The following is a 55,844-nucleotide window of genomic DNA, read 5'->3' on the forward strand; positions in this document are numbered from 1 at the left end:
CGGCACGCTCACCTGGGCCGGCCGGCGGGACGCGCTCTGGCTGGCCTGTCTGCTCGGCGCGGCCCTCGTCGGCACGGCGCTGGCCCGTCTGGTCCACGCGCGGGCCGCCTACCGCCGGCTGACCACGGCGACGGGCCTGGACGTGCCGGAGCCCGGGACCGGACCCGGCCCCGGCGACGTCTGAGCCCACCGGCACGCGGGGGTCCGCGGAACCCCGGACACAGGGGGCAGGAGAGGGGACCGCGGACACACCGGCGGCCCGGAGAGGCACGGACCGCGGACGCACCGGCGGCTGGGAAGGGACAGGCCGCGGACACGTCGGCGGCCGGGAAGGGACGGACCCCGGACACACCGGCGGCCCCGGAGAGGCACGGGCCTCGGACACAGGCGGTCGGGAAGGGACAGGCCCCGGCCACCGGCTGCCGGGAAGGGACGGACCCCGGACACACCGGCGGCCCCCGGGAAGGGACAGGCCCCGGCCACCGGCTGCCGGGAAAGGACGGACCCCGGACACCGGCTGCCGGGAAGGGACGGACCGCGGACACCGGCCCGCCCCTCCCCACCGACGTCCGGTCAGGCCGTGTGCAGGGTCAGGCCGTAGCGGTTGAGGATCTCGTTGACCGGCTGGAACCAGGTCTCCCCGCCGCTGGAGCAGTTGCCCCAGCCGCCCGAGGTGACGCCCTGCGCCTGGTCACCGCTGATGAAGGAGCCGCCGGAGTCGCCGCCCTCGGCGCACACGCTGGTCTTGGTCAGCTGGTGCACCACCGAGCCGTCGCTGTAGTTGACCGTCTCGTTGTGGGCGAGCACGGTGCCGCAGTGCCAGTGCGTGGTCGACCCGGAGCGGCAGATCGAGGCACCGACGGGTGCCACGTTCGAGCCGCGCACGAGCTGGTCGGAGACGGTGCCCCAGCCGAGCACGACCGGCACCGTCCACCAGCCGCTGCCCACGCTGACCCACGCGTAGTCGTTGTCGGGGAAGGACGAGCCCTGGAAGGTGCCGATGTACGAGCGGTCCCAGCCGCTGACCCCGGCACCGGCCCGGCCGCAGTGCCCGGCGGTGACGAACCCGCCGTGCACCGAGAAGCCGATGGAGCAACGGACGTTGCCGGTGTAGTAGGGGTCACCGCCGACGGTGCCCGCCGCGAAGGTCTGCGGGGCCGACGGCACCGTCCGCACCGTGACCGGCGCGGTCTCGCGGGCCTGCTTCAGGAAGCTCTGGACATCGTTGTCAGCGCGCTCACCCGCGACCACGTCCACGACGACCTTGTTGGTGGCCCGGTCGGCGCGCCAGCTGCTCACTCCGGCCGGTGCGTCGAGACGGTCGACGCGTGCCTTGGCCGCGTCGAGCTGCTGTGCGCTGTGCTCCACGGTGCGGACCTGCGCGCCGGTGGCGCGGACCGCCCGCAGGGCCGAGGGTGCCGCGTCCGAGGTGACGGCCACCGTCAGCCGTCCGGCGTCCGCGTCGAACCACGAACCGCCGAAGGCCTTTCCGGCCGCCCGGCGTGCCGCCGGCTCGATGCCGGTCGCCTCGCGTTCGGCCGCGAGCCGGTCCTCGGCCTCGGCCCGGGTGAGGCCGAAGTCCCGCTGCATGGCGTCCAGCAGACCGGCGGAGGCCGGCTGCTCGGAGGAGGAGGGGGAGTGCGTGGGGGCGTCGGCCGCCGAGGCCGGCAGGGTGCCGACCGCGGTGAGGCTGCCGAGCACGAGGAGTCCGGCCAGGCCGAGGTGCCTGAGTCTGCTGCGTCTCACGGGAGTTGCCCTTCGTCGTTCCAGCAAGGTGGGGGTGGAACAGATGGCATGGAACAACCGCGGTTTGAGAGCGCTCTCATCGGGTCGCTTCGAGCTTAGCCAGCCCTTGTCATCAGGTCCATGCCAATGCACGGCCTTTCCGCACCGGCGGTTCGGCGCCACCGCGGTGCCGCCGGTCCGGCGCCACGGCGGCCCCTGCCCTCCGGTTGGCCGGGCGCCGACGGGGCACTCAGTGCTGCGTCCTCGCGATGACGGCCGCACGGCGGCCACTGGACGTGGGAGGTACGCGTGGCGGTTCGGCACAGGCTCATCCAGGCGACCCCGGACGCGGTCTGGGACGTCCTCGCGGACGGCGACCTCTACGTGGAATGGGTCGTGGGACCCTCCGAGGTCACCCCCAGGGCCGGACAGTGGCCGCAGGTCGGCGCCACGATCGCGTACGAGGTGCGGCTCGGGCCGCTGCGGCTCGACAACGAGTCGGTGGTCAGACGCTGCGTGCCGGGCTCGGAGCTGGAACTGGAGGCGAAGGCGGGCAGGCTCGGCACCGCCCGGATCGCCGTCGAGCTGCGCCCCTGGGGCGAGCAGTGCCTGGTGATCGTGGACGAACACCCCCTGCGCGGGCCGGGGGGTCTGCTGCACAACGTCGGCGTCGAGGCGCTGATCCAGGTGCGGCACCGGGCCATGCTCGCCAGGCTCGCGAAACTGTGCGAGTCCGCGGCCGGTGAGCGGTGCCGTCCCGACCCCACGGACGCGATGGGGTCCGTGGAGTACCGGCCGGGGACCGGCCGTGCCTGACGCCGTCGTGGTCGGGGCCGGACCCAACGGGCTGGTGGCGGCGAACCTGCTGGCCGACGCCGGCTGGAGCGTGACGGTCCTGGAGGAGCAGCCCGAGCCGGGCGGCGCGGTACGGCACGACGGCGAGGTCGCCCCCGGCTTCGTCAACGACCTGTTCAGCTCCTTCTACCCGCTCGCCGCCGCCTCCCCGGTCCTCGCCGGACTGCGGCTGGAGGAGCACGGTCTGCGCTGGGCGCACGCGCCCCACGTACTGGCCCACCCCCTGACCGACGGGACCTGCGCCGTCCTCGACCGCGACGTCGCGGCCACCGCCGCCTCCCTCGACGCCTTCGCCCCCGGGGACGGCGCCGCCTGGGAGCGGCTGCACGCCATGTGGGACCGCTACCGGGCCGACATCCTGGACGCCCTGTTCACCCCCTTCCCGCCGGTGCGCGCCACCGCCCGGCTGGCCCTGCGGCTGCGCGGGGCGGGCGGACTCAGGCTGGCCCGCACCCTGGTGCTGCCGGTGCGCCGCATGGGCGAGGAGGAGTTCCGCGGCGAGGGCGGCAGACTGCTCCTGGCCGGCAACGCCCTGCACGCCGACCTCGCCCCCGAGGCGGCGGGCAGCGGCGGCTTCGGCTGGCTGATGTCGATGCTCGGACAGACCTACGGCTTCCCCGTGCCGGTCGGCGGTTCCGGCGCCCTCACCGAGGCCCTGGTCCACCGGCTGCGCGCCCGGGGCGGCACGCTGCACTGCGGTCGGCGCGTCGAACGCGTCCTGGTCCGCGACCGGCGCGCCGTCGGCGTGCGCACCGCCGACGGGGAGGCGGTCACCGCCCACCGCGCCGTCCTCGCGGACGTCTCCGTGCCCGCCCTCTACGGCGGGCTCGTCGCCCCCGCGGACCTGCCGGACCAGGTCCTCACCGACCTGCGGCGCTTCCAGTGGGACTTCGCCACCTTCAAGGTGGACTGGGCGCTGGACGGGCCGGTGACCTGGCGGTGCGAGGCGGCTGCGCGGGCCGGCACCGTGCACCTGTCCGACGGCCTCGACGAACTGACCCGGTTCGCCGCCCAGATCGCCATGCGGCAGGTCCCCGACCGTCCCTTCTCGCTGTTCGGCCAGATGACCACCACGGACCCGACCCGCTCACCGCGCGGCACGGAGTCCGCCTGGGCCTACACCCACGTCCCCCACGACATCCGCGCCGACGCGGGCGAGGAGGGCATCACCGGCACCTGGGACACCGGGGAGCGGGAACTGATGGCCGACCGGGTCGAACGCCACGTGGAACGCTTCGCACCCGGCTTCCGGGCTCTGATACGGGCCCGCCGCGTGCTCGCCCCGCCGACGCTCCAGGCCCTGGACGCCAACCTGGAGGGCGGCGCCATCAACGGCGGCACCACCGCCATGCACCAGCAACTCGTCTTCAGGCCCGTGCCCGGCACCGGGCGGCCCGAGACCCCGGTGGCCGGTCTCTTCCTCGCCTCCGCGGGCGCCCACCCCGGGGGCGGCGTGCACGGAGCGCCCGGCGCCAACGCCGCGCGCGCCGCACTGCGCCAGCACCGGTTCGCGGGCCTCGCCCGGATCCAGCGGGCCCTGACCCGGCGGGACCGGGCGGGTGACCGGCACTGACCGCCGCGACCCTACGCCAAGCACCCCGCGACCCTACGCCAAGCACCCCGCGACCGTACGCCAAGCACCCGAGGAAAGGGCCGACCGGTGACAGACAGTCCCCTCCAGAACCGCACCGTCGTGGTGACCGGCGCCGCGCGCGGACTCGGTGCCGCCCTGGCCCGCGCCTGCGCACTCCGCGGCGCCCGGATCGCGCTGCTCGGTCTGGAGAAGCCCCGGCTGGACGCGCTCGCGGCGGACCTGCCGACCCCGGCGCTCGCCGTCGAGGCCGACGTCACCGACCCCGCCGCGCTGGCCGACGCGGCCGGTGAGACGCGCCGGCTCCTGGGGAAGCCGTCGGTCGTGGTGGCGAACGCCGGGGTCGCGCACGGCGGACCCTTCGCCACCTCGGACCCCGCCGAGTGGCGCCGCGTCGTCGACGTGAACCTGACCGGCAGCGCCCACACGGCCCGCGCCTTCCTGCCGGACCTGCTCGACACCGCGGGCTACCACCTCCAGATCGCCTCGCTGGCCTCGCTGGGAGCCGCGCCCATGATGAGCGCCTACTGCGCCTCCAAGGCGGGCGTGGAGGCCTTCGCCCACTCGCTGCGCGCCGAGGTGGCCCACCGCGGCGTCGCCGTGGGCATCGCCTACCTCAACTGGATCGACACCGACATGATCCGCGACGCCGACCGCCACCCGGTCCTGCGCGAACTGCGCGCCCACATGCCGCCCCCGGCCCGCCGCACCTACCCGGCGGACGACGTCGCCGCCCGGCTGGTCCGCGCGCTGGAGCGCCGCCGCAGCGCCGTGTACGTGCCGGGCTGGCTGCGCCTGGTGCAGCCGGGGCGCGCGGCACTGCCGCCCGTGGTGGCACGGCTGTCCCGCCGCGAACTGCCCCGCCTGGAGGCCGAGGACGCGCTGGAACCCACCGGCCCGCTCGGCGCGGGCGGCCGGGCCGGCCACGCGGCGGGAACGCGTACGTAACCACCGTGGCCGACGTGATGCCCGGTCAGCGCGTCCCGAACCGTCGCGCCAGGGCACGCAGCGGCGCGGAGCGGCCCCGGTCGGGCACCGTCCACAGCGTCTCGCCCCGCACACCCCACCGCTCCAGCAGGGCGTTGGCGGCGAGGAACCCGGAGGTCGCCGCGCGCTCCATCAGCGCCACGGGCAGGTCCGTACGGACCAGGTCACCGGCGACCACGACGGCCGGGTCGGGGGTGCGGACCGTGGGGCGGTCGCGGTAGCCGCCGACGGTGAACAGCGGGCAGTCCGCCCGCCACTCGTGCCGTGCGGCGACCACCCGGGCCCGCCGGGTCTCCGGATACACCTGGTGCAACGCGTCGACGAGCCGCTTCTCCTCGACCTCCCGGACCGCCGTCGGCGGCACGGCGTAGGCGTGGAGTTCGACGACACAGCCGCCGGTGCGCGCCGCCCAGCGGGCCGCCTCGCCCTCCCAGTGGGACAGCACGCTGACGTTGTCCAGCGGGCCGTAACCGCTCGTGCCGAGGAAACCGGGCCGGCCGGAGGCCACCGGGCGGTCCAGCCACAGCCGGGAGACCAGGAACGGCGGAGCGTCGCGCAGCCGCGCCACCCGTGCCCGCCAGGCGGAGTCGCCCAGGTGCGGTGAGCGGGCGACCACGCCCCGCAGCCCGCCGGCGTCCATGGCGAGCACCACGGCGTCGTACGTCCGGCCTCCGGCGGCCTCGACCACGAGCTGCCCGCCGGACGGACCGGGCCGGACGGCCTCGACGGACGTGCTCGTGCGCACCTCGGCCCCGTGCCGTGCCAGGTGTCCCGCGAGCGGGTCCCACAGCGCCCGCGGGAACGGCTCGCGCGGTACGTCGAACAGCAGCCCCTCGCTGGAGCCGAGGAAGTAGATGTGGAACATCAGCGCCATCTCCGCGGCCGACAGCTCGCGCGGATCCGCGAAGAAGCTGCGGGAGAACACCTCGAAGGCCAGATGGCGCGCGGCGGCCGGAAAGCGCAGGGAGTCGAGGAACTCGTGGGCGCTGACGTCGTCCAGGCGCTCGTGGACGCGGCGGGTACGGACGTCGAGGAGCGGCAGCGCGGCCGAGGGCCGCAGGGCCGTCAGGTCGCGCGGGCCGAAGCTGGGGCTCAGGGCGACGAAGGCGAGGGCGCTGAACGGGGGAGTGCGCGGAATCCGGCGGAAGCTGTCGCTCAGCCCGCCGCTGTGCCGCAGCGGGTAGTCCGGCAGGCCGGTCAGCATGCCGAGGCCCGGATCGCAACGGCGCAACAGACTCCGCAGGTTGTAGTACTGGCGGAAGAACGCGTGGAAGCCCCGGCTCATCGTGGCCTCAGTGCCGTCCGGCAGGGCGATCGTCCAGCCCCCGACCCGGCCGCCGAGCACGGGCTCGCGCTCGTGCAGCACCACGCGTACCCCGCGTTCCGCCAGGGCGGTCGCCGCCGCGAGGCCCGCGATGCCGCCGCCGACCACCGCCACCGACGGCGGATCGCCCGCGACCCGCTCCCGCCCCGGCCCGGGGCGCAGCACCCGCGCCCGCCGGTCCCTCCCGGGAAGCCCTCCCTCGCCCCCCTGCCCCGCCCCACCGCGCCGGATCACCGCGCACCGCCGCCGCGGGCGGGGCCACCTTGCGTCCCGCCGACACACGGGCCCCCGCCCTGCGGTCTCCCGCCGTGCCCCGTGGGGTCCGTCCGGCGGGCGGAGCGCCGGGCGGGGGCGTGGGCGTGGCGGCACCGGCCGGCGGCGGACGGCCGGCCGTGGCGGCCTGCCGCGAGGTCGGGCGCGCCGGCCCGCACGGTGTGGGGCGGCGAGGGCATCGAGGGCTCCCGGGTCGGTCGGCGCTCAGTGGACGGGCAGGTGACGGCGCCGCAGCCACGGCAGCTCGGCCGCCGTGCGCAGCATCGGCAGGACGGGCACGCGCAGCCCGACCGCGAGGTCCTCGTACAGCCGCGACCGGCCGTCCAGGAACCGCAGCAGCCGGTCGGCGGGTACCCGGTCGAACAGCCGGAAGAAGAGGTCGGGTCCGTCGACCCGGCCGGTGTCCAGGGCGCGCAGCAGCACCGCGTCCATCAGCCGGGCCCGTGCCGGGTGCGGGTCGGGAGGCACCGGACGGCGGCCCGCGCGCACCGCACGCGCGACGGCCTCGGACTGCCGCTGCACGGCGGCGAAGGTGTAGCCGGTGGACGCCCGGGTCGCGCCGCCCGCGACGCCGATCCTGAAGACCCGGTCGCAGCCCCCGGCCCGACGGCCGAAGACGGCGTCGGTCATCGGGATGACCCCCTGCTCGGCGGAGAGCACCTCCGTCGCGCCGGTGCGCAGGACACGCCCCGTGTAGTCCTCCAACGCGCGGTCGTACGCCTCGGTCGTCAGGGGCTCCGGGCCGAACTCGGTGTACTCGACCAGCGCGGTGTGCCGTCCGGTCGGCAGCACGTAGCCGAACGACAGACCCCGGGCCGGCTGCGCGGTGCGGAAGTCCATCAGATCGACCGCCTCCGGCTCGAAGACCGGCCGCTCGGTACGGACGAACCAGCCGCGGAAGTGCTGGAGCAGCCGGGTGCGGGCGGCCGGCAGCCGGTCCGGCGGACGGGAGTCGAAGACCCAGCGGGCGCGCAGGTCGACCGGCGCGCCCGCCGCGTCCGTGGCCGCCACCCGCACGGTGGCGTCCGGCAGACCGGTCACGGCGCCGACGACGGCCTCGACGCGCCGCAGCCCCGGACGGTCCTTCAGATCCCGCTCCACCAGCGCCTCGAAGTCGTCCGAGCGGATCATCTTGTAGCGGGTGGGCGCGATGTGCCGCCGGACGGCCCGCCCGTCCCGGCCGTGCACCCGCAGCCACTCCCACGACGCGGTCGCCGCCTGGTCGAAGCGGCCGGGCCCGGCCTCCCAGAAGCACCAGGTGCGACGTGGCGGCCGCAGCGGCCCCGGCGGCGGATCGACCAGGACGACGGAGGACACCGCCCGGGACGACGCCCGTGCCGGGAGCCGGTGCGCCAAGGAGAGACCGGCCGCCCCGGCACCGACGACCACGATGTCCGCGTCGAGCACGCCCGCCTCCTTCTCCTCGGTCCGCCCGCCGGTCCGATCCGGTGCGGCGGAGTATTCCGCCCGCCGCCGCCCGCGGCCGTACGGCGCGCTGGACGGCGTGACACGGGCGCCCGCCGGGGGCCGCGGCACCGCCGTACGGGTGTCCGCCGGACGGGTGACTGCCGGACGGGAACCGGTCCCTGCGGCGTCGTACCGGAAGCGAAGGGGGAAGGCATGACCCGATCCCACGAGAGGACCCGCGATGCGCCCCGGCACGGTCGACGACGACGGCACCCACCGGACGGGCCGGCCGCGCGCGGTCCGGAGTGTGCGATGACGAGGACGGTGCCCGGACGCACGGACCATGTCGTGGTCGTCGGGGCCGGGCTCGCCGGGCTGTCCGCCGCCCTGCACCTGCTGGGCGCGGGACGGCGGGTGACCGTCGTGGAACGCGAAGCGCTGCCCGGCGGCCGGGCCGGACGGCGTGAGCTCGGCGGCTACCACCTCGACACCGGCCCGACCGTGCTGACCATGCCGGACCTGGCCGACGAGGCCTTCGCGGCCGTCGGCGAGCGGCTGCGCGACCGCGTCGAACTGCTGCCCCTGCACCCCGCCTACCGCGCCTGCTTCGCCGACGGCACCGCTCTGGACGTCCACACGGACGCCGACGCCATGGAGGCGGAGGTCGAAGGGTTCGCCGGGGCCCGGGAGGCGGCCGGATACCGGCGGCTGCGGGACTGGCTGGGGCGGCTGTACGCCGTGCAGCTGCGCCGGTTCATCGACGCCAACTTCGACTCGCCGCTCGGCCTGCTCACCCCCGACCTGGCCCGGCTCGCCGCCCTCGGCGGTTTCGGCCGTCTGGACGCCCGGATCGGACGGTTCCTGACGGACGAACGGCTCAAACGGGTCTTCACCTTCCAGGCCCTGTACGCCGGTGTCGCACCGGCCCGCGCGCTGGCCGCCTACGCCGTCATCGCGTACATGGACACCGTGGCCGGCGTGTACTTCCCGCGCGGCGGCATGCACGCCCTGCCCCGGGCCATGGCAGAGGCCGCCGTGGACGCCGGGGCCGACCTGCGCCTGGGACGCGACGTCACCTGTCTGGAGCGGTCGGGCACCCGCGTCACCGCGGTCGTCACCGAGCACGAGCGCATCCCGTGCGACGCCGTCGTCCTCACCCCCGACCTGCCCGTCGCCCACCGGCTGCTGGGCCGCCGGCCGCGCCGCCCCCTCGCCCTGCGGCACGCGCCCTCCGCCGTCGTCCTGCACGCCGGCACCACCCGTACCTGGCCGCACCTCGCCCACCACACGCTCTCCTTCGGCGCCGCGTGGCGAGGGACCTTCGACGAACTCACCAGGAGCGGCACCCTCATGACCGACCCCTCCCTGCTGATCACCAGACCCACCGCCCACGACCCCGCCCTCGCCCCCGAGGGCCGCCACCTCCACTACGTCCTCGCGCCCTGCCCCAACACCGACATCGGCCCCGGCGCCCGCGCCTGGAACGACCTCGCCCCCCGCTACCGCGACCGCCTGCTCGCCACCCTGGAACGCCGGGGACTGACCGGCATCGCCGCCGCGGTCGAGCAGGAGTGCCTGGTGACACCCGCCGACTGGACCGCGCAGGGGCATGCCGCCGGCACCCCGTTCTCGGTGGCCCACACCTTCGCCCAGACCGGGCCCTTCCGGCCCCGCAACCTGGTGGGCGGCACCGACAACGCGGTCCTCGCGGGCTGCGGCACCACCCCGGGCGTCGGCGTGCCGACGGTAGTGCTCTCCGGGAAACTGGCCGCCGCCCGCATCACCGGAACGCGGGCCCGCCCCGCGGCGGCACGGAGCGCTCGCCGATGACGCGGCGCGAACTCGACGCCGCCGGCATCACCGACCCGCGGCTGCGCGCCGCCTACACCCGCTGCCGGCACCTCAACGCCCGCCACGGACGCACCTACTTCCTGGCCACCCGCCTCCTGCCCGCCGACCGCAGACCGGCCGTGCACGCCCTGTACGGGTTCGCGCGGTGGGCGGACGACATCGTCGACGACACCGGGGCCGGTGCCACGCCCGCCGAGCGCGCCGCCGCCCTCGCCCGCCTCGACGCGCTGCTGCGGCGGTCGCTCACCGGCCGTCGCCCGGCCGCCGAACCCGTGGTGCTCGCCCTGGCCGACACCGCCGACCGGTACGCCATCGAACCGGCGCACTTCACCGACTTCATGGCCTCCATGCGCGCCGACCTCACGGTCACCGACTACGCCACCTACGCCGACCTGCGCGCCTACATGCACGGTTCGGCCGCCGTCATCGGCCTCCAGATGCTGCCCGTCCTCGGCACCGTGACCGCCCGCGCCCTGGCCGCCCCGCACGCCGCCGCACTGGGCGTCGCCTTCCAGCTGACCAACTTCCTGCGGGACGTCGGCGAGGACCTGGACCGCGGCCGGATCTACCTCCCCGCCGACCTGCTGGCCGCGCACGGCGTCGACCGGGACCTGCTGCTCTGGAGCAGGCGCACCGGCCACCGCGACCCGCGCATCACGGCCGCGCTGCGGGCCGCCGAGGACCTCACCCGGACGGTCTACCGCGAGGCCGAACCCGGACTGGCCATGCTCGACCCCGTCGCGCGGCCCTGCATCCGCACCGCCTGCCTGCTCTACCGGAACATCCTCGACACCATCGCGGAGGGCGGGTACGCGGTCCTGCACCGCCGAGCGGTGGTGCCCCGCCGGCGCCGTGCGGCCGTCGCGGCCGACGGGCTCGTCCGTGTGCTCGCCGCCCGGCTCGGCGCACGACGCACGCCGGCGCCCGTGCCGTACGGCGGCGGCGCCCTCGACGTGAAGGAGCCCCGATGAGCCCGGACCCCCGCCCCCGCCGAGGACGCCTCCCGCTGCGGCTGCGGCGCCGCGCGGTCCCCTGGGAGCGGCAGCGGCCGACGTGGCGCGAGGCCCGCCCCGCCCTCGTCGCCGCAGCCCTCAAGCGTGCCGAGGCCCGTCCCTCGGGCAACTGGTACGTCCTCGGCGCGAGCACCGACGTACGTCCCACGCGCCCGCTGTCCGGCACCGTCGAGGGCGTCGAGGTCGTCGTCTGGCGGGACGCGCGGGGGCGTCTGGTGGGCGGCCCCGGCGTCTGCCCGCACCTCGGCGCCCCGCTGGCCGACAGCCCGGTGCGGTGCGGCACGCTGGTGTGCCACTGGCACGGACTCGCCCTGGACGGCGCCCCGTTCGCGGGCTGGGAACCGCTGCCGGTCCACGACGACGGCGTACTGGTGTGGGTGCGGCTGGACACCGTGGGGGAGGAGCCACCGACCCCGGCGCCCCTCGTGCCCGAGCGGCCGCCCCGGGAAAGGGCGCTGACGTCCGTGTGGCGCGGGGTGGGGACCTGCGAGCCCGAGGACGTGGTCGCCAACCGGCTCGACCCGTGGCACGGCGCCTGGTTCCACCCGTACTCCTTCGTGGACCTGACCGTCGCCGAGGCACCCGGCGAGGCCCCGGACGACGACGGGAGCGGCGACCGCTTCGTCGTGGACGTCTCCTTCCGGCTGACCGGGCGCCTGGTCGTCCCCGTACGGGCCGAGTTCACCGCGCCCGAACCCCGCACCGTCGTCATGCGCATCACCGACGGCGAGGGCACGGGGTCGGTCGTGGAGAGCCACGCCACGCCGCTCGGAGCGGACGGAAGCGGGCGGCCGCGCACCGCGGTCGTCGAGGCGGTGCTCGCCACCTCGGACCGGCCCGGCTTCCCCCTGGTCCGCCGCCTCGCGCCGGCCCTGCGCCCACTGATGCGGGCCGCCGCGGGCCGCCTGTGGCGCGACGACCTCGCCTACGCCGAACGCCGCGGACACCTGCGCGCCCGCGGCCTCTTCCCCGGCTGAACGGAGCGGCACCGGCATGCAGACCTTCCTCCCCCACCCCGGCTTCCGGGACTCGGCCCTGGCCCTGGACCGCCGCCGCCTCGGCAAACAGCGCGTGGAGGCGCTCCAGGTGCTGCGCGGACTCACCGTTCCCGGCTACGGCTGGCGCCGTCACCCGGCGGTGCGGATGTGGACCGGCTACGAGGAGGCACTGGTCCGCTACGGTCTCGACGTCTGCCGGGTCTGGCGCGAGCAGGGCCACCAGGACAGCTGCGCGGCCTCACTCGTCGCGGGGCTCGCCGAGTGCCGTCCGGGGGAACCGGTGCGGGACCAGCCGGAGCTGGCCGCCGCCGGGGAACTGCCGCCCTGGCTCGGCGACGAGGCCTTCCACCGCAGTCACCGCTCGGCCCTGGTGCGCAAGGAACCCGAGGTGTACGCCGAGCTGTTCCCGGGAGTCCCGGACGACCTGCCCTATGTGTGGCCGAGTTCGGACCGGGAGCGTGGGGAAGCGGGCGGCGACGCACCCTAGGGCGGTCGGGGTGGGGCGGGTCGGTCAGGTCTGCTGCTCGCCCGCGAGTTCCTTCATGTCGACCGTCCGGTCGGCCGACGGCTGTTCGTACAGCGTGAGCTTCTCGCCCCCGGAGGCGTCCTTGGTCAGCGCCAGGGCCTCCTGGCCGTTCACGCCCTGTTTGTCGCAGACCCCGGCCGTCGTGGCGTCGTTGGCAGGCATCTTCACCCACTTGTCCTGGAGCTTCGGCGTCATCTTCCGGGTCGCGTCGGTGTGCCGTACGTCCGCCCGGGTGTCGGCGGCGCCGATGGTGCCCTGGCAGTTCTTCTCCTGGTCGACCGAGACGTCGACGGTGACGCTGCTTCCGTCCTCCAGGCGGGTGTCGCCCTTCACATGCATGGACTTCGCCTGCCGGGTCCCCTCGAACGGCTCCCCATGTCTGTCCATTACCGTCAAATCCCTTGCTGTCCCGATGTGTTGGCATCGGGACTCTCCGACTACCCGCGATCGACGGGACATGCACGTGAGGGAGAATCCGTGACGGGCGTGTGAACGGTCCCAGGTGCGGATTGGTCCCCGACAGCGCACGTGAAGTGGACCCCGTGACGGGCCGCCGCGCTCTCTAGCGTCGTCGTCATGAACGCCACCACCACGCGCGGGTCCCTGCTCGCCGCGCTCGCATGCGTCCTCGTCGGAGGGTCCTTCACCGCCAACAGCCTGCTCGGCGACTATCCGTACGCGGGCGGCCAGTTCCTGCGCTACGGCCTGGCCTTCCTGCTGCTCGTCCCCTTGGCAGGGCCCGGCGCGGCGACCCGGCTGCGCGCCCTCGGCGCCGCCCGGTGGCTGCGCCTGGCGCTGCTGGCGGCCGTGGGCATGGTCGGCTTCAACCTGGCCGTACTCGCCGCGGAGCGCACGGCGGAGCCCGCGGTACCCGGCGTCTTCGTGGGCTGCGCGCCCGTGGTCGTCGCCGTCCTGGTCCCCCTCCTGGAGGGGCGCCGACCGCAACGGATCGTCCTGTACGGGGCGTTGTTCGTGGCCGTGGGCGCCTTCACGGTCCAGGGCTGGGGGCGCACCGACGGCGCGGGCATCGCCTTCTCCGTGTGCGCCCTGGTCGGCGAGGTCGGCTTCGCGGTGCTGGCGGTGCCCGTACTGCGGCCGCTGGGCCCGCGGCTGCTGTCCACCGTGGTGTGCGGCGTCGCGGCGGCCGAGTCGGCGCTGGCCGGTGTCCTGGCCGACGGGACCGGGTGGCTGCGCCGGCCCGACGCGGTGGAGGCGGGCGCGCTGCTGTGGCAGGCGGTGGTGGTCACCGTCGTCGGGTTCGTGTGCTGGTACATGGGCATGCAGCGGATCGGCGCCGAGCGCGCCACCCTGTTCTCCGGGCTGATCCCGGTCGCCGCCGCGTGCACGGCACCGCTCGTCGGCACCGGCTCCTACGGCGCCGCCCAGGCGGTGGGCAGCGCCCTGGTCTTCGCCGGGGTCGCCGTGGGGTCGGGCGCCGCGTTCTCCTTCGCGCGCGGACGACGGCCCGCGGCACAGCGTCAGACGGCGCCCGAGCGGTCCTTGGAGAAGCTGTAGAGGTCCTTCGAGGTCGTGATGAGTTCGCGCTGTTCCTGCCGGGAGCCGACCATGGGCTGCGAACCGCGCAGCGGCACCTGGGCGCTCTCGGGCAGGAACTTCACGGTCACCAGGCCGACGGCGCCCGCGACCATCAGGTAGTAGGCGGGCATCAGTTCGTCGCCGGTGATGCTGACCAGCGCCTCGGCGACCAGCGGTGTGGTGCCGCCGAAGGCCGCGACGGCGAAGTTGAAGCCGATGGCCATCGCGGCGTAGCGCACGGCGGTCGGGAACAGCGCGGGCAGGGTGGCGGCACTCGGCGCGGCGAAGCAGGCCAGCAGGGTGGACAGCAGCAGCACCCCGGCCACCGGCGCCCAGACGCCGTCCGCCTTCAGCAGCAGGAAGGCCGGGATCGCGAGGACGATCATCGCCGCGGCGCCGACGGCGTACAGCGGACGGCGGCCCACGTGGTCGCTGAGCCGTCCGAGGAAGGTGATCAGCAGCACGATCCACACCATGCCGATCAGCACCAGCACGTCCGCGAAGCCGCTGGAGCGGTCCAGGGTCTCCGTCTGGTACGTCGGCAGATAGCCGGTCACCATGTAGTTGGTGACGTTGTAGAGCAGTACCAGGCCCATGCACACCAGCAGCGGGCGCCAGTGCTCGCGCACGATGGTCTTGAACTCGCTGCCCGCCGACTCCTGTGCGAGGCCCTTCTCGTGCTCGTCGAGCTGCTGCTGGAAGGCGGGCGACTCCTCCAGCTTGAGCCGCATGTACAGGCCGATGACACCGAGCGGCCCGGCGATCAGGAACGGCAGCCGCCAGCCCCAGTGCAGCATCTGGGCGTCGGTCAGCGCCAGGTTCAGGACGGTGACCAGCGCCGAACCGAGGGCGTAGCCGACGAAGGTGCCGAAGTCGAGCCAGCTGGAGAGGAAGCCGCGCCGCCGGTCGGGTGAGTACTCGGCGACGAAGGTGGTGGCGCCGCCGTATTCGCCGCCCGTGGAGAAGCCCTGGACCATTCGGGCGAGCAGCAGCAGCATCGGGGCGGCGATGCCGATGGTGGCGTAGCTGGGGATGAGACCGATGGAGAAGGTGCCGAGAGCCATCAGGATCATGGTGGTGGCGAGCACCTTCTGGCGTCCGATGCGGTCCCCCAGCGGTCCGAAGACCAGACCGCCGAGCGGGCGCACGACGAAGGCCGCGGCGAAGGTGGCGAAGGAGGAGATGACCTGGGCGGCCGGGGAGGCGCCGGGGAAGAAGACCTTCCCGATGGTGGCGGCCAGATAGCTGTAGACGCCGAAGTCGAACCACTCCATGCAGTTGCCGAGCGCCGAGGCCCCGACCGCGCGCTTGAGCAGCGGTGCCTCGACGACCTGGACGTCGTCCTCGCGAAAGGCCCGCCTGGTACGGCGGAGCCGGCGGGTCAGCTCCTCGCGCACCTGCCGCGGCAGGTGCGCGATCGTGCTCGGCATCTTCGCCCCGTCCGGGGGACCGGACCCGCCGTCGGGCTTCGCCTCCACCACGCCGTCGCCTCTCCGTCGCACCGCCACGATTCGCCTGAGCGAATTCTGTGCAGGAACCCGGGGTCGGCGCATGCCGGGGGCAGGGCTCAGGGCTGTACGGGCATGCTCCAGCAGTTGGAGCCGGCCCGCTCGCCGGAGAGCCGGTCGGTGAGCCAGGCGATGGCGTTGCCCTGGTCGGCGAGCAACGGGGCGAAGTGGTTGAGCAGGCCGCTGCCCACGCCCGGGAGCAGTACGGGCACGTAGGTCACCTTCGCGCCCTTGCCGCACCAGTCGACGGCCAGTCGGCGGGCCTGGCCGTGGGGGACCAGGTCGTCGCTGACGCCCGTGGCCACGCGGACCGGACTGCCGGGCCGGGTCGAGCCGATGCGCTGCTCGGCGAGGAAGCTCTGCAGCGCGGGTTCGGCGCGGATGACGTCGCTGATGGACTGACCGGTCTTCGTCCAGTCCGTGCTGCTGTCGCCGCCGTAGCCGAAGAGCGCGTCGCCCACGCACATCGTCGACAGGTCCTTCAGCGCCTCCTGCCCCGCCTCGTTGATGTACCGGTCGGCGATGGGCCGCAGGGCGGGCTCGGTCTGCAGGAAGCCGTTGAGCGACCAGCCCAGGGCGCCCGCGAGGTCGCTGCCGTCTATCGCCTTCGTCACCTCGGTGAGGTCGGCGGGCGGGGCGCCGGCGTAGGTGCCCGCCAGTTGGACGTCCGGGGCGTAGGAGGGCTGGAGTTCGGCCGCCGCCGCCGTGGCGCCGCCGCCCTGGCTGTACCCGAACAGGCCCACCCGGGAGCCCGGGGTGACCGACGCCGAGTCGAGGGAGCGGGCGGCGCGTACGGCGTCCAGCACGGCGTGGGCCCCGTCGACGCGGTTGACGTAGGTGTGCAGCCGGTCGGTGGTGCCGAGGCCGACGTAGTCGGTGACGACGACGGCGACGCCGCGCAGCAGCAGCCGGTAGACCGACAGGTCCTCGTAACCGACGGAGACCGTCTGGCCGTTGAGCCGCAGCGGGTGCTCCAGGGCCATCGAGGCGGCGCACTGGTCGCCCTGCCCCATGGTGCCGGGCGCGACGGCGACCAGGGGGCGGGGCCCGTCGCCGCGCCACTTCGCGGCCGGTTCGATGTAGGCGCCGGTCACGGCGACGGCTTCGCCGTTCGCGTCGGTGGACTTGTACATCAGCCGGGTCGCCCGGCCGGGCAGCGGGCCGTCGATGCCCGGCAGGCTGAGCGCCAGGGGGAGCGGCTCGCTGCGGATCAGCGTGCCGTCGGCGCCGGGGAGTTCGGACGGCGGGGTGTAGAAGGCGGGGATCTCGACGCCGCGGGACGTCGTGGTCGTCGAGTCGCCGGCCGGGCCGCCGGCCGCCGCGGCCGGGACCGCCTGGGCACCGAGGGCGAGCGCGGCGCTGATCGCCGCGGCGAGCATGCGGGGACGTGGGGGCATGGCGAACCTCCTGGGGAAGGGCCGGATCCGGTCGTCCGCGGTCCCGTGGGGTCAGGGCCGTGGTCGCGCTGCTCCTGTGGGGTTACGGGACCGTAGCCGGACAGGGGTTACCAGGGGTAGCACCTGACTCATTACGGTTCAGTAACTTGACGCCACGTCTAACAAGAGCGGGGCCAGGCACCCAGGACGGCCGGCCGGAGCACCAGCGCCGCGATGTTCCAGGCGTCGTCCACGCCCCGGTGGTGCCGCCCCTCCAGGGGCAGCCCGGCGATCTCCAGGGCCTGCGCCATGCCGGGCCGCCGGCGCAGCCCGTACGCCTCGGTGAAGACCGCCTTGGCGTTGGTGTGCGCACGCTCGGCCGGGTGGCCGAAGGGGTAGGGCACGCCGTCGGCCGCGCACTGGCCAAGGAACTGCTTGCGGTCGTAGTCGCCCCAGCTCGCCCAGGGCCGCACACCCGCGCCGTGCTCGCGCACCAGCGTCTCGCAGGCCGCGGCGAAACCCGCTCCCCGGTCGACCTCGGCCTGGGTGAGGCCGGTCAGCTCCGTGCAGAAGGCACTGACGCGGGAGCGGACGGGCCGCACCAGGATCCGGTGCCGGGCCACCCGCTCCCGGGCGTCGAGGTCGACCACGGCGAGCCCGATCTCGATGATCTCGCTCACCTCGCCGGGCGGCGGCTGCCCGTCCCAGCAGGTGGCCTCGAGGTCGATGACGTTCAGCAGGCCCGCGTGGCCCCCGTCCGCGGCGCGCCGGTCCATGCCCGCACCGTACGCGGGCAACCGGCCCGGCGGCACCGGGATTTCCCCCCGCCGTGCCCGGCTGCCTAGCGACGGCTCCGTACCAGCAGGTACAGGAAGTACGGCGTCCCGATCACCGCTGTCATGAGCCCGGCGCCGAGCTGGGCCGGGGCGATGACCGTCCGGCCGAGGAGGTCGGCGGCGCAGACGAGCGTGGCGCCGAGGAGGATCGCGACCGGCACGACCCGCACGTGCCGACGGCCCACCAGGGCGCGGGCCGCGTGCGGCGCCACCAGCCCGACGAACCCGATGGTGCCCGCGCAGGCCACCGCGGTCGCGCTGAGGACGACGCTCAGCACCAGGAAGCCGAGGCGCCCGGGTGCCAGCCGCAGGCCGAGCAGCCGCGGCGTGTCCTCGTCCAGTGAGATCAGGTCCAGCTCGGTGCGCCGGGCGACCGCGACACCGATGCCGGCCAGCAGCGCCAGTGCGACCGGTACGACGTCCGGCATGGTCCGCCCGTAGGTCGAACCCGACAGCCAGGTCAGCGCCTTGTTGGCGTTGAACGGGTCGGTGAGCACGATCAGCAGGCTGATCAGCGCCGCCGTCCCGGAGGCCACGCCGATGCCGACGAGGACCAGCCGGTTCTGCCGGAAACCGCCCCGCGCGGCGAGCCCGAAGACGAGGACCGCGGTGACCGCGGACCCCGCGAACGCGGCTCCCGCCACGCCCCACGTCCCGGCGGCCGGCACGGTGGTCACCAGGATCACCGCACCCAGGGCGCCGCCGCCGGTCACGCCGAGGACGTTCGGTTCCGCGAGCGGGTTGCGGGTGACGGCCTGCACGAGCGTGCCGGCCAGCGCGAGCGCCGCGCCCGCGCCCAGCGCGGCGAGCACCCGCGGCACCCGCGTGTCCAGCACGAAGGAGACGGTCCGGCCGGCCCGGCCCTGGGCCCAGTTGACGACGTCGCCGAGCAGCAGCTTGCTGTCGCCCACCAGCACGGCGGCGATCACGAGCCCGACCAGGACCACGACCAGGACGGTGACCGTGGCCAGGAACACCGCCCGGCTCGGGATCCGCAGCCGGTCCGGTGCCCCGGCCCCGGCGGTGTCCCGTACGCGCAGCGCCATGGCGACCAGGAACACGGCACCGACCAGGCTGGTGACGACGCCCGTGGGCACGGACACCGAGCGGTCGTCCGCGATCAGCGCCCGCAGCAGCACGTCCGAACCGAGCACCAGGGCCGCGCCGGTGAGCGCCGCCGCGGGCATGGCCGTACGGGAGCGGCTGAAGCCGCGGAAGCGGCGGGCGAGCGGGCGCACCAGGGCGGGTGCGCACAGGCCGACGAAGCCGATCGGTCCGGCGAGCGTGACCGCGGCGGCGGAGAGCAGCGCCGCGAGCACGACGACCGTGAGACGGGTCGCCCGCACCGGGACGCCGAGACCGCGCGCCGCGTCGTCGCCGAGGGCCAGCGCGTCCACCCGGCGGGCCGTCAGCAGCAGGCCGGCCAGGCCGGCCAGGGCGATCGGCAGCATCTGCAGGACGCCGTCGAAGCCGTTCTGGGCGATGCTGCCCTGGTTCCACTCGTACAGGCCCTTCGTCTGCTCCGGGAAGAGCAGCAGGAGTGCCTGCGTCATGGAGTGCAGACCCAGCATCAGCGCGGTGCCGGCCAGCACGAGCCGGACGGTGCCCGTGCCGAGGCCGGACAGTCCGAGCACGACGGCCGCCGCCGCCAGGCCGCCCAGGAAGGCGATGCCGGACGAGGCGAGCATCGGCAGCGAGACGCCGGTGGCGCCGGCCAGCCCGAGCGCCAGATAGGAACCCGCGTTCACCGCGAGGGTGTCGGGCGAGGCGAGCACGTTGCGGCTGACCGCCTGGAGCACGGCGCCCGCCATGCCGAGCACGGCGCCGACCAGGAGCCCCGCGGTCATCCGGGGCAGCCGGGAGGCGACGACGACGGACGCGTCGTCGGGGTCCGCCCGGCCGGTCAGGGCCTTGAAGACCTCGGAGGATCCGACGGCGGCGGTGCCCTGGGTGATGTCGACGACGGCGAGGACGGCGACCAGCAGGACGATTCCGGCCGTCACCGCGGCCGCGCCCGACCGGGAGGTGAGGCCCTCCGGCGGACGGGCCGCCGTGGGCTCGGTGGCGGGTTCGGTCGTGGTGACGGCCATGGCCCCGCTACTTCGTCAGCGCGCCGACGACGGCGTCGATGTACGCCTCCATCGACCCGGGACCGCCGAACATCCAGATGCCGTCGTCGAGGCGGTGCACGTCCCCGGCCTTCACGAACGGCAGGGACTTCCACACCGGGTTCTCGGCCAGCTCACCGGTGAAGGGGGTGGCGCTCGGGTCGTCGTCGTTGCCGATGTAGGCGAACTGGGTGTCCTCGGGGAGCTTGGTCAGGCCCTCGACGTCGATGGTGCCGAGGCCGTAGGCTTCGTCGCCCTTCACCGTCCAGGCGTTCTTCAGACCGATGGCCTCGTTGACCTCGCCGAGGAGCGAGGTCGCCGTGTAGGGGCGGATCGAGACCTGGTTGGAGGCGACGTAGCCGTCCGCGAAGGCGATGTCCTTGCCGGCCATCCCGGCGTCGGCCAGGGCCTTCTTGCCCTCGGCGACCTTGGCCTCGAAGTCCTCGCGCAGCGACTTCGCCTTGTCCGTGGTGCCGGTGGCCTTGGCGATGAGGTCGACGTTCTCCAGCATCTGGTCGATCTGACCGGTGCCGTCGGCGGACGTCACCTCGATCACCGGCGCGACCTCGCGCAGCTGCTTCACGGCGGCCGGGGTGAGGTCCGTGGTGGCGACGATGAGGTCGGGGGCGAGGGAGGCGACGGTGTCCATGCTCGGCTCGCCGCGGGTGCCGATGTCCTTCGGCTCGTTCTTGAGCGGAACGGCGCTGTCCCAGGTCTTGTAGCCCTTGACGTCCGCGACGCCGACCGGGTCGACCCCGAGCGAGACGAGGCTCTCGACGACGTTCCACTCGGTGGCGACGACCTTGGTGGCCGGCCCGTCGAGCTTCACCTCGGTGCCCTTGCCGTCCTTGAGCGTGATCGCCTCGGAGGCCTTCTTCTCCGTCTTCTCCGTCTTGTCGGCGGCGGGTTCGGTGGTGCCGCAGGCGGCGAGGGTGAGCGCCGCGGCGGTGGTGGCGGCCGCGGTGAGCAGGAGGCGTCTCATGAGGTGGTGCCGAGCCTTTCGGGGGTTCGTGTGCGGGGGGTGCGTATGTGGTGGCGGCCGATCGGGCGGGTGCGCAGCCGGCCGGTCAGGGGGTCGGTGTCGACGTCGATCCGGATGCCGTAGACGGCGGTGAGCCGCTGTGGCGTCAGCACGTCCTCGGGCGGGCCGTCGGCGACGATCCGGCCCGCTTCGAGGAGCGTGATCCGGTCGGCGACGGCCGCCGCCTGGTCGAGGTCGTGCAGGACGACACCGACGGCGATGCCGTGGTCGTCCGCCAGGTCGCGGATCAGGTCCAGGAGTTCGACCTGGTAGCGCAGGTCGAGGTAGGTCGTGGGTTCGTCCAGGAGCAGTACGCCGGTCTCCTGGGCGAGACAGCTCGCGAGCCACACCCGCTGCAGCTGCCCGCCGGAGAGGTGGTCCGCGCCGCGGTCGGCCAGGCCGTCGACGCCGGTGAGCGCGAGCGCCCGCTCGACGGCGGCGGGGCCGTCCGGATCGGGCCGTCCCCAGCGGCCCCGGTACGGGTAGCGGCCGAACTCGACGACGTCCCGCACGGTCAGCCCGCCGGGCGTCGGACGGCCCTGCGTCAGCAGGGCGACGTACCGCGAGAACTCACGGGACGTCAGCGCCAGCCCGTCGATGGCGCCGTCCAGGCTGAGCGTGGCACTGCGGGCCCGCTGCAACCGGGCCACGGTCCGCAGCAGCGTCGACTTCCCGCTGCCGTTCGGGCCCACCAGGACGGTCACTTCGCCGGGCCTGAGCCTGACCCCCGCGTCGTGCACGACATCGACTCCGTCGTACGCGACGGTCACGCCCGTGGCCGACAGCTCGTGTCCGCGCAGGCGCGGGGTACCGGCTGCGTCTTCACCTGATCTCACGCAGTGAAGGTTAGCCTAACCTAAAAAGTGCTGGTAGAGACGGGGGTCACACGGGCTCCGCGGGTGCTGTCCCGTCCCTCGTTCCGTGGTCGGCGCGAAGGCTCAACTCGCTTGTGCGGAACCGGATTTCCACAGCCCCGCCCGGTTCAGGGACATCGGGCAGTGCAGGTAGATCTCGTCGATCTCCAGGAGCAGGGCGAGGTCCGGACGCCGTCCGTCGCGCGCCATCGCGTCGAAGAAGGGCGCGTCGGTGAGGATGCGGGCCCGGCCGTTGACCCGGAGCACCTCCTTGCCGCCGGGGACCAGATAGAGCAGGCCGGCGTGCGGATTGTCGAGGACGTTGTGGAAGCTGTCCCCGCGTCGGTTGCCCGCCCGTTCCGGCAGGGCCAGGGTGCGGGCGTCGAGGACGTGGGTGAAGCCGGGTGCGTCGCCGCGCGGCGAGACGTCGCAGTTGCCGCCCGCGTCGGAGGTCGCCAGGAGGCAGAAGGGGGAGCGGGCCAGGATGTGCCGGTCGTCGTCCGTGAGCCGGTCGTGCACCTTGTCGATGACGATGGGCCAGGGTTCGCCCAGCAGCTCACGCAGTTGCGCGCGCGAGCCGAGTTCGACCCAGCCCTCTTCGGCGGCGGTGGCGGCGGTGGCGGCGGTCGCGGTGGCGGCGTCCGGCCGGTCTCCGGTCGTGTCGATCGTGTGCGGCAAGGCCGGCTCCCAAGTGTGCTCGCGGAACTGCCGGAAGCGTTGCCTCCGGTGGTTGTTGCACACGCAACAATATCGGGGGCTGCCCTCAGAAGGCGTAGCGGATCCGCAGCCAGGGCGCGTGGGCGGCGACCAGTGCACGGAGCCGGGCCACCGCCCCGGCCTTGACGTCCGCCCGGTAGCGCACGTTGAGCGCGCCGTTCTCCGAGCGCTCGGCCTGCTGGACCTCCGGCCGCCACAGCGCTTCCTCGGCGCGGGGATGCCGGCCCAGGTTGACCTCGTACAGGCCCCGGTTGTGCTTCAGCATGATCACTTCGGGAAGTCTCCGGCCGCGCGGGTCCAGGGCGAGCAGGTCGGGATTGACGAACTTCGTCGCGAAGGAGACCTTGGCCGTCGGCCACTGCCGGAAGGCGTGCACCAGGTCCGCGGTGTTGTCGCAGAGCAGGGCGTCCACCGAGCAGTCGCCGTTCTCACCGATGCCGTAGACCCGGGCCTCGGCGTCGCACTGGTTCGGCTCGCCCTTCACGCGCACCCAGCGCTCGACGCTGCCCTCGTTGCCGTGCAGCCCCGGGAGCCCACCTCGACCACGCGGGCGTCCGGGAACCGGGCGAGGACCTGCCGGCCGCGGAGTCCCGCAAGAGCGGTCCGGCGGCGGGCGGCGGACCGGGCGTCAGGGCGTCCAGGCCGAACCGCGTGCCGAAGCCGTCGTCCGGCGCGGTGGACGGGTCGTGCATGAGGGCTCCGGGGCGGGGCGCGGGAGGGACCGGGCGGTTTCGCCGCGGTCCGGTCCTCCACTGTACGAAGCGCGCGGTGCCCCCCCCGCTGTGTCACGCGGCCCGTCGGGGGCATACGCGAGACACGGCGCCGCTCCGGTGCCGCCGATCCGAAGGGGTGTACACCGTGCTCGCCATCATCGCGGCGGTTCTGTTCCTCATCGCCTGGCTGATCAACGCGGCGGAGGTCTCGACCAACGACGTCTTCACCGCCACCAACGTCATGCTCATCGGCCTCGCCCTGCTGGCCCTGCACGTCGCCGGGATCGGCAGCGGCTGGGCGCCGCGCGGGCGCCGCCGCTGAGCCACCGCCGCGCGTCCCCGTCCCCGTCAGGGGATGCGCGCCACGCCCGCGTAGATACCGCTCTCCTCGGGCGCGGGCGGCTCCAGGCCCTCGCCGTACCACTCGGTGGCCGTGACCAGGCCGGGCGGCACCATCTCCAGGCCGTCGAAGAAGCGGGCGACCTCCGCCCGGGTACGGAAGCCGAGGCGGATGCCGCCCTTGGCGTACTGGGCGATCACCTGCTCCGCCAGCTCGGGGAAGAGGTCGAGCGCGGCGTGCGAGAGGACCAGGTGGCTGCCCGCGGGGAGGGTCTCGACCAGACCCCGGACGATCCCGTGGGCGTCCTGGTCGTCGGGGACGAAGTGCATCAGGGCGATCAGCGACAGTGCGATCGGCCGGTCGAAGTCCAGGATCCCGCGGGCGTGCCGCACGATCTCCTGGGGCTCGCGGACATCGGCCTGGATGTAGTCCGTGGCCCCCTCGGGACTGCTGACCAGCAGGGCCTCCGCGTGCCGCAGCACGATCGGGTCGTTGTCGGCGTAGACGATCCGGGCCGTCGGCACCGTCCGCTGGACGATCTGGTGCAGGTTCGGCTCGGTCGGGATGCCCGTGCCGATGTCCAGGAACTGGTCGATGCCCCGCGCGGCGAGGTGCGCCACCGCGCGGTTCATGAACGCGCGGTTCTGCCGCGCCGCGTCCCGCGCCTCGGGCGGCAGGGTCTCGCCCACCGCCTCGTCGACCGGGTAGTTGTCCTTGCCGCCCAGCAGCCAGTCGTAGACCCGCGCGGGGTGGGCCCGGCCGGTGTCGATGTGGGGAGGCTGGGTGTGGTCCGTGGTCATGGCAGGCTCCGTGCTCCGGGAGGGTGACGCTCCGCCGCAGTTCTGGATCATCGTACTGCGGCGGAGCCGTGCCATGGGCCGGACGGGCGGCGGAAGTTGCCGCTCACCCCGGTCACCCCGGTCACTCCGGTTCCCCGTCCCCACTCGGGCCCAGGGTGCGGGGCGGACGGTAGCTCCACTCGCGGTCGGCGTCGGTGATCTTGCGCAGCACCCGCGCCGGAGCCCCGGCCACGACCGTCATCGGCGGCACGTGTGCCGTCACCACACTGCCCGCGCCGACCACCGATCCCCGGCCGACGGTCACCCCCGGCATGATCAGCGCGCCCGCCCCGATCCACACGTCGTCCTCGATGCGCACCGGCGCCGAGAACTGGGTGCCGTCCCTGCGCAGGTCCGGGTGGACGGGGTGCCCGGTGGTGCTGACCGTCACGTGCGGGGCGAACATCACCCGGTCGCCGACGAAGACCTCGACGTCGTCGACGAGGGTGAGGCCGAAGTTGGCGTACACGTCGTCGCCCAGGTGCACCCGGCTGCCGTAGGCCACGTGCAGCGGCGGCTCGATCCACACCCCCGTGCCGAGCGAGGCGAGCATCTCCTCCAGGAGCGCCCGGCGGCCCTCCTCGTCCCGTGCGCCGGTCCGGTTGTAGGCGTCGGCCAGCTCCTTGCCGCGCAGCCGCTCCTCCGTCAGGGCCCGAAGCCCCGGGGCACCGTCCGAGTACAGCTCACGGGCCGCCATCCGGCGGCGGACCTCGCGCTTACGGGGGTCGGTGGTCATGCGGTCTCCTCGCGTCCGTACGGGGTGGGCCGGCGGCCCCGTCCGCAGCGCCGGTGGGCGTGCGGGCGGGACCGCCGGCAACCGGGGAAAGGGTCAGCCGGCGGACACGTCCGTCAGCGTCCAGCGCTGGTTGGCACCGGAGTTGGGCGGCCAGGTCGTGACGGCGGCACCGTCGTGGGTCGCCTGGCCGCCCACTTCGAGCAGCCGCCCGGTGGCCGCGTTTACCAGGGTCCAGGTGCCGTCGCCGGTGCTCGAGGCGAGCCACTCGGCGGCCCGGTCCCGCCTGCTCGTGTCGGGCTCGGCCACCGGGACGTCGTCGCGCACGGCGAGGCGCGTGCCGTCCTCGGGCCGGGTGAAGACGTAGCGGTCGCGGACGCCGCTGTCCTGGCGCACCGCGCTCAGCCGCCACTGCTCGGCGCTCGCGTCGGCGCCGGAGCCGAGGACCAGGTGCGTGCCGTCCGCGGCCACGGTGAGGGCCTTGCCGCTCTGCACGCCGGTCAGCGTGTAGGTGTGCCCCTTGCGCAGCCCGGCTGCGTCCTTCGCGACCCCCGAGACGCCCTGGACCGCGAACGAGGTGACGGACTGGGCGGGCACGGTGAAGGTGGCCGTGCGGTCGCTCACCCGGATCGGGGCCTGCCGCTCCAGCTTGCCGTCGGCGCTGGTCACGACCGGGGTGACGGTGGCCCGGCGGCTCACGTCGCGGAACTTGGACAGGTCGAGGGTGACCGTGCGGGCCTCGGCGGTGCGGTTGACGTGGACGACCGAGGCGCCCTTGCCGTCGCGGGTGACGGCGGCGGCGCTGGAGGTGTCGTCCGTCCGGATCAGCCGGTCGCCGGGCTTGATGAAGTGGGTGAAGTTGCGGGCGGTGTCGAACTTGGTGTTGGTCCGGATCGGGCAGGTCTCCAGGGTGTCCTGGGCCGTGCAGTCGAACGGGAGCTGGATGCTGCCCCAGTTGCCGCCCTTCGCGGACTCGCCGCCCGGCTTCATGTTGTCGTAGTCCTCGACGGGCTGCCAGAACACCCAGGCGCGGGGCTCCAGTTCCCGCAGGTCGTCGACGATCTGCTGGGCGAGGCCGAGGCCGGGCCGCATGTCCGCGAAGTCCTGGCCGTCGCCCCAGTCGCCGCCCACCTCGCTCATCCACAGCGGCTTGTCCGCGGCCTTGGCGAGGTCCCGCACGGTGGTGCGCTGCCCGGTGCCGTAGGTGTGGACGTTCAGCTGCCCGACGAGGGCGCGGTCGGCGTCGGAGTAGCCGCTCCAGTTCTCGGCGAAGGTCCCCGGGTTGGTCTCGTCCATGGCCGAGATGCCCGCCTCGACCTTCGCCTTCTTCAGCGCGGGCGCGAGGGCCCGGAGCACCTTGCGCTGCAGTTCGGGACCCATGTGGGCGCCCTCCTGCCGGCCGCCGACGGGTTCGCCGTCCGCGCCGAGCTGTGTACCCCAGTACGGGGTGTTGGGCTCGTTGAACGGGTCGACGGTGTCGACCTCGATGCCCTCGGCCTTCTCCAGCCGCCTGGTCGCCCCGGCCACGTAGGCGGCGAAGTCGTCGACCGACTCGGACCTGAGCTGGTCGGCGGAGGAGTCGAAGCCGCCGGAGACGTAACCGCTGACGGTCATGAACCAGGGCGGGGAGTTGCTGAACGTCTCCCAGTGGTCGATGTCGTCCTTGATGCGCTCGACCCACCAGCGCTGGGCGGCGTCGGCGTCCTCGTTCCAGTCGGCCGGGTCGTCGGCGCTCCACCAGTCGGTGTCCTCGCGCGTGGTGCCCTCGGGCGCCTGCCACCAGCCCTCGACCGCCCCGCCGGCCCGCAGGTAGTCCTTGACGTCCGGCGCGTTGCCGCCGCCGATGTTGTAGCGGGCGATGTTGAGTCCGAGGCCGTCGTCGCCGAACAGCAGGCGGGCCAGCTTCTCGCGGATCTCGGGCGGGTAGTCGCCGGTGGCGTTGGCGAACCAGACCAGGCTGGTGCCCCAGCCCTCGAACTTCTCCTGCTGGTACGAGGGGTCCGGTCGCACCGTGACGGAGGCGGGGGCGGCGGCCGGTTCGGCCTGCGCGGGGACGCCGAGCAGGGCGGCCCCGGTGGTCAGAGCGGTCAGGACCGCGGCGCCGAGGAGGCGTCTGCTGCGGGTACGGCGTGCCATCGTGTGCTCCCAACGGAAAGGTGTGGTCGCTGCGGTGGCCCCTGCCGCCAGGTGCGGGGCAGCGGGGGATGGCCCCGGAGCGGTCCGTGCCCGCTCCGGGGAGCATGGGGTGGTGCGGGGAGGACGCCTAGGAGGCGGGCGTACGCAGGACGGCGACCCCGCGGCCCGCCAGGACGACGGCGCCCTCGTCACCGGTGTCGCCCACCAGGACGTCTCCGGTGAGCCCGGGGACGGTCACGGCCTCGTCGGTCCGGTTGACCAGGAACAGGAACCGCCCCCCGGCGCCCCGGCGCACGGTGGCCTCGACCCGTCCCCGCACCGAGGCGGGCAGCTCGCTCGTCACCCCGGCCGGCTCCAGCAGCCTCGGCAGCAGCGCGGCGAGCCCGTCGGCGCCGAGCCGGGTGGAGACGTAGGCGGCCGAACCGCCGCCCGCCGGACGCCGGGTGACGGCGGGGCGGCCCGCATGGGCGCCGGTGCGGTAGTGCGCCAGGACCTCGGTCTCCGGCGCGGTCACGGTGATCCGGTCGGTCCACAGGCCTCCGCTGCCCGCGCCGTCCAGCTCCACGCGCTGCCCGGCGGGCAGCGGACCGAACTCCTCGACGCGGATGCCGAGCAGGTCCCGCAGTGCGCCCGGGTAGCCGCCCAGCCAGACGTGGTCGTTCTCGTCCACGATGCCCGAGAAGTACGTGGTGACCAGGTGCCCGCCCTGCTCGGCGTAGCGCGTGAGGTCCTTGGCCAGCTCGGCCGGGACCAGGTGCAGCACCGGCGCGATCAGCATCCGGTGGCGGCTCAGGTCGGCGCCGGTGGTGACGACGTCGGCGCGGACGCCCAGGGAGAGCAGCGCCGAGTACCAGTCGAGCGCCTCCTGGTGGTAGTCGAGCAGGGAGGTGGGGTGCGAGTCCTGCTCGCTGGCCCACCGGGACTCCCAGTCGAAGAGGATGCCGACCTCGGCGGGCTCCCGCTCGCTCCCGGCGACCGGCGCGAGCGTTCTCAGGGTGTCGCCGAGCGCGGTGACCGCGCGGAACAGGTCGCTGTCCGCCCCGGCGTGCGGGACCATCGCCGAGTGGTACTTCTCGGCGCCGGCCGCCGACTGGCGCCACTGGAAGAAGCACACCGCGTCGGCGCCGTGCGCCACGTGCGTCAGCGAGTCCCGGGCCATCTCGCCCGGTTCCTTGGCCAGGTTGACGGGCTGCCAGTTCACCGCGCTGGTGGAGTGCTCCATCAGGAACCACGGGCGGCCGCCCGCGATGCCGCTGGTGAGGTTCGCCGAGAACGACAGCTCGTCGCGGGCCTGGGGGTGCGGGACGACGTAGTGGTCGTTGGCGACGAAGTCGACCTCGCCGGCCCAGTCCGCGTAGTTCATGCCCTTGGTGCCGGGCATCACCATGAAGTTGGTGGTGACCGGGACGTCCGGGGTCAGCTCCCGCAGCAGGTCCCGCTCCGCGCGCAGGTGGTCCTTGAGCGCGTCCGAGGAGAAGCGCTTGAAGTCCAGCTGCTGGGTCGGGTTCGGGTGCGAGGCCGCCAGCCGGGGCGGCAGGACCTCCGCCCAGTCGCCGTAGCGCTGCGACCAGAACGCCGTGCCCCAGGCGTGGTTGAGGGCGTCCGTGGTGCCGTACCGCGCGCGCAGCCAGTCCCGGAAGGCGCGGGCGGCGTCGTCGGAGTAGTCGTAGACGTTGTGGCAGCCCAGCTCGTTGTTGACGTGCCAGGCGACGAGGGCCGGATGGCCGGCGTAGCGGGTCGCCAGCTTCCGCACCAGGCGCAGGGCGTGCTCCCGGAAGACGGGCGAGGTCGGGCGCCAGTGCTGACGCGCTCCCGGCCACAGCGTCTCGCCCCGGTCGGTGACCGGGAGGATCTCGGGGTGCGCGGTGGTCAGCCAGGGCGGCGGGGACGCGGTGGCGGTCGCCAGGTCGACGCCGACGCCGTGCTCGTGCAGCAGGTCCATCACCTCGTCGAGCCAGGCGAAGTCCCAGGTGTCCGGCCCCGGCTGGACGCGGGCCCAGGAGAAGATGCCGAGCGACACGATGTTGACCCCGGCCTCCCGCATCAGCCGTACGTCCTCCTCCCACACCTCCCGGGGCCACTGCTCGGGGTTGTAGTCGGCGCCGTAGGCGAGACGCGGGGCGGGCGCACCGTCCGCCCCGCGGTGCAGGCGGGAGTGGAGGGTGGAGATCATGGCGGTCCTTCCGGTGGGGGCGTGCGCTACTTCTCGACGGTGAAGCCCTGCTCCTCGCCGTACTTGACCGAGGCCTCCTGCCAGGCCTCCAGACCCTCGGCCAGCGTGGTGTCGGAGACGTAGGCCTTGCCGACGGTGTCGTTGAAGACGGAGTTCGCGTAGACCTGGTAGGGCAGGTACGACCAGTCGTCGGGGACGTCCGCGGCCGACTCGGCGAAGATCTTGTTGGCCTTCTGGCCGCCGAAGTACGGGAACGCGGTGTCCTGGAACTCGGTGGACTGCAGGTCGGCGGTGGTCGCCGGGAAGGCGCCGTTCTCCAGCCGGGTCTGCACGCCGTCCCCGGCGTTCGCGTACTCGACGAAGGCGTACGCCAGTGCCTCGTTCCTGCCGAGTTCCGGGAGCGCGAGCGCGCTGCCGCCGTTCTCGGCGCTGACCTTGCCGCCCGCGGTCCACTGCGGCATCGGGGCGACCCGCCAGTCACCGGAGGCCGCCTTCGCGCCGGACTCCAGGTTGGCGGGCATCCAGGCGCCGGTCGCCAGCGTCGCGATGCTGCCGTCGCCGAGGCCCTTGTACCACTCGTCGGTCCAGGCGGGGACGGAGGCGAGCAGCTTCTCGTCGATGAGCTGCTGCCAGGTGCCGGTGAAGGTCTTGGCGCCCTGGTCGGAGAAGTCGACCTTCACCTTGGTGCCGTCGACCGTGTAGGGGCGCGAACCGGCCTGCCAGAGCATGCTGGTGGCGAACCCGGCGTCGCCGTTGTCGGCGGTGATGTACGCCTTCGGGTCGGCCTTGTGCAGGTCGCGGGCGGCGTCCAGGTACTCGGCCCAGGTGGTGGGCACCTTGATGTCGTACTTGTCGAAGACCTTCTTGTTGTAGAACAGCGCCATCGGGCCGGAGTCCATCGGCAGCGCGTAGATGCCGTCCGAACCCGCCTTCACCCCGTTCCACGGGCCGGGGGAGAACTGGGCGGAGAGCTTGTCGGCGCCGAAGGACTTGAGGTCGGTGAGCTGCTTGGTCAGGGCGTACTGACCCATCGCGTAGTACTCGATCTGCGCGACGTCCGGGACGCCCTTCTTCGCCGAGATGGCGTTCTGCAGCGCCGTGTACTGGTCCTTGTTGGTCCCCGCGTTGACCAGGTCGACCTTGACGCCCGGGTGTTCCTTCTCGAAGTCGGTGGCCACCTGCTTGAGCGTGGGCTCCCAGGCCCACACCGTGATGGTGCCGCCCTCCTTGAGGGCCGCCTGTATGTCCGCCTCGGAGACGGCCTTCCGGCTCGATCCCCCGTCGTCGGAGTCGCCGCAGGCGGTCGCTCCCAGGGCGAGGGCGCAGACGAGGACCGTGCCGCGCAGGAGGCGGCGCGAGTGCTTGGTCAGGTGTGTGGGCATGGGCGTGCTTCCACTTCTTCGTGGCCGGAACCGGCACCGTTGAGGGCCGGCGGGGTCGTTGGTCGGGGGAGGGCTACTCCTTGACGCTTCCGGCGGCGAGACCGGACTGCCAGTACTTCTGGAGCAGCAGGAACGCGGCGATGAGCGGCAGGATGGTGATGAGCGACCCGGTGACGACGAGGTTGAAGACGGCCTCGCCGCCCGCGGTCGCGGCCTGCTGGTTCCAGCTGTTGAGCCCCAGGGTCAGCGGGTACCAGTCGGGGTCCTTGAGCATGACCAGCGGCAGGAAGTAGTTGTTCCAGGTCGCGACCATGGTGAACAGCAGGACGGTGACGACGCCGGGCGCCAGCAGCGGCAGCGCGACCCGGAAGAAGGTGCGCAGCTCGCCCGCCCCGTCGATGCGGGCGGCCTCCATCAGCTCGGTCGGGATGGCCTCGGTCGCGAACACCCACATCAGATAGAGGCCGAACGGCGAGATCAGGGACGGGACGATCACCGCCCAGGGGGTGTTGGTGAGGCCCATTTTGCTGAACATCAGGAAGGTCGGCACCGCCAGCGCCGTCCCCGGCACGGCCACCGCGCCGATGACGACGGCGAAGACGGACCGCCGGCCCGGGAAGTCGAACTTGGCGAGCGCGTAGCCGCCGAGCACGGCGAGGAACGTCGCGCCGCCCGCGCCCAGCCCCACGTACAGCAGGGTGTTGAGCAGCCAGCGGGCGAAGACGCCGTCGTCGTAGGTGAACGTCTCGGTGATGTTGTCCCACAGCGCGAAGTCGCCGTCGAACCAGAGACCGGCGGAACGGGACAGCCCCTCCTGCGTCTTGGTGGCACTGACGGCCAGCCAGACCAGCGGAACCAGGCTGTACAGCAGGACGAGCGAGGTGAGCACGGTCAGCAGCACGCTGCGCCGGGGCCGGTCGGCGGAGTGCCGGCGCCGGGGCGTACGCAGCCGCGGGGCGGAGCGGGAGGTACCGGACGGCGTGGGCGCGGAACGGTCCGAGGCGGTGGCGACGGGACTGGTCATCGCTGCTTCACACTCCCTTGCGCATGCCGCGCAGCTGCACGGCGTAGGCGATGACCATGGTGATCAGTCCCATGACGATGGCGACCGTCGCGGAGTAGTTGTGCTGCTGCCCGTTGAAGGACAGCGCGTACGTGTAGTAGTTCGGCGTGTAGTCGGTGGTGATCGCGTTGCGCGCCAGGGGCTGCAGGATGCTGGGCTCGTTGAAGAGCTGGAAGCTGCCGATGATCGAGAAGATCGTGGCGATCACCAGGGCCCCGCGGATGGCCGGGAGCTTGATGGCGGTGATCACGCGGATCTGCCCGGCGCCGTCGATCTGGGCCGCCTCGTACAGCGAGTGCGGCACGACGCGCAGTGCCGAGTAGAAGATCAGCATGTTGTAGCCGACGAACTCCCAGGTCACGATGTTGCCGATGGAGGCGAGCACCAGGTCGGGGGAGAGCGGGTCGGGCAGCGAGACGCCCAGCGCGCCGTTGATGTCACCGACCAGGCCGAAGCGGGTGCCGTACATGAAGCCCCACATCAGGGTGGCCACCACGGCGGGCACGGCGTACGGCAGGAAGATGGAGATGCGGAAGAAGTCCCGGCCGTAGAGGCGGCCGCTGTCCAGCGCGAGGGCCACGAGCAGCGCGATGCCGAGCATGATCGGCACCTGTACGGCGAGGAAGAGGGCGACCCGGCCGAGCGAGGCCCAGAAGCGGTCGTCCTTCAGGGCCTCGGCGTAGTTGTCGAGGCCGACGAAGGTGGTCCCGCCGATCAGTTGGTCGCGGAAGAGACTGAGGTAGACCGAGTACGCGATGGGTGCGAGGAAGACCAGGGCGAAGACGGCCACGAAGGGGCCGAGGAACCCCCACCCCGTCCAGGAGCGGCGGTCCCGCCTCACCGGCGGCGGGGCCGGCCGCGGCTCGGCGGCGGCCGGCGGTTGCAGCGTCGTCATGTCGTTCCTCGCTCGTCCAGGTTCTGGAGCTTCGCCTGATGTTTACGTAAACACGGCGCATCGCGAAAGGGCGGCGAGCTGCTATGTTTACGTAAACATCTGATGGCGGCATGTCTACACTGCCCCGATGACGACGGTCAAGGGTCCTCGCGCACCCGGACCCGACAGCGACAGAGAGGCGGCTGACGGCGAGTGAGCACGGCTGAGGAAGTCCCGACGAGCGCACCCGCGCGTCCCCGGCGCGGCCGGGACCGCACGGCTTCCATGGCGGACGTGGCCCGGCTGGCCGGAGTCTCCTCGCAGACCGTCTCCCGCGTCTCCAACGGCTACGCGGGCGTGACCGAGGAGACCCGGCAGCAGGTGCTGGCGGCCATGAAGGAGCTGGGCTACCGGCCCAACAGCGCGGCCCGGGCCCTCAAGCGCGGTGAGTTCCGCACCATCGGAGTCATCACCTTCACGCTGGCCACCACCGGCAACGTGCGCACCCTGGAGGCCATCGCGACCTCCGCGGCGAGCGAGGGATACGCGGTGACGCTGCTGCCGGTCGCCGTCCCCACCCAGGACGAGGTGCGCGGCGCGTTCTCGCGGCTGGAGGAGCTGGCAGTCGACGCGGTCATCGTCATCATGGAGGTCCACCTCCTGGACGCGGCCTCCCTCAAACTGCCGCCGCACGTCCAGGTCGTCGTGGTCGACTCCGACGCAGGCGACACCTACACCGTCGTCGACACCGACCAGGCCGGCGGCAGCCGCGCCGCCGTGCGCCACCTGCTGGACCTCGGGCACGACACGGTGTGGCACCTCGGCGGTCCCGAGGGCTCCTTCGCCGCCCAGCGCCGCACCGACGCCTGGCGGCGCACGCTCACCGAGGCCGGCCGCACCCCGCCGCCGCTCGTCCGGGGCGACTGGTCGGCGGAGTCCGGCTACCGGGCCGGCCTGGAACTCGCCGCCCGCGAGGACTGCACCGCCGTCTTCGCGGCCAACGACCAGATGGCCCTCGGCCTGCTGCGCGCCCTGCACGAACACGGGCGGCGGGTGCCCGAGGACGTCAGCGTCATCGGCTTCGACGACATCGCCGAGGCCGGTTCCTTCCTGCCCCCGCTGACCACCGTCCACCAGGACTTCGCCGAGGTCGGGCGGCTGTGCGTGCGGGCCGTGCTGCGCAAGATGCGCGCGGCGGGCCCGGAACAGGGCACGACACTGGTGCCGACCCGGCTGGTGACCCGGGCGAGCACGGCGCCGCCGCCCGGGTAGGCGGGCGGGGGCACGGGAGCGGGCGAAGGGGACGGACGGCCGGTTTGGGAGCGGCCGGGAGGGAAACCCCACAAGCCGACCGTCGTCCCCCCACGTCCGGGAGAGTTCCATGACCCAAGTCGCCGACTATGTGCTCCAGCGTCTGTCCGAGTGGGGCGTCCGGCGCGTGTACGGCTATCCGGGCGACGGCATCAACGGACTGCTCGGCGCGTTCGACCGGGCCGACGGCGACCCGGAGTTCGTCCAGGCCAGGCACGAGGAGATGGCGGCGTTCATGGCCTGCGGTCACGCCAAGTTCACCGGCGAGGTGGGCTGTTGCGTCGCCACCTCGGGGCCGGGCGCCGTGCACCTCCTCAACGGCCTGTACGACGCCAAGCTCGACCACCAGCCCGTGGTGGCGGTGGTGGGCCAGCAGAAGCGGCTGTCGCTGGGCACCCACTACCAGCAGGAGATCGCCCTCGACCAGCTGTTCGCGGACGTCTCCGAGTACTGCCAGATGGTCGTGCACCCGGGCCAGGCCCGGCACGTCATCGACCGGGCCTTCAAGACCGCGCTGACCAGCCGGGGCGTCGCCACCATCATCATCCCGAACGACATCCAGGAGGAGGAGGCCCAGCCCTCCCCGCCCAGGGAGCACGGGTCCGTCTTCTCCAGCGTCGGCTGGAGCAGGCCGCGGGTGCTGCCCGACCTCGACGAGTTGCGCAAGGCCGCCGACGTGCTCAACGCGGGCGGCAAGGTCGCCATGCTCGTCGGCCAGGGCGCGGCGAACGCGGAGGCCGAGGTGAAGGAGGTCGCCGAACTGCTCGGCGCCGGTGTCGCCAAGGCGCTGCTCGGCCGCCAGGTCCTGCCCGACGACCTGCCCTACGTCACCGGCCCCATTGGCCTGCTGGGCAGCAAGGCCAGCGACAACATGATCCAGGGCTGCGACACCCTGCTCATGGTCGGCAGCAGCTTCCCGTACTCGGAGTGGCTGCCGGAGGAGGGGCAGGCCCGGGGCGTGGAGATCGACATCGACGGACGCATGATCGGCATCCGCTACCCCATGGACGCCCACCTCGTCGGCGACTCCAGGGAGACCCTGCGCGCCCTGATCCCGATGCTCCAGCGCAAGGAGGACCGCGGCTGGCGGGAGAAGATCGAGAAGGACGTCCGGGAGTGGCACGACCTGTGCGACCGCTGGGCGGGCGAGCACTTCGGCAAGACCATCAACCCCCAGGCCGTCGCCGCCGAACTCTCCCCGCGGCTGCCGGACGACGTCATCCTGACGGCCGACTCCGGCTCGGGCACCAACTGGTGGGCCCGCCACCTCCTGCTGCGCGACGGCATGCAGGCCTCGCTCTCCGGCACCCTGGCCACGATGGGCCCGGGGACGCCGTACGCCATCGCGGCGCGGTTCGCCTACCCCGAGCGGCCGGTGATCGCCTTCATCGGGGACGGCGCGTTCCAGATGAACGGCATGAACGAGATGATCACCGTCAAGCGCTATCTGGACCGCCTGTCCGGGTCGGCGCCGCTCATCTTCTGTGTCTTCAACAACCAGGACCTCAACCAGGTCACCTGGGAGCAGCGCGCCATGGCCGGCGACCCCAAGTACCCGGGCTCCCAGGACATCCCCGACGTCCCCTACGCCGCCTACGCCGAGCTCCTCGGCCTCAAGGGCATCGTCTGCACCGACCCCAAGAAGGTCGGCTCCGCCTGGGACGAGGCGCTCGCCGCCGACCGGCCCGTGGTCCTGGAGTTCAAGGTCGACGCGGAGATCGCGCCGATCCCGCCGCACATCATGAAGGACCAGGGCAAGAAGGCCATCAAGGCGGCGCTGCACGACCCGGAGCTGACCGGGATCGCCACCAAGGGCGTACGCCAGAAGCTCACCGAGTACGCCGAGCACCTCCCCGGCCGGGGCAGGAAGTGAGCGGCGCCCGGGACCGGGGCGGGGACGGCGCCGAGGTCGTCGTCGTCACCGGCGCGACCGGCGGCGTCGGCCGGGCCACCGCCCGGGCCTTCGGCGCCCGCGGGGCCGCGGTGGCCCTGCTCGCGCGCGGCGAGCACGCCCTTCGGCGGGCCGCCGAGGAGGTCGAGGAGGCAGGCGGGCGCGCGCTGCCGCTGGTCGTGGACGTCGCCGACGCGGAGGCCGTGGACGCGGCGGCCACCCGCGTCGAGGAGGAGTTCGGGCCGATCGACGTGTGGGTGAACGCCGCGTTCTCGACCGTCTTCGCGCCCGTGCAGGAGATCCGGCCCGAGGAGCTGAGGCGGGCCACCGAGGTCACCTACTTCGGCTTCGTCCACGGCACCCAGGCCGCCCTGCGGCGCATGACGCCGCGCGACCGCGGCACCATCGTCCAGGTCGGCTCGGCCCTGGCCGAACGCAGCGTCCCGCTCCAGGCCGTCTACTGCGGGGCCAAGCACGCCATCCAGGGGTTCACCGAGTCGCTGCGCTGCGAGCTGCTGCACGACCGCAGCGGGGTGCGGGTGACCATGGTGCAGATGCCGGGGCTCAACACGCCCCAGTTCAGCTGGGTCCTCACCCGGCTGCCCCGCCATCCGCGCCCGGTGGCCCCCGTCTACCAGCCCGAGGTCGCCGCCCGGGCCGTGCTGTACGCCGCCGACCACCCCGGGCGGCGCATGTACTGGGTCGGCGGCTCCACCGTCGCCACCCTGCTCGGCCAGAAGCTCGCCCCGGGGCTCCTCGACCGCTATCTGGCGCGCACCGGCTACGACGGGCAGCAGACGGACCGGCCCGTCGATCCGTCGCGGCCGGCCAACCTCTGGAAGCCGCCGGACGACACCGCACCGGACGACTACGGCGCACACGGCATCTTCGACGACGAGGCGCATTCGCGCAGCGTCCAGTTCTGGATCTCCCGCAACCGCCGGCCGCTGGCCCTGGCCACGGCCGTGACGGGGGCGGCGGCCGCGGCCCTGGCCGGCGGACTGCGTCGGCGCGCGGGCTGACGCGCGGGCCGACCGCAGTCCGGTCTCGCTTCTCCGGTCCGTCCGGTCTCCGGGCTGTCCGGTCCGTCCGGTCTCCGGGCTGTCCGGTCCGTCCGGTCTCCGGGCTGTCCGGGCCGTCCGGTCTCCGGGCCGCCCGAGCCGTCCGGGCCGTCCGGTCCATCCGGTCCATGCGGCCGTTCGGCCCCCTGTCCGTCCCGTCTCCGGTCAGTCCGGTCTCCGGTCGATGTTCCTCGCCCACCAGTGGTGCTCACAGAACCAGTGCCCGACCATCGCGCCGCCGAAGACGACGAACCCGACCCCGATCAGCCAGGACTCCACCACCAGCACGATGCCGACCGCGCCGTAACTGAACGCGTTGTCGAGGATCAGCGGCGTGAAGAAGAGGTACGAGAAGCCGCGCAGGCCGATCAGCCCCACCATCGTGGCGACCGCCCCCGGTAGCAGGTCGCGCCAGCGGACCTGGCCGCCCAGCAGGAAGTGCTGGCCCCACCAGAAGAACAGCATGCCGCTGGCGGTCGACAGCGCGATCCGCGCCGTACCGTGCAGCGCGGTGCGCGTCTGCACCTCCTGGTAGAGGTAGGCGGTCAGCAGGGCCACCCAGGTCATCTGGCGCCAGATGCGGTGCCACGGGCCGGAGGGCAGTTCCCAGATGCGCTCGTAGCCGTTCTGGACGCTCGCCGCGAAGGACACGCCGAACACGCCGAGCAGGATTCCGCCCCACAGGCTCGTCGTGCCGACGACCTTGGTCGGCGGACTGATGATGTCGGTCAGCACCTTCGCCGACCGCCCGGACAGCCCCATGCCGTCGGCCAGCCACGAGGCGAAGCCCCCGCGCCCCAGCGGGTCGGCCGCCGCCACGACGATCAGCAGCGGTGCCAGCGTGACCAGGGCGAGGGTGGCGAAGCCCATGGCCCTGTGCATCAGCTCCAGGTCCCGGCCGCGCCGGACCAGGGCGGACGCGGCCAGCCAGTCCCACACACGGTGGAACGGCCGCCACAACCGGTTCACGGGTGCTCCTCGGGCGTCCTTTCGATGGCTCGCGACGGGAGACTGAGTGACCCGGCCCGCGCCCCGACAAACGTCGGTTGACCCGGACGGCCCGCGCATGGACCGGACGGCGCGGGGAACCGGCCCCGGTACGCGAAGGCGAGGAGTGCGCGATGACGTCGCTGACCGGCCCGGACACACCGGCACTGGACGACTGCGTGGTCGACGCGGTCGACGTGCACGCCTTCGAGGTCCCCACCGACGGCCCCGAGGGCCGCGAGCAGGACGGCACCCTGGAGTGGGACGCCACGACCCTGGTCCTGGTGCGCGTGCACGCCGACGGCCGCACCGGCCTCGGTTACACCTACGGGGACGTGTCGGTGGCGTCCTTCGTGCACTCCGTGCTCGCGCCCGTCGTCAAGGGCCGGCCGGTCTCCTCGCCGCCCGCGCTGTGGGAGCGGATGGGGGCGCGGATGCGCAACGCCGGCCGTCCCGGCGCCGGGGCGATGGCCCTGTCCGCCGTCGACGTGGCGCTGTGGGACCTCAAGGCACGGCTGCTGGGTCTGCCGCTGGTCCACCTCCTGCCGGCCCACCACGACCGGGTGCCCGTCTACGGCAGCGGCGGCTTCACCAACTATTGCCTGGACCGCCTCACCGACCAGCTCGCCGGATGGGTCCGGCAGGGCATCGGGCGCGTGAAGCTGAAGACCTCGCGGGACCCGGAGGCCGACCCGCGGCGCCTGAGGGCCGTACGCCGGGCGGTGGGCGACGGGCCCGAGCTGTTCACCGACGCCAACGGGGCGCTCGGCCGCAAGGAGGCCCTGTACTGGGCGCACCGCTTCCACGAGGAGTGGGACGTGCGCTGGTTCGAGGAGCCGGTCGCCTCCGCCGACCTGGAGGGGTTGCGGATGCTGCGCGAGCGGGGCCCGGCGAGGCTGGAGATCACCGCGGGGGAGTACGCCTTCACCGCGCAGGACTTCGCCAACCTCACCGAGGGACGGGCCGTCGACTGCCTCCAGGCCGACGTCACCCGGTGCGGCGGCGTCACCGGTGTGCTGGAGGTCGCGGGGCTCTCCGCCGCCCGGCACCTCGACCTGTCGGCGCACTGCGCACCCGCGGTGTCCGCCCACGCCTTCTGCGCCGTGCGCAGGCTGCGGCACCTGGAGTACTTCCACGACCACGTGCGCGTCGAGCGGCTGCTGTTCGACGGCATCCCGTCGCCCGAGGGCGGGGCCCTGCGTCCCGACACCTCGCGGCCCGGCCTCGGCCTGGAGGTGAGGTGGGCCGACGCGGAGCCCTACCGGGTGCACGGAGTCCGGCCGGCACGCTGACCCCTGCCGGATCGCCGACGTCGCCGGATCGCCGACGTCAGGGGTCGCTGCGCTGCTGGGCCTCCCGCATGCGCTCGTTGTGCCAGGCGACGGCCGCACGGATCTGGGGCTCCTGGAGGCCCGTCCGGCAGCCGAGCTGGTCCATGGAGAGGGCCGGCGGGCCGGTGGTCAGGGCCCGGGTCAGCTTGGCCGCCCACAGCTCCTCGTCCACGAAGGGCCGGTGCGCGTACCCGTCCTTGATCACGTCGAAGTGGTCGTCCGAGCACGCGGTGATGAGCCGCAGCCCGTCGAACCACTCGTTGGTGGCGTGCGCCGCGGAGGAGTCCGGCACGTAGCCCGTCACGGACTCGTCCTCGGGGAAGACCCTGGCGCACAGGTCGCACAGCTCCATGGGGACCGGCCTGGCGGCCCGGCGGTCCTTCCTGCCCTTGCGCTTCCACATGGCGACTCCCGGGGATCGGTGTCCGGAATGCCGGAGTTACCCGCGGGGCGGGATGCAAACGCCCCGCGGGGGAGGGACCGGGCCGCGGCCGGGCGGGGTCAGGCCAGCCTGACCGGCAGCTCGAACAGGTCGTTCTGCGTGACCACCGGCTTGTTGCGCAGCTCCGCGGCCGGCACCGCCAGGTCCAGGTGCGGGAAGCGGGCGTACAGGGCCGGGAGCGCCACGCCCGCCTCCATCCGGGACAGCGCCGCACCGGGGCACACGTGCGGGCCGTGGCCGAAGGAGATGTGCCGGTTCCCGGACGTGCGGGTGATGTCGAACCGGTCCGCCGTCGGACCGTGGGCGCGCTCGTCGCGGCCCAGTGCGCCGTACGACACGATGAGCGCGTCCCCGGCGGGTATCACCCGGTCGCCGACCGGAACGTCCTCGGCCGCGAACCGGATCAGGACGTGCGAGGTGGGCGTCGAGAACCGCAGTGTCTCCTCGACCACCGCGGACCACTCCGCCTCACCGGAGAGCACCAGCGCCCGCTGCTCGGGATGGGCGGACAGGTTGACCACGGCGTTCACGATGAGCGAGATCGTCGTCTCGTGACCGGCGGCCACCATCAGCTGGAGGGTCGAGACGATCTCCGCGTCGGTGAGGCGGTCGCCGTCCTCGGACGCCTGAATCAGCGCACTTGTCAGGTCGTCCCCGGGGTTCGCCCGCTTGGCGGCGACCGTGTCGGCCATGATCGAGGCCAGCTCGGTGAGGGTCGCCACGACCTCCTCGGGCGGGGTCTGCGTCGAGAAGAACTTCTCGAACAGCACCTTCAGACGCGGCAGCCGCGCCTCCTCGATGCCCATCAGGTCGGCGACGACGTACATCGGCAGCGGGTAGGCGAAGGCCGCCTTGAGATCCACGACGCCGCCGTCCGCGGGCAGTTCGTCGAGCAGGCGGTCGGTCAGCTCGGTGATCCGCCCCCGCATGTGCTCCACCCGGCGCACCGTGAGCGCCTGCGCCACCAGGGTGCGCAGCCGGCGGTGCTCGGCGCCGTCCACCGTGAGCATCGAGCGGCCCGGGTTGGCCAGCCCGATCAGCGGCCAGTCGGCGGGGATCTCGCCGCGCCGCCAGGCGCCCCACACGTTGATGTCCTTGACCAGCCGCGGGTCCGTGAGCAGGGCCTTGGCCTCCGCGTGGTGCGTGACCGCCCACACGGGCACGCCGCCCGGCAGCTCCACGGCGGCGAGCGGTCCGGCCGCGCGCAGCCGGGCGCTCTCGCCGTCCAGGTCGGTGACGAACGGGTCCAGCGGGATCCGGGCTTCTTCGGTGCCGGTCGTCATGCTGACGTGCCTCCCAGGGCAGTGGTCGGGGTGAACCGCACGGGCAACTCGGTCAGCCCCCGCAGCCAGGGCGAGGGGCGACGGGTGAGGGACCCGGCGGGCACCGCCAGGTCGATGTCCGGCAGCCGGTCGAGCACGACCTCGATGCCGGTGCGCGCGATCACCTCGGCGACCTCCTGCGCGGGGAACGGGCAGCGGTGCTCGCCGTGGCCGAAGGAGAAGTGCGCGTTGTTGCCGCCGGTGAGCGCGGAGCCGTCGGTGCGGACCTGCGGGTCGGAGTTGGCGCCCTGCAGCCCGAGCAGCACCAGGTCGCCGGCCCGGATGCGGCGCCCGCCGAGCTGGGTGTCCCGGGCGGCCCAGCGACCGGCCACGTTCTGCGTGGGAGTGTCCTCCCACAGCACCTCGTTCATGGCCTCGGCGACACTGTTGCGCCCGCCGAAGAGGGAGGCGGCGAAGCGGTCGTCGGTCAGCATCAGGCGCAGCGAGTTGCCGATCCAGTCCGCCGTCGGCTGGTGGCCCGCGGCCATCATCACCATCAGGTCCTGGGCGATCTCCTCCTCGGTGAAGCCGCTCTCGTCGGCCAGCATCCGGGAGGCGACGTCGTCGGCGGGCGCCGCCTTGCGGTCCGCCAGCAGCCGCGCCATGGAGGTGGCGAGGTGCGTCTGGCCCGCCAGGGCCCGCTCCCTGCCGTCGATCATGTCGTTGAGCGCGGTGACCAGTGCCGGACCCTGCTCGTCGGGGAACCCGTACAGGCGGGCCAGGACCCGGACCGGCAGCAGCATCGCGTAGTCGCCGACGAGGTCGGCCTCGCCCTTCGCACACAGCCGGTCGACGAGTTCGTCGGCGAACCGCTCGGCGTGACCGCGCAGCAGGTGCGGGTCGACGGCCTCCAGCGCGTCGCTGATCATGGCGGCGCGTTCGCGGTGCCGCTCGCCGACCGTGTACAGGATCGACGGCTGCCTGCGGCCGATCATCGGCAGCAGCGGCCAGTCGTCCGGGATGTTCTCCCACTGGTTCCACAGGTCCGAGTCCCGGCTGAACAGCACCGGGTCGCCGGTCACCTGGTGCAGCTCGCGGTACCCGAGCACCAGCCAGGCCGGTACGTCGCCGTCCAGCACGACCGGCGTGACGGCGCCGTGCTCGCGCCGCATCTGCCGGTACAGCAGGGCGGGATCGGTCTGGAAACGGGGGCCGCCGAGCGGGACGGCGCCCGGGACGTCGTGGGCGTCGGTGCTCACGCGAACTCCTGTCGGGGCCGGGCGGCGGAACCGGCGTAGTGGGCCTGGAGATGCTCGACCAGCGTGATCAGCACCTGCTTGCTGGACTCCCGGGACCGGGCGTCGCAGGAGACCAGCGGCACCCGCGGATCCAGGTCGAGGGCCTCGCGGACGGCCTCGGGCGGATGCTCCGGGCCGCCGAAGTCGTTGCAGGCGACGATGAACGGCGTGCCGTGGTGCTCCAGGCGGTCGATCGCGTACCAGGAGTCGTCGATGCGCCGGGTGTCCACCAGGACCACCGCGCCGAGCGTGCCCGAGAACAGCCGGTCCCACAGGAACCAGAACCGCTCCTGTCCGGGCGCGCCGAACAGGTACAGCACGTTGCGCGCGTCGAGGCTGATGCGGCCGAAGTCGAAGGCGACGGTCGTCGCGGACTTGCCGCGCACCTCGCTGATGTCGTCGACCGCCTCGCCGGCCTGCGTCATCGTCTCCTCGGTGTTGAGGGGGCGTATCTCGCTGACCGAACGGACCATGGTCGTCTTGCCGACGCCGAAGCCGCCCACGACCACGATCTTCAGACCGTTGTCGGCGGCCGCGCCCAGCGGGGTGCGCGCCGGGGCGCTCGCCCGGGTCGGGGCGTCAGAGATTGCGGAGTCCAACGAGCACCTGCTCCAGGATGTCGGGATCGGGGACGGCTGCCGTGTACGGGTGGCGTGCGCTCACCCGGCCGGCGGCGTGCAGGTCGGAGAGCAGGATCTTGGTGATGCTCACCGGGAGCCGCAGTTCGGCGGCGATCTCCACGACGGCCGTGGGGGCCTCGGTCAGCCTGAGGATCGCCGTGTGCTCGGACTGCATGCCGGGCATCGGCGCGCACTCGGCGACCACGAGGGTGACCAGGTCGAAGGGGTTGTCGGGGCCCGAGCTGCTGCGTCCCTGGGTGACGGTGTACAGCCGGTCGGGCGCGTCGTCCCTGCCGGGGCGGCTCATGACGTGCGCGGCCGCGCGGTGAGGTGCTCGCCGAGCTGCTCGATCAGTTCGCTCATGTGGTGTCCGACGAGCCCCGCGTCCGCGTCCTCGGAGGTGACCACGGCGAGGTGCGCGCCCTCGCCGGCCTCCACGATGAACAGGATCCCGCCGTAGAACTCGGTCATCGCCGAACGCACCCCGCCGCTGCCGTCGCCGAACTCCACGGAGGCACCGTGGGACAGCGACTGGATGCCGGCGGCGATGGCGGCCAGCTGGTCGGCCTGGTCGACGGAGAGTTCCGGGGTGCGGCACAGCTTGAGTCCGTCACGGGAGAGGACGAGCGCGTGCCGCGCGCCCGGCGTGCGCTCCAGGAGGCCCTCGATGAGCCAGGTGAGCTTCTCGTCGGCGGTGGTCGAGCCGGTCATGGAGTGGTGTCGCCTTCCGGGTGCGCGGATGAGTGGGACGGGAGGTCGGGGGCCGCCTCGGCCGGTTCGGCGGCGGCGCCGGTGGTGGCGCCGGTGGTGGTGGTCCGGACGGCCTGGCGGAAGCTGCTGAAGCGGGCGGCGCGGGCCTTCGCGTCACCGGCGGACGGCGTGGCGCGCGGCTCGGCGGCCCTGGCGGCGGCGCGGGCGCGTTCGGCGGCGGCGAGGGTGCGGCCACGACGGCGCTTGGGCAGCAGCTCCTCGGCGGACGGGTCCGGTTCCCGGTCCGGCTCCTGGCCGCGGTCGCGATCCGTGTTCTGGCCCCGGTCCCGGTCCTGGTCCTGGTCCTGGTCCCGGTCCTGGTCCTGGTCCCGGTCCTGGTCCCGGCCCTGGTCCCGGTCCCAGTCCTGGGCCCGGCCCCGGCCCTGGTCCCGGCCCCGGTCCTGGTCCCGGCCCCGGCCCTGGTCCCGGCCCCGGCCCTGGTCCCGGTCCCGGTCCTGGTCCCGGTCCCGGTCCTGGTCCCGATCCCGGTCCGCGAGATCGTGGACGGGCGGCGGCTCGGGGGCCGCGCCGGCCGGGGCGGGCTCGGCCGCGGGCGGTGCGGGGGTGTGCCGTCGGTCGTCCCGGGTCTCCGCGGGCGTCGTCGCCGCCGGGGCCGCCCCCGGCGCGGTGGGGACGGCGGGACCGCTCAGGATGTCCTGGGGGACGAGCATCAGTACGCCCGTACCGCCGCGCGCGGACGGCCGGAAGGACACCTTCAGCCCGTACTTGGCCGACAGCCGCCCCACCACGGCCAGGCCCAGCCGGGTGCCGGTCAGGCCGCCGAGCCCCGCCGTCTCACCGGCCACCGCCCGCTGGGCCCGGCGCAGTTGCACCTCGCCCATCACCAGCCCGCTGTCCTCCACGGACACGATGACACCGGCCGGCACCTCCTCCACGTACACGTGGATCTCCGCCGTCGGCGGGGAGAAGTTCGCGGCGTTGTCCAGGAGTTCGGCCAGGGCGTGCATGACGCCCTCGGCGGCGTGCCCGGCCACCGCGGTGTCGCTGCTGGAGTGCACGCGCACGCGCCGGTAGCCGGCGATCCGGCCCATCGCGCCGCGCAGGATGGACTCCATGCCGATCGGACGCGCCCAACGGCGGCCGGAGCGGGCGCCCGTGAGGACGGCGACGGAGTCGGCGAGCCGGCCCGCCTGTGCGGTGCGGTGGTCGAGGTGGAGCAGGTCGGCGAGGACGGCCTCGTCACTGTGCCGCTCCTCCATGACGCGCAGGTCGGCGAGCATGCCGGTGGCCAGCGCCTGCATCCGGCCGGCCGCGTTGGCGGTCGCGGAGACGGCGGCGGCCCGCTCACCGGTGGCCTGCTTGAGACGCTCGCCCAGCCGGGCCGACTCCTCGGTGAGCCGTGCCACCTCCCGGTCCCGCTGCCCGGCGAGCCGGTCCCGCTCGCGCGTGAACTCGGCGACGAGGGCCTCCCGTTCCCGTTCGGCCGTGGCCGTGGCCCGGGTCCGTTCGGCATCCGCCTCCGTCCGGGCGGCCGTCAGCAGCCGGCGGGTGGCCCGTTCGGCGCGGACCGCGTGCACAGCCGCCGTCAGTGCCGCGCAGAGCAGGATCGTCGCGGCACCGGCGCCGAGTCCGAGCGGCAGGCGCACCGAGGAGGGCGCGGCGGCGACGGCCCCGCCGACGACGAGCGCCGACACGAGGGCGCACGGCAGGGCCACTGCGGCGAGGGCGCGGGGAGTGGGGCGGTCGCCGGGGCGGGCGGGCGCGGTCATCAATCGGGTCCTCGCCTGGCCGCCGGAGCGGCCCTCGGGTCGTCCAACGGGGGCGCATACGAGCCGTGGGCTGTCACACGGCACTCAACTGACGATCACTATACGAGGGTTCGTGATCCGAAAGAGCGGAAACTCGTTCATCTTTTCTGTGTTGGCTCAGGGCAGGCCGCCCCGTTCGCAGACCTGGGCCGCCACGTCCCGCAGTTTGACGTTGCGGTCCTGCGAGTACCGGCGCAGGGCCGCGAAGGCCTGGTCCTCGGAGATGCGGTGCCTGCCCATGAGGATGCCCATCGCTTCCCCGATGGTGTGCCGGGTGCCGATCGCCTCCTGCAACTGGGCGTGTGTACGGGCGCTGGAGAAGGCGACCGCCGCGTGGGAGGCCAGCAGCCAGCCGGCCGTCTCGTCGGCCTCGGTGAACGCGCCGGGCTTGTAGGAGTACAGGTTCAGTGCGCCCAGGTCCTCGTCCTCGGTGAACAGCAGGAAGCCCATCATGCTGCCGAGGTTCAGCTTGCGTGCCTCGGGGACGTACTCGGGCCAGCGCCGGGCCTCGTCGGTGAAGTCGGAGATCCGGAACTGGCGTTCCTGCGTGCCGCTGCGGGCGGCGTCGAAGCACGGGCCCTCTCCGACGCGACCCTGCAGTTCGTCGCTGTCGATCACCACCTGTTCGGTGGGGGCCAGGGACTGCACCTTGGTGCCCCGCAGGATGAGGATGCCGGCGGCGTCGCAGTCGTCCACCAGTTCCGTGGCCGAGGCGGTGATCCGTTCCAGTGTGTCGTGCAGTGATTCCTGGGACAGCAGATCGCGGGCCAGCGAGGCCATCTGCTGCGCGAAGCCGCGCCAGTCGTCCATGCCGTGTCCTCCCTGTCCTCCCTCGCTCCCGTGCCGAGTGCCCAGCGGTGGCCGGAAGCAACAGGCGGAGGCGGCGGCGACCCATCTTGTTTCGTACTACATCTAAATGCATAATGCGCTTATGGACACGTCCCCGGAGGGCCCGGACGACCTGATCGTCGCCGTGGAGCAGATGATCCGCTACGTGCGGCAGAGCGCCCGGACCGGCGGTCTGAGCACCGCGGCCTCCTCGACGCTGGCCAGGCTGAGCCGCGAGGGCCCCCAGCGGCTGACCGAACTGGCCAGGGCCGAGGGCGTCTCCCAGCCGAACATGACCCAGCTCGTCACCCGTCTGGAACGCGCGGGCCTGGCCCGGCGCACCGCCGACGCGAGCGACGGCCGTGGCGTGCTCGTGGCGGTGACGCCCACCGGTGTCGAGGTCCTGGACCGGCGCCGCGCCGAGCGCGCCCGGGCCCTTTGGCAGCTCATGGAGGACATGACCGGCCCGGAGCGGCAGGCCACCACCACCGCGCTGCTGGCGCTGGCCCGGGTCATCGACAACCGTCAGGAAACCTCGGAGGAAGACCGCGCATGAGTGCACCACGTGGAAAGGCAGCCAGTCCCTTCCGGCAGCCGAAGGCCGTCTGGGCGGTCGCCTTCGCCTGCGTCATCTCGTTCATGGGCATCGGCCTGGTCGACCCGATCCTGCCGGCACTGGCCGAGAGCCTCGACGCCACCCCCAGCCAGGTCTCCCTGCTGTTCAGCAGCTACCTGATCGTCACCGCCGTCGCCATGCTCTTCGTCGGCTGGGTCTCCAGCCGCATCGGTGCCAAGCGCACCCTGGTCACCGGCCTCGCCGTCATCGTCGTCTTCGCCGCCCTGGCGGGCGCCACCGGCTCCATCAACGGCATCGTCGGCTTCCGGGCCGGCTGGGGACTGGGCAACGCCCTGTTCATCGCCACCTCCCTCGCGGTCATCGTGGCCTCGGCCAGCGGCGGCTTCAGCGGCGCGATCATCCTCTACGAGACCGCCCTCGGGCTCGGCATCGCCGTCGGCCCCCTGCTCGGCGGCGAACTGGGCGGCATCAGCTGGCGCGGCCCCTTCTTCGGCGTCGCCGCCCTGATGGCCGTCGCCCTGATCGCCACCCTCGCCTTCGTCCCCGACCTGCCCAGGCCCAAGAAGGTCACCTCACCGCTCGCCCCGCTGAAGGCCCTGCGCCACCGCGGCCTGCTCACCATGGGCATCATGGCCCTGCTGTACAACTGGGGCTTCTTCACCATGCTCGGCTACGCGCCGTACCCGATGGAGCTGGACGCCCACGAACTCGGCCTGGTCTTCACCGGCTGGGGACTGCTGGTCGCCGCCTTCAGCGTCTTCTTCGCCCCGCGCCTGCAGGCCCGCTACGGCACCGCGCCCGTCCTCTACGCCAACCTGCTCGGCCTCGCCGTCGTCATGGCCGTCATAGCCGCCGGTGTCACCGACCCCACCACCGTGATCGTCGCGGTCGTCGTCAGCGGCGCCTTCATCGGCATCAACAACACCCTCACCACGCAGGCCGTCATGCTCGTCTCGCCGGTGGAGCGCCCCGTGGCCTCCTCGGCGTACGGCTTCCTGCGCTTCATCGGCGGTGGGCTGGCCCCCTACGTCGCCGGAAAGCTCGCCGACGCCACCGATCTGAGCGTCCCCTTCTACCTCGGCGCCGCCACCTTCCTCCTCGCCATCCCCGTCCTGGCCAGCGGCCACCGACTGCTGCGCCGGGCCGAGACGGACACCGGCGAGACAGAGCCCGTGACCCCGGCGCTCACCCCCGTCGGGGCCCCGCCGGCGACCGACGCGCCCCCCGTGGTCGTGGCCGTCGCAGCCCACCACGAGGCCGCCGCCGTCGTGGACGCCGCGGCCCGCCTCGCCCGTGGCACCGCGAGCCCGCTCGAGGTCGTCCACGTACGGCGCACCGCCGTCGTCGAGGAACAGGCCGCCGACACCGAGACCGACGAGCAGGCGAAGGCCGCCGTCACCGCCCACCTCGACCGGCTCGGCGGCATGGGGGTGGCCGCCACCGGCCAGATCCTCACCGGCGTCGGCGACCACGCCGCCGCGGGCCGCGTCCTGGCCCGGCACGCCGCCGAGGTGGGAGCCCGCACGGTCGCGGTCGGCCGCTCCCCGCGCGGGCCGCTGGTCCAGTTCGCCGACGGCAGCTTCACCAGCGCGCTCACCCACGCGGCCACCTGCACCGTCGTACTCGTCGACCCGGACGCCGAGCCGCGCCCGCTGACGGCGCGGTCCCTCACGGAGCTGCGTGCCGAGACACGGTGAGCGGCCTCGGTTCAGGAGGTCCGCTCCAGGTCGGCGCTGCGGGTGAGGCCTCGTTGGCGTCGATCTCGTGCCGCAGCCGTTCAAGGCGGGCGCGGGTACCGGCCAGTGCGTCCGAACCGAGCAGGAGCCGCAGCGGCGGGGCCGCGGCATCCACGACGGCGGCGATCGCGGCGGCGGCGCGGACGGGGTCGCCGGGCTGGCGGCCGGACACCGCCAGGGTGGCGGCCCGGCGCCTGCCCGCGGTCTGCTCGTAGTCCGCCAGCCGCGTCGGCGACTGCCGCATCGACGTTCCGGCCCACTGCGTGCGCAGGCCCCCGGGCTCGACGACGGTGACCGCGATGCCGGGCGGGGCGACTTCCGCGGCCAGCGACTCGGACAGTCCCTCGAGGGCGAACTTGGTCGCGTGGTAGTGGCCCGTCGCCGCGAAGGCCGCGAGACCGCCGGAGGACGAGATGTTCACGATCCGCCCCGAGCGGCGCTCCCGCGTGCCGGGCAGCACGGCCTTCAGGACGGTGACCACGCCGTGCACGTTGGTGTCGTACAGGGCGCGCACCGCGGCGTCCTCCCCTTCCTCGACGGCGGCGAGGTAGCCGTATCCGGCGTTGTTGACCAGGATGTCGATGCGCCCGAACTCCTGCTCGGCCCCTTCGGCGGCGGCGACGACCGAGGCGGGGTCGGTGACGTCCAGGGGCAGTGCGGACGACACGGCGCTGCGGGCCCTCGTGCGCGCGGAGACCGCCGGTCCGCCGGCGTCGCCCGGGGTCTGATCAGGCGTCACCGCCGAGCGACCGCCGCAGCCGGCCGGCGGCCTCCGGCGGCTGGACGCGCATGCCGGGGCGCCGACGGTGCACGGTCAGGTACGTCGCCCCGTCCGGCCCGGCGAGGACGGCCCGGGTCGAGCCGTGCGGCAGCCAGGTCAGGACGCCCGCGCGCAGGGCGTGCCCGCCGTCGGCCGACTCCAGGCGGGCGGCGCCGTCGAGGACGAGCAGCAGGACGTCGAGGTCGGGCTCGGTGTGGGTGTCCACCCGGCCGCCGGCGGGGAGGCGGACGACGTTGGCGTCGAGCTGCCGGCCGGGTTCCGCCAGCTTCCACAGGGCGCCGGCGGGCGCGTCGCCGCCCAGGGACAGGAGTTCCGCCGTGTCGCACAGCACCCGGGGGAGGGGAGGGCCCGCAGTGCCCGGGGAGCCGCCGTCTTCCGCTGCCATCAGGTGCCGCCGTTCCGTGTGCCCAACCGTGCCCGTACGCCGCCCCGTTGGGCGGTGCGTCCCGGGGCGGCTGGCCCAGTGACGCACCGCACAGGCTCAGTACCCCGGGTAAAGGCGAATCTAGCATGCGCATTTGATAGCGTCCTGGTGTGCGGCTGACGAAGTTCACCGACCTGGCGCTGCGTTCGGTCATGCGCCTGGCGGTGGTGAGAGACGGTGACGAACCACTGGCCACCCGAGAGGTGGCCGAGGTCGTGGGGGTGCCGTACACGCACGCGGCGAAGGCCATCACCCGCCTGCAGCACCTGGGTGTGGTGGAGGCGCGACGCGGTCGCGGCGGCGGGCTGACCCTGACCGACCTGGGGCGCAACGCCTCGGTGGGTTGGCTGGTGCGCGAGCTGGAAGGCGACGGCGAGGTGGTCGACTGCGAGGGCGACAACCCCTGCCCGCTGCGCGGGGCCTGCCGGCTGCGCCGTGCGCTGCGCGACGCCCAGGAGGCGTTCTACGCGGCGCTCGACCCGCTGACCGTGACCGACCTGGTGGCCTCACCGACCGGCCCGGTTCTGCTCGGCCTGACGGACCGCCCCTCGGGATGAGGGCGGCGGTCCCCAAAGGCCGTCGAGCTGTGACCTAAAACACGAATATCATCTACCAATTAAGGAGTCGCTGTGCTCTCCGAACAGTCCGTTCCCGTGGTCCGAGCCACCCTTCCCGCCGTCGGAGCGGCCATCGGTGACATCGCCGACCTGTTCTACCGCAAGCTCTTCGACGCCCACCCGGAGCTGCTGCGGGACCTGTTCAACCGGGGGAACCAGGCCAACGGCGAGCAGCAGCGGGCCCTGGCGGGCTCGGTCGCCGCGTTCGCCGGCCTGCTGCTGGAGAATCCGGACGAGCGCGCCGACGTGATGCTCTCCCGGATATCGCACAAGCACGCCTCGCTCGGCATCACCCCCGACCAGTACACGATCGTCCACCGGCACCTGATGGCCGCCGTCGGCGACGTGCTCGGCGACGCCGTCACCCCCGAGGTGGCCCGGGCCTGGGACGAGGTCTACTGGCTGATGGCCAACGCGCTCATCGCCCTGGAGGCGCGCCTCTACGCCGAGAAGGGCGTCGCGGAGGGAGACGTCTGGCGCCCCATGGAGATCCTCGACCGGGTCGAGGAGAGCGCCGGCGCGGTCTCGCTCGTCCTGGGGTCCGCCGACGGCCGTCCCGTCGTGCCGTTCCGGCCGGGTCAGTACGTCAGCGTCCAGGTCGAACTGGCCGACGGCGCCCGGCAGATCCGCCAGTACAGCCTGTCCGCCGCGCCCGGCCGGTCCGACTGGCGCATCACCGTCAAGCGCGTCCGGGGCGACGGACAGCCGGACGGCGAGGTCTCCTCCTGGCTGTACGCGAACGCCCGCAAGGGCGACGTGCTCGACGTGTCGCTGCCGGCCGGGGACCTGGCCCTGGCGGAGCACGACGGTCCGCTGCTGCTGGCCTCCGCCGGTATCGGCGTCACACCGATGCTCTCGATGCTCGGCCACCTGGCCGCCGCCGGCGCCACCCGCCCGGTGACCGTGGTGCACGCCGACCGCGCCCCCGACCACCACGCCCACCGGCAGGAGCAGCTCGACCTGATACGCACGCTGCCCGACGCCCGGCTCCACCTCTGGTACGAGGAGCCCGGCGACCGGGCACCGGAGGCGTCCACCGGCCGGGCCGACCTCGGCGGCCTCGACCTGCCCGCTGACCTCACGGTCTACCTGTGCGGCCCGGTGCCCTTCATGCGCGCGGTCCGCGGCGACCTGCTGCGCCGCGGGGTGCCCGCCGAGGACATCCACTACGAGGTGTTCGGCCCCGACCTCTGGCTCGGACGGCAGTAGCGGCGGCGGCGGCCGACGGCACCCGCCGCGGAACTCCGGTACGGGGCGTTAGGCCGCGGCGGTGAACGCGGTGCTGATCGCGGTGTCCACGCGGGCGTGCACCACCAGGCGCGGCCCCGAGGAGTCGGCGTTGGCCTCCAGCAGCCGCCGGACGGGCGCGCTGTGGGTCACGACGGACATCAGGACACCGAGCCGCCCGCACCACTGATGGGCCCGGAGCACCGCGCTGACCGCGGCGTGGCCGCCCGCCCGCTCGGTCAGGACGATGACGACGGGGGTCGGCTGATGGGCGTCGACCAGGTTGGTGATGTGCGTGGTCAGCGTGGCCCGCCCGGCGATACCCGGGTCCTGGTCCACCGTGATGACCAGGACCCCATGCTCCAGGGTGTGGGACAGCATCGCGGCCTCCGATCCGTCGCCTGGTGGCGAAGTTGTGTTCAGTGAAGGTGCCCGGACCCGGGTCCGCAATGCGCCCCGCGACGGACCGGCCGGCCGGCCGCCGGGACACCGGCCCCGAGTACGATCGTCCGGCCCGCCTTTGACCCGCGCCGATCACCGCTGGGAGCCCCCACCCGTGCCCGCCCTCCTGCCGCCGCCCCGCACCGGGGCCGACCACCTGCTGAACGTGGAAGACCTGACCCGGGTGGAGGACGGCGAACGGCTGCGCGCCCTGCTGTGGCGCCCGGGGCCGGGGTGGCGGATGGTCAGCAGCGCCGTGCTGGGCGGCGGGACCGGGGAGCGCGCCTGGGTGCTCAACGCCCAGGTCGCCCACGGCTACCGGCGCACCGACCCCGCACGGCACCTGGCCGACCTGGCCCGAGCCGCCGGGGCCCGCGGGCCGGGCGTGGGCCTGATGACGGCCGCCGACGTGTCCGCCCACGGCCGGGCGCGGGACGGCGGAGCCGAGGCCGTGGCGACCGCCGGCATCTCGGTGCGGGGCTGGGCGGCTACGCCGCAGGAGGGCGCCGCCGGGTCCGGGCCGCCCGGAACGATCAACATCGTCGCCGCGCTGCCGGTCGCACTGAGCGACGCCGCCCTGGTCAACGCGGTGATGACGGCGACCGAGGCCAAGGTCCAGGCGCTGCTCGACGCCGGTCTCGACTGCTCCGGCACCCCCACCGACGCGGTGTGCGTCGCCGCCCGGGCCCCGGTCGGCGACGCCGAGGTGCACGCCTTCGCGGGACCCCGTTCCGAGTGGGGCGCCCGGCTGGCCCGGGCCGTCCACCGGGCCGTACGCGCCGCGCTCCCCGCCGTCGCGCACCCCTGAGCGCGGCGCGCTCCGGTACACGCGTGTGTGGGCGGCCCGGCCGGGCCGCCCACACACGGTGGTCCGCTTACGTCAGCGCTGGGAGGCCTTCTCCAGCGCCTTGTCGAGGGCGGCCTGGAAGCCGTAGGCCCACAGCTGGTTCACCCGGCCGCGCTCGTTGGAGTTCGGGTAGGGGTTGGTGCAGGACGGGCCGGGGCCGCCGCCGGACATCAGCTCGCTGCACGGCCCGGAGTAGTGGTCGGGGAGGCCGAGCACGTGTCCGGTCTCGTGGGCGGTCACGCGGGTCGAGTCGTACTGCTGGTTCTGCCGGTAGTCGAGGAAGATGTAGCCTCTGCCGTGCCCGTCGGTGGAGGCGTACGAGCCGCGCGAGTCGTTGCCCTCGTAGTACGCGAAGTCCGCGCCGGAACCCGACTCCGCGAGCCGCACGTTGGACACCGAGCTGTTCCAGATCTGGGCGGAGCGGGATATCTGGGAACGGAAGCTCGGCGCGTTGGTGGCGCTGTAGTAGACGGTGACGGCCGCGGCGGCCGACGGGTTGGCGGCGCGCTTCTCGGCGACGGACTTGACGACCGCCTCGAAGAACGCGCGGTTGGCGGCCGCGTCCTCGCCCGAGCCGGGCGAGGGCTGGTAGCCGAGCTGGGCGGCCCGGACCGGCTCCTGGGGCGCCGCGGCCGTCGCGGCGGGGCCGGTGCCGAGCACGGCGGCCGTCAGGCCGAGACCGACCGCGGTGGACAGCAGGGGCAGGGTGATACGCATCGATGACTCCTTGAGTGGGGGAGTGGGGAGAAGTCGTCATCGGTGAGTGTGGGGCGCCCATGAGCCCGCTGTGATGATGGCAACAGGTGATAGGGCCGGGCTATCACCCGCCGCCCGGCCACTCGTTCCAGCTTTGACCAGAGTGCAGAACTCGCCCTGATCCGCCGCGTTTTGTTCACCTGGCGCAACCAACTGTTCCGCTTTACGCTCCCTGCATGGAGCTCGAGGTGAGGCACCTACGCGCACTGTGCGCCATCGCCGACGCCGGCAGCCTGCACCGGGCGGCACGCCAACTGGGTGTCGCGCAGCCCACGTTGAGCACCCAGTTGACCCGCATCGAACAGGCCCTGGGCGGACCGCTGTTCACCCGGGGGCGCACCGGCTGCCGCCCCACCCCGCTCGGCCGGACGGTGCTCGGCCGGGCCCGTCCGCTGCTGACCGACATGAACACCCTGGTCCGCGAGGCCCGCGCCGCCGCGGCCGGCGGCGACAGCAGGCTGCGGGTCGGCTCCACGGCCAGCCGGGCCCTGGCCGGCTGGCTGCGCCGGCTCAGACGGCCGGGCCTGGAACCGACCCTGCAGATGGACGTCTCCGCCAACGCGCTGCTGCGCCGGGTGACCGACGGGCAGCTCGACGTCGCCTTCGTGCACGAGGTCGAGGGCTGTGCGCTGCACATCCCCGAGGACCTGCGGCTGCGCGTCCTGGTCGAGCGCGAACCGCAGTTCGTCATGCTGCCCGCCGACCACCCCGCGGCCGCCCGGCCCGTCGTCCGCCTCGCCGACCTCGCCGAGGACCGGTGGATGGTCGACCCCACCGTCGACGGCGAATGGGACGGCGTGCACCGCATGCTGCGCGCCGTCGGCCTCAACCCCCGGGTGCTGCACGGCGACTACCACACGGCCGCCTCCCTGGTCGCCACCGGCGAGGTCGTCACGGTCTGCCAGCCCAGTTCCCAGTCCCGCCCCGACACGGCGGTGCGGCGCCTGTACGGCGACCCCCTCGGCGTACGCCTGCTGCTGGCCGCCCGCACCCGGGCCGAGCTGGACGCCGTCTTCCCCGCCCTGGAGGACGCGTACTGGGAGGCCGCCCGCCAGTCCACCGCGTACCGGGAGTGGCTGGAAGGGGGTGGGATCCGGACGCTGCCCCGATGCCCGGTGACCGCCGCGGGAGGCGGTCGGGTGGAGTTCGTGCGGGCCCGCTGAAGCCAATAGGGTGATTTTCATACCGGACCGGTGTGTCCGCGTGACGGAGCGGTTACGGACAGCATCATGAGCTCTGCACGACGATTTCCCACCTTGCGTTCGCTGGCCGTGACCGGTGCCCTGGGCGCCTCCGTCCTGCTGCTGACGGCCTGCACGAACGCCGATACGACCCGTTCCAGCGTCGCGGAGGCGGCCCAGACCGAATCCCCCTCCGCCACCGACACCGCGTCCGCGTCCCCCTCCGGCTCCCCGTCGGCCTCGATGAGCGAGGACCAGACGGAGCGCAAGGAACTCGTCTCGGCGACGAAGGTCACCTGGGACAAGGCCGCCGACACCGCCGTCAAGGAGGTCCCCGAGGGCAAACTCGTGGACCTCGAACTCAAGCGCACGGAGGCCGACGCCACCGCGTCGCCGTCCGGCTCGCCGACCGGATCGGCGAGCCCCAGCATGCCGAACCCCGCCCCGAGCGCGGGCGCCCCGGAGTGGGAGGCCAAGGTCGCCCAGTCCGACGGCACCCTGCACCGCATCGACATCGACGCGGTGAGCGGCAAGGTCTTCCGCACCATGGTCGACCCGGACCAGGACCCCGACGACAAGACCCAGGTGACCGACTGGCTGGACCAGGCCAAGCAGACGCCGGAGCAGGCGGTCAAGGCGGCCACCGCCAAGGCGAAGGGCACCGTCACCCACGTCGAACTCGGCGACAACGACGACCAGCAGGTCGTCTGGGGCGTCGACGTGGTCGACAAGAGCAACTGGAACAAGACCACCGTCGAGGTCGACGCGGCCAACGGCAAGGTGCTGAGCCAGAAGGTCGACAAGGACTGAGACACCCCCCCGGACACCGACGGGAGCAGCGGGCCGCGCGGCCCACTGCTCCCGTTTCTCATGTCCTCAGGGCGTCACCCGGCCGGCGGTGCGGCGGGCGGCGCGGCCGTCGCGGCCCCGCCGCCGCGCGGCAGCGTC

At 73.6% G+C, this 55,844-nt stretch carries 54 protein-coding genes (2 of these 54 only partly in view); 21 read left to right on the top strand and 33 right to left on the bottom strand.

Annotated features, from left to right (window positions below):
* Nucleotides 1-184, top strand: partial view of a hypothetical protein gene (locus ACFV9J_RS30590; RefSeq protein WP_385359435.1) — the 3' end only. The gene continues 266 nt to the left of window position 1, outside the view; only the last 184 of its 450 coding nucleotides appear in the window; its start codon lies off the left edge, out of view; its stop codon occupies nt 182-184.
* A 389-nt stretch (nt 185-573) separates the two neighbouring features.
* Here ACFV9J_RS30590 and ACFV9J_RS30595 read toward each other — a convergent pair whose 3' ends face one another.
* Nucleotides 574-1,746: a S1 family peptidase gene (locus tag ACFV9J_RS30595; protein ID WP_385359438.1), complete on the bottom strand. Its 1,173-nt coding sequence runs from the start codon at nt 1,744-1,746 to the stop codon at nt 574-576.
* A 288-nt stretch (nt 1,747-2,034) separates the two neighbouring features.
* Here ACFV9J_RS30595 and ACFV9J_RS30600 point away from each other — a divergent pair, with 288 nt between their 5' ends.
* The 3 genes from ACFV9J_RS30600 (at nt 2,035) to ACFV9J_RS30610 (ending at nt 5,119) form a co-directional block, all read left to right on the top strand.
* Nucleotides 2,035-2,541 carry an SRPBCC family protein gene (locus ACFV9J_RS30600; protein WP_385359440.1) on the top strand — a complete coding sequence of 169 codons (507 nt, stop codon included), beginning with the start codon at nt 2,035-2,037 and terminating at the stop codon, nt 2,539-2,541.
* Nucleotides 2,534-4,153 (top strand): phytoene desaturase family protein, encoded by a 1,620-nt coding sequence (locus ACFV9J_RS30605; protein ID WP_385359442.1) that lies wholly within the window; start codon nt 2,534-2,536, stop codon nt 4,151-4,153. The genes ACFV9J_RS30600 and ACFV9J_RS30605 overlap by 8 nt, the downstream gene beginning before the upstream one ends.
* A gap of 87 nt (nt 4,154-4,240) precedes the next feature.
* On the top strand, nt 4,241-5,119 hold the full coding sequence (locus tag ACFV9J_RS30610; protein WP_385359444.1) for an SDR family oxidoreductase: 879 nt from the start codon (nt 4,241-4,243) through the stop codon (nt 5,117-5,119).
* A gap of 25 nt (nt 5,120-5,144) precedes the next feature.
* On the opposite strand, the gene ACFV9J_RS30615 is transcribed toward ACFV9J_RS30610, so the two are convergent.
* Nucleotides 5,145-6,716, bottom strand: a complete 1,572-nt coding sequence (locus ACFV9J_RS30615; RefSeq protein ID WP_385359446.1) for an FAD-dependent oxidoreductase — start codon at nt 6,714-6,716, stop codon at nt 5,145-5,147.
* A 243-nt stretch (nt 6,717-6,959) separates the two neighbouring features.
* Nucleotides 6,960-8,162, bottom strand: coding sequence for a lycopene cyclase family protein (locus ACFV9J_RS30620; RefSeq protein ID WP_385359448.1), 1,203 nt, complete (start codon nt 8,160-8,162; stop codon nt 6,960-6,962).
* A 312-nt stretch (nt 8,163-8,474) separates the two neighbouring features.
* On the opposite strand from ACFV9J_RS30620, the gene crtI reads away from it, so the two are divergent.
* Genes crtI through ACFV9J_RS30640 form a run of 4 tightly spaced genes read left to right on the top strand, consistent with a single transcriptional unit; the run spans nt 8,475 to nt 12,511 of the window.
* Nucleotides 8,475-9,992: a phytoene desaturase family protein gene (gene crtI / locus ACFV9J_RS30625; protein ID WP_385359450.1), complete on the top strand. Its 1,518-nt coding sequence runs from the start codon at nt 8,475-8,477 to the stop codon at nt 9,990-9,992.
* Nucleotides 9,989-10,984 (top strand): phytoene/squalene synthase family protein, encoded by a 996-nt coding sequence (locus ACFV9J_RS30630; protein ID WP_385359452.1) that lies wholly within the window; start codon nt 9,989-9,991, stop codon nt 10,982-10,984. The genes crtI and ACFV9J_RS30630 overlap by 4 nt, the downstream gene beginning before the upstream one ends.
* Nucleotides 10,981-12,003: a DUF5914 domain-containing protein gene (locus ACFV9J_RS30635; protein ID WP_385359454.1), complete on the top strand. Its 1,023-nt coding sequence runs from the start codon at nt 10,981-10,983 to the stop codon at nt 12,001-12,003. Before ACFV9J_RS30630 ends, ACFV9J_RS30635 begins: the two co-directional genes overlap by 4 nt.
* Before the next feature lie 16 nt (nt 12,004-12,019).
* On the top strand, nt 12,020-12,511 hold the full coding sequence (locus ACFV9J_RS30640) for an MSMEG_6728 family protein (RefSeq protein ID WP_385359457.1): 492 nt from the start codon (nt 12,020-12,022) through the stop codon (nt 12,509-12,511).
* A gap of 24 nt (nt 12,512-12,535) precedes the next feature.
* On the opposite strand, the gene ACFV9J_RS30645 is transcribed toward ACFV9J_RS30640, so the two are convergent.
* Nucleotides 12,536-12,937 carry a hypothetical protein gene (locus tag ACFV9J_RS30645; protein WP_385359459.1) on the bottom strand — a complete coding sequence of 134 codons (402 nt, stop codon included), beginning with the start codon at nt 12,935-12,937 and terminating at the stop codon, nt 12,536-12,538.
* 189 nt (nt 12,938-13,126) lie between these two features.
* On the opposite strand from ACFV9J_RS30645, the gene ACFV9J_RS30650 reads away from it, so the two are divergent.
* Entirely contained in the window at nt 13,127-14,065 is a 939-nt protein-coding gene (locus ACFV9J_RS30650) for a DMT family transporter (protein WP_385359461.1), read from the top strand.
* Here ACFV9J_RS30650 and proP read toward each other — a convergent pair.
* The 8 genes from proP to ACFV9J_RS30690 form a co-directional block, all read right to left on the bottom strand.
* Complete coding sequence (proP, locus tag ACFV9J_RS30655) at nt 14,029-15,516, bottom strand: glycine betaine/L-proline transporter ProP (protein WP_385359573.1); 1,488 nt, start codon at nt 15,514-15,516, stop codon at nt 14,029-14,031. The two genes, ACFV9J_RS30650 and proP, sit on opposite strands and share 37 nt — an antisense overlap.
* Nucleotides 15,517-15,653: 137 nt before the next feature.
* Nucleotides 15,654-16,991, bottom strand: a complete 1,338-nt coding sequence (locus ACFV9J_RS30660) for a lipase family protein (protein ID WP_385359464.1) — start codon at nt 16,989-16,991, stop codon at nt 15,654-15,656.
* 158 nt (nt 16,992-17,149) lie between these two features.
* Nucleotides 17,150-17,746 (bottom strand): exonuclease domain-containing protein, encoded by a 597-nt coding sequence (locus ACFV9J_RS30665; RefSeq protein WP_385359466.1) that lies wholly within the window; start codon nt 17,744-17,746, stop codon nt 17,150-17,152.
* Nucleotides 17,747-17,811: 65 nt separating this feature from the next.
* A complete protein-coding gene (cdtC, locus tag ACFV9J_RS30670; RefSeq protein ID WP_385359468.1) occupies nt 17,812-19,896 on the bottom strand; it encodes a siderophore ABC transporter permease CdtC in 2,085 nt (694 codons plus the stop codon).
* Between the two features lie 7 nt (nt 19,897-19,903).
* A complete protein-coding gene (gene cdtB, locus ACFV9J_RS30675; protein ID WP_385359470.1) occupies nt 19,904-20,896 on the bottom strand; it encodes a siderophore ABC transporter substrate-binding protein CdtB in 993 nt (330 codons plus the stop codon).
* On the bottom strand, nt 20,893-21,771 hold the full coding sequence (gene cdtA, locus ACFV9J_RS30680; RefSeq protein WP_385359473.1) for a siderophore ABC transporter ATP-binding protein CdtA: 879 nt from the start codon (nt 21,769-21,771) through the stop codon (nt 20,893-20,895). Before cdtA ends, cdtB begins: the two co-directional genes overlap by 4 nt.
* Before the next feature lie 102 nt (nt 21,772-21,873).
* Nucleotides 21,874-22,467, bottom strand: coding sequence for an MSMEG_1061 family FMN-dependent PPOX-type flavoprotein (locus tag ACFV9J_RS30685; RefSeq protein ID WP_385359475.1), 594 nt, complete (start codon nt 22,465-22,467; stop codon nt 21,874-21,876).
* A gap of 85 nt (nt 22,468-22,552) precedes the next feature.
* A complete protein-coding gene (locus ACFV9J_RS30690; protein WP_385359477.1) occupies nt 22,553-22,990 on the bottom strand; it encodes a hypothetical protein in 438 nt (145 codons plus the stop codon).
* 374 nt (nt 22,991-23,364) lie between these two features.
* Here ACFV9J_RS30690 and ACFV9J_RS30695 point away from each other — a divergent pair, with 374 nt between their 5' ends.
* Entirely contained in the window at nt 23,365-23,541 is a 177-nt protein-coding gene (locus ACFV9J_RS30695) for a hypothetical protein (protein WP_385359479.1), read from the top strand.
* Nucleotides 23,542-23,567: 26 nt separating this feature from the next.
* On the opposite strand, the gene ACFV9J_RS30700 is transcribed toward ACFV9J_RS30695, so the two are convergent.
* The 7 genes from ACFV9J_RS30700 to ACFV9J_RS30730 form a co-directional block, all read right to left on the bottom strand.
* Entirely contained in the window at nt 23,568-24,359 is a 792-nt protein-coding gene (locus ACFV9J_RS30700) for an SAM-dependent methyltransferase (protein WP_385359482.1), read from the bottom strand.
* Between the two features lie 121 nt (nt 24,360-24,480).
* On the bottom strand, nt 24,481-25,134 hold the full coding sequence (locus ACFV9J_RS30705) for a sugar O-acetyltransferase (RefSeq protein WP_385359485.1): 654 nt from the start codon (nt 25,132-25,134) through the stop codon (nt 24,481-24,483).
* Between the two features lie 93 nt (nt 25,135-25,227).
* Entirely contained in the window at nt 25,228-27,267 is a 2,040-nt protein-coding gene (locus ACFV9J_RS30710; RefSeq protein WP_385359488.1) for an RICIN domain-containing protein, read from the bottom strand.
* 127 nt (nt 27,268-27,394) lie between these two features.
* Complete coding sequence (locus tag ACFV9J_RS30715) at nt 27,395-29,440, bottom strand: beta-galactosidase (RefSeq protein WP_385359490.1); 2,046 nt, start codon at nt 29,438-29,440, stop codon at nt 27,395-27,397.
* 26 nt (nt 29,441-29,466) lie between these two features.
* The gene (locus ACFV9J_RS30720) at nt 29,467-30,822 is read right to left on the bottom strand and encodes an ABC transporter substrate-binding protein (protein WP_385359492.1); all 1,356 of its coding nucleotides are present in this window, start codon (nt 30,820-30,822) and stop codon (nt 29,467-29,469) included.
* A gap of 73 nt (nt 30,823-30,895) precedes the next feature.
* Nucleotides 30,896-31,846, bottom strand: a complete 951-nt coding sequence (locus ACFV9J_RS30725; RefSeq protein WP_385359494.1) for a carbohydrate ABC transporter permease — start codon at nt 31,844-31,846, stop codon at nt 30,896-30,898.
* Nucleotides 31,847-31,853: 7 nt separating this feature from the next.
* Nucleotides 31,854-32,780: a carbohydrate ABC transporter permease gene (locus ACFV9J_RS30730; RefSeq protein ID WP_385359495.1), complete on the bottom strand. Its 927-nt coding sequence runs from the start codon at nt 32,778-32,780 to the stop codon at nt 31,854-31,856.
* A gap of 192 nt (nt 32,781-32,972) precedes the next feature.
* Here ACFV9J_RS30730 and ACFV9J_RS30735 point away from each other — a divergent pair, with 192 nt between their 5' ends.
* The 3 genes from ACFV9J_RS30735 to ACFV9J_RS30745 all read left to right on the top strand — a co-directional run bounded on the left by ACFV9J_RS30735 (nt 32,973) and on the right by ACFV9J_RS30745 (nt 36,983).
* Entirely contained in the window at nt 32,973-34,031 is a 1,059-nt protein-coding gene (locus ACFV9J_RS30735; RefSeq protein WP_385359498.1) for a LacI family DNA-binding transcriptional regulator, read from the top strand.
* A 109-nt stretch (nt 34,032-34,140) separates the two neighbouring features.
* The gene (locus ACFV9J_RS30740) at nt 34,141-35,943 is read left to right on the top strand and encodes a thiamine pyrophosphate-requiring protein (protein ID WP_385359501.1); all 1,803 of its coding nucleotides are present in this window, start codon (nt 34,141-34,143) and stop codon (nt 35,941-35,943) included.
* Complete coding sequence (locus tag ACFV9J_RS30745; RefSeq protein ID WP_385359504.1) at nt 35,940-36,983, top strand: SDR family oxidoreductase; 1,044 nt, start codon at nt 35,940-35,942, stop codon at nt 36,981-36,983. Before ACFV9J_RS30740 ends, ACFV9J_RS30745 begins: the two co-directional genes overlap by 4 nt.
* Nucleotides 36,984-37,187: 204 nt before the next feature.
* Here the strand turns inward: ACFV9J_RS30745 and ACFV9J_RS30750 are convergent, their stop codons facing one another.
* On the bottom strand, nt 37,188-37,991 hold the full coding sequence (locus tag ACFV9J_RS30750; RefSeq protein ID WP_385359507.1) for a ribonuclease BN: 804 nt from the start codon (nt 37,989-37,991) through the stop codon (nt 37,188-37,190).
* 152 nt (nt 37,992-38,143) lie between these two features.
* Between ACFV9J_RS30750 and ACFV9J_RS30755 the strand changes: the two genes are divergently transcribed.
* Nucleotides 38,144-39,301 (top strand): enolase C-terminal domain-like protein, encoded by a 1,158-nt coding sequence (locus ACFV9J_RS30755; protein ID WP_385359510.1) that lies wholly within the window; start codon nt 38,144-38,146, stop codon nt 39,299-39,301.
* Between the two features lie 37 nt (nt 39,302-39,338).
* On the opposite strand, the gene ACFV9J_RS30760 is transcribed toward ACFV9J_RS30755, so the two are convergent.
* The 8 genes from ACFV9J_RS30760 to ACFV9J_RS30795 all read right to left on the bottom strand — a co-directional run bounded on the left by ACFV9J_RS30760 (nt 39,339) and on the right by ACFV9J_RS30795 (nt 46,291).
* Complete coding sequence (locus ACFV9J_RS30760) at nt 39,339-39,743, bottom strand: hypothetical protein (RefSeq protein ID WP_385359511.1); 405 nt, start codon at nt 39,741-39,743, stop codon at nt 39,339-39,341.
* 98 nt (nt 39,744-39,841) lie between these two features.
* Nucleotides 39,842-41,065: a cytochrome P450 gene (locus tag ACFV9J_RS30765; RefSeq protein WP_385359513.1), complete on the bottom strand. Its 1,224-nt coding sequence runs from the start codon at nt 41,063-41,065 to the stop codon at nt 39,842-39,844.
* Entirely contained in the window at nt 41,062-42,303 is a 1,242-nt protein-coding gene (locus tag ACFV9J_RS30770) for a cytochrome P450 (protein ID WP_385359514.1), read from the bottom strand. The genes ACFV9J_RS30765 and ACFV9J_RS30770 overlap by 4 nt, the downstream gene beginning before the upstream one ends.
* Nucleotides 42,300-42,941, bottom strand: coding sequence for an ATP/GTP-binding protein (locus tag ACFV9J_RS30775; protein ID WP_385359516.1), 642 nt, complete (start codon nt 42,939-42,941; stop codon nt 42,300-42,302). Before ACFV9J_RS30775 ends, ACFV9J_RS30770 begins: the two co-directional genes overlap by 4 nt.
* Entirely contained in the window at nt 42,922-43,269 is a 348-nt protein-coding gene (locus ACFV9J_RS30780; RefSeq protein ID WP_003971723.1) for a DUF742 domain-containing protein, read from the bottom strand. Before ACFV9J_RS30780 ends, ACFV9J_RS30775 begins: the two co-directional genes overlap by 20 nt.
* Entirely contained in the window at nt 43,266-43,673 is a 408-nt protein-coding gene (locus tag ACFV9J_RS30785; RefSeq protein ID WP_003971722.1) for a roadblock/LC7 domain-containing protein, read from the bottom strand. The genes ACFV9J_RS30780 and ACFV9J_RS30785 overlap by 4 nt, the downstream gene beginning before the upstream one ends.
* A complete protein-coding gene (locus tag ACFV9J_RS30790) occupies nt 43,670-45,442 on the bottom strand; it encodes an ATP-binding protein (RefSeq protein ID WP_385359519.1) in 1,773 nt (590 codons plus the stop codon). Before ACFV9J_RS30790 ends, ACFV9J_RS30785 begins: the two co-directional genes overlap by 4 nt.
* A 156-nt stretch (nt 45,443-45,598) precedes the next feature.
* Nucleotides 45,599-46,291 carry a GAF and ANTAR domain-containing protein gene (locus ACFV9J_RS30795; protein WP_385359522.1) on the bottom strand — a complete coding sequence of 231 codons (693 nt, stop codon included), beginning with the start codon at nt 46,289-46,291 and terminating at the stop codon, nt 45,599-45,601.
* 121 nt (nt 46,292-46,412) lie between these two features.
* Here ACFV9J_RS30795 and ACFV9J_RS30800 point away from each other — a divergent pair, with 121 nt between their 5' ends.
* Both ACFV9J_RS30800 and ACFV9J_RS30805 read left to right on the top strand, forming a co-directional pair.
* A complete protein-coding gene (locus ACFV9J_RS30800) occupies nt 46,413-46,865 on the top strand; it encodes a MarR family winged helix-turn-helix transcriptional regulator (protein ID WP_385359524.1) in 453 nt (150 codons plus the stop codon).
* Nucleotides 46,862-48,583 (top strand): MFS transporter, encoded by a 1,722-nt coding sequence (locus tag ACFV9J_RS30805; protein ID WP_385359525.1) that lies wholly within the window; start codon nt 46,862-46,864, stop codon nt 48,581-48,583. Before ACFV9J_RS30800 ends, ACFV9J_RS30805 begins: the two co-directional genes overlap by 4 nt.
* Here the strand turns inward: ACFV9J_RS30805 and ACFV9J_RS30810 are convergent.
* Nucleotides 48,555-49,361 carry an SDR family NAD(P)-dependent oxidoreductase gene (locus ACFV9J_RS30810; RefSeq protein WP_385359527.1) on the bottom strand — a complete coding sequence of 269 codons (807 nt, stop codon included), beginning with the start codon at nt 49,359-49,361 and terminating at the stop codon, nt 48,555-48,557. The genes ACFV9J_RS30805 and ACFV9J_RS30810 overlap by 29 nt on opposite strands.
* Complete coding sequence (locus ACFV9J_RS30815) at nt 49,351-49,788, bottom strand: hypothetical protein (protein ID WP_385359528.1); 438 nt, start codon at nt 49,786-49,788, stop codon at nt 49,351-49,353. The genes ACFV9J_RS30810 and ACFV9J_RS30815 overlap by 11 nt, the downstream gene beginning before the upstream one ends.
* Nucleotides 49,789-49,937: 149 nt before the next feature.
* Here ACFV9J_RS30815 and nsrR point away from each other — a divergent pair, with 149 nt between their 5' ends.
* A complete protein-coding gene (nsrR, locus tag ACFV9J_RS30820; protein ID WP_385359530.1) occupies nt 49,938-50,384 on the top strand; it encodes a nitric oxide-sensing transcriptional repressor NsrR in 447 nt (148 codons plus the stop codon).
* Nucleotides 50,385-50,456: 72 nt separating this feature from the next.
* Nucleotides 50,457-51,653 carry a globin domain-containing protein gene (locus ACFV9J_RS30825; RefSeq protein WP_385359532.1) on the top strand — a complete coding sequence of 399 codons (1,197 nt, stop codon included), beginning with the start codon at nt 50,457-50,459 and terminating at the stop codon, nt 51,651-51,653.
* 48 nt (nt 51,654-51,701) lie between these two features.
* Here ACFV9J_RS30825 and ACFV9J_RS30830 read toward each other — a convergent pair whose 3' ends face one another.
* Nucleotides 51,702-52,052 carry a hypothetical protein gene (locus ACFV9J_RS30830; RefSeq protein WP_003971713.1) on the bottom strand — a complete coding sequence of 117 codons (351 nt, stop codon included), beginning with the start codon at nt 52,050-52,052 and terminating at the stop codon, nt 51,702-51,704.
* Nucleotides 52,053-52,227: 175 nt separating this feature from the next.
* On the opposite strand from ACFV9J_RS30830, the gene ACFV9J_RS30835 reads away from it, so the two are divergent.
* Nucleotides 52,228-52,920 carry an adenosylcobinamide amidohydrolase gene (locus ACFV9J_RS30835; protein ID WP_385359535.1) on the top strand — a complete coding sequence of 231 codons (693 nt, stop codon included), beginning with the start codon at nt 52,228-52,230 and terminating at the stop codon, nt 52,918-52,920.
* A gap of 72 nt (nt 52,921-52,992) precedes the next feature.
* Here ACFV9J_RS30835 and snpA read toward each other — a convergent pair whose 3' ends face one another.
* Nucleotides 52,993-53,676 carry a snapalysin gene (gene snpA, locus ACFV9J_RS30840; RefSeq protein WP_385359538.1) on the bottom strand — a complete coding sequence of 228 codons (684 nt, stop codon included), beginning with the start codon at nt 53,674-53,676 and terminating at the stop codon, nt 52,993-52,995.
* Nucleotides 53,677-53,891: 215 nt separating this feature from the next.
* On the opposite strand from snpA, the gene ACFV9J_RS30845 reads away from it, so the two are divergent.
* Both ACFV9J_RS30845 and ACFV9J_RS30850 read left to right on the top strand, forming a co-directional pair.
* The gene (locus ACFV9J_RS30845; RefSeq protein WP_385359541.1) at nt 53,892-54,878 is read left to right on the top strand and encodes a LysR substrate-binding domain-containing protein; all 987 of its coding nucleotides are present in this window, start codon (nt 53,892-53,894) and stop codon (nt 54,876-54,878) included.
* Between the two features lie 66 nt (nt 54,879-54,944).
* The gene (locus ACFV9J_RS30850) at nt 54,945-55,706 is read left to right on the top strand and encodes a PepSY domain-containing protein (RefSeq protein ID WP_385359543.1); all 762 of its coding nucleotides are present in this window, start codon (nt 54,945-54,947) and stop codon (nt 55,704-55,706) included.
* Nucleotides 55,707-55,780: 74 nt separating this feature from the next.
* Here ACFV9J_RS30850 and ACFV9J_RS30855 read toward each other — a convergent pair whose 3' ends face one another.
* On the bottom strand, nt 55,781-55,844 hold the 3' end of the coding sequence (locus ACFV9J_RS30855; protein ID WP_385359545.1) for an MFS transporter. Its footprint extends 1,196 nt past the window's final position; 64 of the gene's 1,260 nt are visible here — the last part of the coding sequence; the start codon falls outside the window, past its right edge — the gene reads right to left on this strand; it ends in the stop codon at nt 55,781-55,783.

Source organism: Streptomyces sp. NPDC059906 (genome assembly GCF_042730645.1).
Taxonomy (GTDB): Bacteria; Actinomycetota; Actinomycetes; order Streptomycetales; family Streptomycetaceae; genus Streptomyces; species Streptomyces rubrogriseus.

Coding starts and splice junctions, on each gene's coding strand:
- crtI (WP_385359450.1), top strand. CDS start 8,475: ATGACGAGGACGGTGCCCGGACGCACGGACCATGTCGTGGTCGTCGGG.
- ACFV9J_RS30630 (WP_385359452.1), top strand. CDS start 9,989: ATGACGCGGCGCGAACTCGACGCCGCCGGCATCACCGACCCGCGGCTG.
- ACFV9J_RS30635 (WP_385359454.1), top strand. CDS start 10,981: ATGAGCCCGGACCCCCGCCCCCGCCGAGGACGCCTCCCGCTGCGGCTG.
- ACFV9J_RS30640 (WP_385359457.1), top strand. CDS start 12,020: ATGCAGACCTTCCTCCCCCACCCCGGCTTCCGGGACTCGGCCCTGGCC.
- ACFV9J_RS30645 (WP_385359459.1), bottom strand. CDS start 12,937: ATGGACAGACATGGGGAGCCGTTCGAGGGGACCCGGCAGGCGAAGTCC.
- ACFV9J_RS30650 (WP_385359461.1), top strand. CDS start 13,127: ATGAACGCCACCACCACGCGCGGGTCCCTGCTCGCCGCGCTCGCATGC.
- proP (WP_385359573.1), bottom strand. CDS start 15,516: ATGCCGAGCACGATCGCGCACCTGCCGCGGCAGGTGCGCGAGGAGCTG.
- ACFV9J_RS30660 (WP_385359464.1), bottom strand. CDS start 16,991: ATGCCCCCACGTCCCCGCATGCTCGCCGCGGCGATCAGCGCCGCGCTC.
- ACFV9J_RS30665 (WP_385359466.1), bottom strand. CDS start 17,746: ATGGACCGGCGCGCCGCGGACGGGGGCCACGCGGGCCTGCTGAACGTC.
- cdtC (WP_385359468.1), bottom strand. CDS start 19,896: ATGGCCGTCACCACGACCGAACCCGCCACCGAGCCCACGGCGGCCCGT.
- cdtB (WP_385359470.1), bottom strand. CDS start 20,896: ATGAGACGCCTCCTGCTCACCGCGGCCGCCACCACCGCCGCGGCGCTC.
- ACFV9J_RS30700 (WP_385359482.1), bottom strand. CDS start 24,359: ATGACCACGGACCACACCCAGCCTCCCCACATCGACACCGGCCGGGCC.
- ACFV9J_RS30705 (WP_385359485.1), bottom strand. CDS start 25,134: ATGACCACCGACCCCCGTAAGCGCGAGGTCCGCCGCCGGATGGCGGCC.
- ACFV9J_RS30710 (WP_385359488.1), bottom strand. CDS start 27,267: ATGGCACGCCGTACCCGCAGCAGACGCCTCCTCGGCGCCGCGGTCCTG.
- ACFV9J_RS30715 (WP_385359490.1), bottom strand. CDS start 29,440: ATGATCTCCACCCTCCACTCCCGCCTGCACCGCGGGGCGGACGGTGCG.
- ACFV9J_RS30720 (WP_385359492.1), bottom strand. CDS start 30,822: ATGCCCACACACCTGACCAAGCACTCGCGCCGCCTCCTGCGCGGCACG.
- ACFV9J_RS30725 (WP_385359494.1), bottom strand. CDS start 31,846: ATGACCAGTCCCGTCGCCACCGCCTCGGACCGTTCCGCGCCCACGCCG.
- ACFV9J_RS30730 (WP_385359495.1), bottom strand. CDS start 32,780: ATGACGACGCTGCAACCGCCGGCCGCCGCCGAGCCGCGGCCGGCCCCG.
- ACFV9J_RS30740 (WP_385359501.1), top strand. CDS start 34,141: ATGACCCAAGTCGCCGACTATGTGCTCCAGCGTCTGTCCGAGTGGGGC.
- ACFV9J_RS30755 (WP_385359510.1), top strand. CDS start 38,144: ATGACGTCGCTGACCGGCCCGGACACACCGGCACTGGACGACTGCGTG.
- ACFV9J_RS30760 (WP_385359511.1), bottom strand. CDS start 39,743: ATGTGGAAGCGCAAGGGCAGGAAGGACCGCCGGGCCGCCAGGCCGGTC.
- ACFV9J_RS30765 (WP_385359513.1), bottom strand. CDS start 41,065: ATGACGACCGGCACCGAAGAAGCCCGGATCCCGCTGGACCCGTTCGTC.
- ACFV9J_RS30780 (WP_003971723.1), bottom strand. CDS start 43,269: ATGAGCCGCCCCGGCAGGGACGACGCGCCCGACCGGCTGTACACCGTC.
- ACFV9J_RS30785 (WP_003971722.1), bottom strand. CDS start 43,673: ATGACCGGCTCGACCACCGCCGACGAGAAGCTCACCTGGCTCATCGAG.
- ACFV9J_RS30790 (WP_385359519.1), bottom strand. CDS start 45,442: ATGACCGCGCCCGCCCGCCCCGGCGACCGCCCCACTCCCCGCGCCCTC.
- ACFV9J_RS30795 (WP_385359522.1), bottom strand. CDS start 46,291: ATGGACGACTGGCGCGGCTTCGCGCAGCAGATGGCCTCGCTGGCCCGC.
- ACFV9J_RS30800 (WP_385359524.1), top strand. CDS start 46,413: ATGGACACGTCCCCGGAGGGCCCGGACGACCTGATCGTCGCCGTGGAG.
- ACFV9J_RS30805 (WP_385359525.1), top strand. CDS start 46,862: ATGAGTGCACCACGTGGAAAGGCAGCCAGTCCCTTCCGGCAGCCGAAG.
- ACFV9J_RS30815 (WP_385359528.1), bottom strand. CDS start 49,788: ATGGCAGCGGAAGACGGCGGCTCCCCGGGCACTGCGGGCCCTCCCCTC.
- ACFV9J_RS30830 (WP_003971713.1), bottom strand. CDS start 52,052: ATGCTGTCCCACACCCTGGAGCATGGGGTCCTGGTCATCACGGTGGAC.
- snpA (WP_385359538.1), bottom strand. CDS start 53,676: ATGCGTATCACCCTGCCCCTGCTGTCCACCGCGGTCGGTCTCGGCCTG.
- ACFV9J_RS30845 (WP_385359541.1), top strand. CDS start 53,892: ATGGAGCTCGAGGTGAGGCACCTACGCGCACTGTGCGCCATCGCCGAC.
- ACFV9J_RS30850 (WP_385359543.1), top strand. CDS start 54,945: ATGAGCTCTGCACGACGATTTCCCACCTTGCGTTCGCTGGCCGTGACC.